This is a genomic window from Chromobacterium sp. Ag138, from assembly GCF_055181315.1.
This window is the reverse complement of sequence record NZ_JBUPWA010000001.1, coordinates 1,768,171-1,822,727: the sequence shown is the minus strand read 5'-3', so window position 1 is coordinate 1,822,727 and position 54,557 is coordinate 1,768,171. Positions and strand designations below refer to the sequence as shown.

Annotated in this window: 52 protein-coding genes (1 of these 52 running past the window's edge); 20 read left to right on the top strand and 32 right to left on the bottom strand. The window is 66.4% G+C overall.

The window, feature by feature from the left end; translation table 11 throughout:
* A protein-coding gene (locus tag ACY3GB_RS08215; RefSeq protein WP_463088320.1) for a S53 family peptidase crosses the window boundary here: on the bottom strand, window positions 1–1,611 show its 5' portion. Its footprint begins 288 nt before the window's first position; only the first 1,611 of its 1,899 coding nucleotides appear in the window; its start codon is at window positions 1,609–1,611; its stop codon lies beyond the left edge, outside the window.
* A 477-nt stretch (window positions 1,612–2,088) separates the two neighbouring features.
* Between ACY3GB_RS08215 and moaA the strand changes: the two genes are divergently transcribed.
* A complete protein-coding gene (gene moaA, locus ACY3GB_RS08210) occupies window positions 2,089–3,063 on the top strand; it encodes a GTP 3',8-cyclase MoaA (RefSeq protein WP_463088319.1) in 975 nt (324 codons plus the stop codon).
* A gap of 15 nt (window positions 3,064–3,078) precedes the next feature.
* Here the strand turns inward: moaA and ACY3GB_RS08205 are convergent, their stop codons facing one another.
* The 11 genes from ACY3GB_RS08205 to ACY3GB_RS08155 form a co-directional block, all read right to left on the bottom strand.
* A complete protein-coding gene (locus ACY3GB_RS08205; protein ID WP_463088318.1) occupies window positions 3,079–3,606 on the bottom strand; it encodes a hypothetical protein in 528 nt (175 codons plus the stop codon).
* Window positions 3,607–3,612: 6 nt separating this feature from the next.
* Window positions 3,613–4,461 (bottom strand): phosphoserine phosphatase SerB, encoded by an 849-nt coding sequence (gene serB / locus ACY3GB_RS08200; protein ID WP_463088317.1) that lies wholly within the window; start codon window positions 4,459–4,461, stop codon window positions 3,613–3,615.
* Between the two features lie 78 nt (window positions 4,462–4,539).
* Complete coding sequence (locus ACY3GB_RS08195; RefSeq protein WP_463088316.1) at window positions 4,540–5,013, bottom strand: DoxX family protein; 474 nt, start codon at window positions 5,011–5,013, stop codon at window positions 4,540–4,542.
* Window positions 5,010–5,774, bottom strand: coding sequence for an HvfC/BufC family peptide modification chaperone (locus tag ACY3GB_RS08190; protein WP_463088315.1), 765 nt, complete (start codon window positions 5,772–5,774; stop codon window positions 5,010–5,012). The genes ACY3GB_RS08195 and ACY3GB_RS08190 overlap by 4 nt, the downstream gene beginning before the upstream one ends.
* Window positions 5,761–6,591: an MNIO family bufferin maturase gene (gene bufB / locus ACY3GB_RS08185; RefSeq protein WP_463088314.1), complete on the bottom strand. Its 831-nt coding sequence runs from the start codon at window positions 6,589–6,591 to the stop codon at window positions 5,761–5,763. Before bufB ends, ACY3GB_RS08190 begins: the two co-directional genes overlap by 14 nt.
* Window positions 6,592–6,647: 56 nt before the next feature.
* Complete coding sequence (locus tag ACY3GB_RS08180) at window positions 6,648–6,899, bottom strand: BufA1 family periplasmic bufferin-type metallophore (RefSeq protein WP_046157208.1); 252 nt, start codon at window positions 6,897–6,899, stop codon at window positions 6,648–6,650.
* A gap of 92 nt (window positions 6,900–6,991) precedes the next feature.
* Window positions 6,992–7,243 carry a BufA1 family periplasmic bufferin-type metallophore gene (locus ACY3GB_RS08175; protein WP_046157207.1) on the bottom strand — a complete coding sequence of 84 codons (252 nt, stop codon included), beginning with the start codon at window positions 7,241–7,243 and terminating at the stop codon, window positions 6,992–6,994.
* Window positions 7,244–7,630: 387 nt separating this feature from the next.
* Window positions 7,631–8,266: a 7-carboxy-7-deazaguanine synthase gene (queE, locus tag ACY3GB_RS08170; protein ID WP_463088313.1), complete on the bottom strand. Its 636-nt coding sequence runs from the start codon at window positions 8,264–8,266 to the stop codon at window positions 7,631–7,633.
* A 28-nt stretch (window positions 8,267–8,294) separates the two neighbouring features.
* Window positions 8,295–9,314 (bottom strand): 6-pyruvoyl trahydropterin synthase family protein, encoded by a 1,020-nt coding sequence (locus tag ACY3GB_RS08165; protein WP_463088312.1) that lies wholly within the window; start codon window positions 9,312–9,314, stop codon window positions 8,295–8,297.
* Between the two features lies 1 nt (window position 9,315).
* Window positions 9,316–10,020, bottom strand: coding sequence for a 7-cyano-7-deazaguanine synthase QueC (queC, locus tag ACY3GB_RS08160; RefSeq protein ID WP_463088311.1), 705 nt, complete (start codon window positions 10,018–10,020; stop codon window positions 9,316–9,318).
* A complete protein-coding gene (locus tag ACY3GB_RS08155) occupies window positions 10,004–10,195 on the bottom strand; it encodes a hypothetical protein (protein WP_463088310.1) in 192 nt (63 codons plus the stop codon). The genes queC and ACY3GB_RS08155 overlap by 17 nt, the downstream gene beginning before the upstream one ends.
* Window positions 10,196–10,289: 94 nt before the next feature.
* On the opposite strand from ACY3GB_RS08155, the gene ACY3GB_RS08150 reads away from it, so the two are divergent.
* Window positions 10,290–11,384, top strand: coding sequence for a M35 family metalloendopeptidase (locus ACY3GB_RS08150; protein WP_463088309.1), 1,095 nt, complete (start codon window positions 10,290–10,292; stop codon window positions 11,382–11,384).
* A 232-nt stretch (window positions 11,385–11,616) separates the two neighbouring features.
* The gene (locus ACY3GB_RS08145) at window positions 11,617–12,783 is read left to right on the top strand and encodes a SpoIIE family protein phosphatase (RefSeq protein WP_463088308.1); all 1,167 of its coding nucleotides are present in this window, start codon (window positions 11,617–11,619) and stop codon (window positions 12,781–12,783) included.
* Window positions 12,784–12,844: 61 nt separating this feature from the next.
* On the opposite strand, the gene ACY3GB_RS08140 is transcribed toward ACY3GB_RS08145, so the two are convergent.
* The 4 genes from ACY3GB_RS08140 to ACY3GB_RS08125 form a co-directional block, all read right to left on the bottom strand.
* Window positions 12,845–13,780 carry a diguanylate cyclase domain-containing protein gene (locus tag ACY3GB_RS08140; protein WP_463088307.1) on the bottom strand — a complete coding sequence of 312 codons (936 nt, stop codon included), beginning with the start codon at window positions 13,778–13,780 and terminating at the stop codon, window positions 12,845–12,847.
* Window positions 13,777–18,333: a response regulator gene (locus tag ACY3GB_RS08135; RefSeq protein WP_463088306.1), complete on the bottom strand. Its 4,557-nt coding sequence runs from the start codon at window positions 18,331–18,333 to the stop codon at window positions 13,777–13,779. Before ACY3GB_RS08135 ends, ACY3GB_RS08140 begins: the two co-directional genes overlap by 4 nt.
* Window positions 18,334–18,584: 251 nt before the next feature.
* The gene (locus ACY3GB_RS08130; RefSeq protein WP_463088305.1) at window positions 18,585–20,657 is read right to left on the bottom strand and encodes a prolyl oligopeptidase family serine peptidase; all 2,073 of its coding nucleotides are present in this window, start codon (window positions 20,655–20,657) and stop codon (window positions 18,585–18,587) included.
* Between the two features lie 188 nt (window positions 20,658–20,845).
* Entirely contained in the window at window positions 20,846–22,300 is a 1,455-nt protein-coding gene (locus ACY3GB_RS08125; RefSeq protein ID WP_463088304.1) for an amidase, read from the bottom strand.
* Window positions 22,301–22,418: 118 nt separating this feature from the next.
* Between ACY3GB_RS08125 and ACY3GB_RS08120 the strand changes: the two genes are divergently transcribed.
* Window positions 22,419–23,018, top strand: coding sequence for a TetR/AcrR family transcriptional regulator (locus ACY3GB_RS08120; RefSeq protein ID WP_463088303.1), 600 nt, complete (start codon window positions 22,419–22,421; stop codon window positions 23,016–23,018).
* 45 nt (window positions 23,019–23,063) lie between these two features.
* Here ACY3GB_RS08120 and nemA read toward each other — a convergent pair whose 3' ends face one another.
* The 3 genes from nemA to ACY3GB_RS08105 form a co-directional block, all read right to left on the bottom strand.
* Window positions 23,064–24,158 (bottom strand): N-ethylmaleimide reductase, encoded by a 1,095-nt coding sequence (nemA, locus tag ACY3GB_RS08115; protein ID WP_463088302.1) that lies wholly within the window; start codon window positions 24,156–24,158, stop codon window positions 23,064–23,066.
* Between the two features lie 28 nt (window positions 24,159–24,186).
* Entirely contained in the window at window positions 24,187–24,927 is a 741-nt protein-coding gene (locus ACY3GB_RS08110) for an NADPH-dependent oxidoreductase (RefSeq protein ID WP_463088301.1), read from the bottom strand.
* A gap of 85 nt (window positions 24,928–25,012) precedes the next feature.
* A complete protein-coding gene (locus tag ACY3GB_RS08105) occupies window positions 25,013–25,630 on the bottom strand; it encodes a TetR/AcrR family transcriptional regulator (protein ID WP_347371264.1) in 618 nt (205 codons plus the stop codon).
* A gap of 197 nt (window positions 25,631–25,827) precedes the next feature.
* Between ACY3GB_RS08105 and ACY3GB_RS08100 the strand changes: the two genes are divergently transcribed.
* Both ACY3GB_RS08100 and ACY3GB_RS08095 read left to right on the top strand, forming a co-directional pair.
* Window positions 25,828–26,784, top strand: a complete 957-nt coding sequence (locus ACY3GB_RS08100; protein ID WP_463088300.1) for a metallophosphoesterase family protein — start codon at window positions 25,828–25,830, stop codon at window positions 26,782–26,784.
* A gap of 14 nt (window positions 26,785–26,798) precedes the next feature.
* The gene (locus ACY3GB_RS08095; RefSeq protein WP_463088299.1) at window positions 26,799–27,116 is read left to right on the top strand and encodes a cupredoxin domain-containing protein; all 318 of its coding nucleotides are present in this window, start codon (window positions 26,799–26,801) and stop codon (window positions 27,114–27,116) included.
* Window positions 27,117–27,134: 18 nt separating this feature from the next.
* On the opposite strand, the gene ACY3GB_RS08090 is transcribed toward ACY3GB_RS08095, so the two are convergent.
* On the bottom strand, window positions 27,135–27,407 hold the full coding sequence (locus ACY3GB_RS08090) for a metal/formaldehyde-sensitive transcriptional repressor (protein WP_114059930.1): 273 nt from the start codon (window positions 27,405–27,407) through the stop codon (window positions 27,135–27,137).
* 116 nt (window positions 27,408–27,523) lie between these two features.
* On the opposite strand from ACY3GB_RS08090, the gene ACY3GB_RS08085 reads away from it, so the two are divergent.
* Entirely contained in the window at window positions 27,524–28,642 is a 1,119-nt protein-coding gene (locus tag ACY3GB_RS08085) for a nickel/cobalt efflux transporter (protein WP_463088298.1), read from the top strand.
* A gap of 184 nt (window positions 28,643–28,826) precedes the next feature.
* Window positions 28,827–31,094 (top strand): nitric-oxide reductase large subunit, encoded by a 2,268-nt coding sequence (locus ACY3GB_RS08080; RefSeq protein WP_463088297.1) that lies wholly within the window; start codon window positions 28,827–28,829, stop codon window positions 31,092–31,094.
* 380 nt (window positions 31,095–31,474) lie between these two features.
* Here the strand turns inward: ACY3GB_RS08080 and ACY3GB_RS08075 are convergent, their stop codons facing one another.
* The 3 genes from ACY3GB_RS08075 to ACY3GB_RS08065 form a co-directional block, all read right to left on the bottom strand.
* A complete protein-coding gene (locus tag ACY3GB_RS08075; RefSeq protein ID WP_463088296.1) occupies window positions 31,475–32,002 on the bottom strand; it encodes an N-acetyltransferase family protein in 528 nt (175 codons plus the stop codon).
* A gap of 110 nt (window positions 32,003–32,112) precedes the next feature.
* Window positions 32,113–32,439, bottom strand: coding sequence for a hypothetical protein (locus ACY3GB_RS08070; protein WP_463088295.1), 327 nt, complete (start codon window positions 32,437–32,439; stop codon window positions 32,113–32,115).
* Window positions 32,436–35,060, bottom strand: a complete 2,625-nt coding sequence (locus ACY3GB_RS08065) for a glycoside hydrolase family 15 protein (RefSeq protein WP_463088294.1) — start codon at window positions 35,058–35,060, stop codon at window positions 32,436–32,438. The genes ACY3GB_RS08070 and ACY3GB_RS08065 overlap by 4 nt, the downstream gene beginning before the upstream one ends.
* A 301-nt stretch (window positions 35,061–35,361) precedes the next feature.
* Between ACY3GB_RS08065 and ACY3GB_RS08060 the strand changes: the two genes are divergently transcribed.
* The 3 genes from ACY3GB_RS08060 (at window position 35,362) to ACY3GB_RS08050 (ending at window position 37,834) form a co-directional block, all read left to right on the top strand.
* Window positions 35,362–35,994: a lytic polysaccharide monooxygenase auxiliary activity family 9 protein gene (locus tag ACY3GB_RS08060; protein WP_463088293.1), complete on the top strand. Its 633-nt coding sequence runs from the start codon at window positions 35,362–35,364 to the stop codon at window positions 35,992–35,994.
* A 130-nt stretch (window positions 35,995–36,124) separates the two neighbouring features.
* Window positions 36,125–37,339, top strand: coding sequence for an NO-inducible flavohemoprotein (gene hmpA / locus ACY3GB_RS08055; protein WP_463088292.1), 1,215 nt, complete (start codon window positions 36,125–36,127; stop codon window positions 37,337–37,339).
* A 54-nt stretch (window positions 37,340–37,393) separates the two neighbouring features.
* Window positions 37,394–37,834, top strand: a complete 441-nt coding sequence (locus ACY3GB_RS08050; protein ID WP_347371274.1) for an RrF2 family transcriptional regulator — start codon at window positions 37,394–37,396, stop codon at window positions 37,832–37,834.
* A 148-nt stretch (window positions 37,835–37,982) separates the two neighbouring features.
* On the opposite strand, the gene ACY3GB_RS08045 is transcribed toward ACY3GB_RS08050, so the two are convergent.
* Entirely contained in the window at window positions 37,983–38,363 is a 381-nt protein-coding gene (locus tag ACY3GB_RS08045) for a VOC family protein (RefSeq protein WP_463088291.1), read from the bottom strand.
* 118 nt (window positions 38,364–38,481) lie between these two features.
* Here ACY3GB_RS08045 and ACY3GB_RS08040 point away from each other — a divergent pair, with 118 nt between their 5' ends.
* Window positions 38,482–38,823 (top strand): YnfA family protein, encoded by a 342-nt coding sequence (locus ACY3GB_RS08040; RefSeq protein ID WP_463088290.1) that lies wholly within the window; start codon window positions 38,482–38,484, stop codon window positions 38,821–38,823.
* 5 nt (window positions 38,824–38,828) lie between these two features.
* Here ACY3GB_RS08040 and ACY3GB_RS08035 read toward each other — a convergent pair whose 3' ends face one another.
* Window positions 38,829–40,202, bottom strand: a complete 1,374-nt coding sequence (locus ACY3GB_RS08035; RefSeq protein WP_463088289.1) for an MFS transporter — start codon at window positions 40,200–40,202, stop codon at window positions 38,829–38,831.
* 105 nt (window positions 40,203–40,307) lie between these two features.
* Between ACY3GB_RS08035 and ACY3GB_RS08030 the strand changes: the two genes are divergently transcribed.
* Window positions 40,308–41,258, top strand: coding sequence for a LysR family transcriptional regulator (locus tag ACY3GB_RS08030; RefSeq protein ID WP_463088288.1), 951 nt, complete (start codon window positions 40,308–40,310; stop codon window positions 41,256–41,258).
* Complete coding sequence (locus tag ACY3GB_RS08025; RefSeq protein WP_463088287.1) at window positions 41,255–42,670, top strand: cryptochrome/photolyase family protein; 1,416 nt, start codon at window positions 41,255–41,257, stop codon at window positions 42,668–42,670. The genes ACY3GB_RS08030 and ACY3GB_RS08025 overlap by 4 nt, the downstream gene beginning before the upstream one ends.
* Here the strand turns inward: ACY3GB_RS08025 and ACY3GB_RS08020 are convergent.
* Window positions 42,660–43,484: an AraC family transcriptional regulator gene (locus ACY3GB_RS08020; protein WP_463088286.1), complete on the bottom strand. Its 825-nt coding sequence runs from the start codon at window positions 43,482–43,484 to the stop codon at window positions 42,660–42,662. The genes ACY3GB_RS08025 and ACY3GB_RS08020 overlap by 11 nt on opposite strands.
* A gap of 96 nt (window positions 43,485–43,580) precedes the next feature.
* On the opposite strand from ACY3GB_RS08020, the gene ACY3GB_RS08015 reads away from it, so the two are divergent.
* The 5 genes from ACY3GB_RS08015 (at window position 43,581) to ACY3GB_RS07995 (ending at window position 50,313) form a co-directional block, all read left to right on the top strand.
* Window positions 43,581–44,477, top strand: a complete 897-nt coding sequence (locus ACY3GB_RS08015; protein ID WP_463088285.1) for a DMT family transporter — start codon at window positions 43,581–43,583, stop codon at window positions 44,475–44,477.
* 567 nt (window positions 44,478–45,044) lie between these two features.
* Window positions 45,045–46,691, top strand: coding sequence for an Nramp family divalent metal transporter (locus ACY3GB_RS08010; protein WP_463088284.1), 1,647 nt, complete (start codon window positions 45,045–45,047; stop codon window positions 46,689–46,691).
* Window positions 46,692–46,828: 137 nt separating this feature from the next.
* Window positions 46,829–47,557: an MgtC/SapB family protein gene (locus tag ACY3GB_RS08005; RefSeq protein ID WP_463088283.1), complete on the top strand. Its 729-nt coding sequence runs from the start codon at window positions 46,829–46,831 to the stop codon at window positions 47,555–47,557.
* A gap of 233 nt (window positions 47,558–47,790) precedes the next feature.
* Window positions 47,791–49,317, top strand: a complete 1,527-nt coding sequence (locus ACY3GB_RS08000) for a fumarate hydratase (RefSeq protein WP_463088282.1) — start codon at window positions 47,791–47,793, stop codon at window positions 49,315–49,317.
* 225 nt (window positions 49,318–49,542) lie between these two features.
* Complete coding sequence (locus ACY3GB_RS07995; protein ID WP_186338714.1) at window positions 49,543–50,313, top strand: class I SAM-dependent methyltransferase; 771 nt, start codon at window positions 49,543–49,545, stop codon at window positions 50,311–50,313.
* Between the two features lie 61 nt (window positions 50,314–50,374).
* Here the strand turns inward: ACY3GB_RS07995 and ACY3GB_RS07990 are convergent, their stop codons facing one another.
* The 3 genes from ACY3GB_RS07990 to tadA are packed head-to-tail and all read right to left on the bottom strand — an operon-like array spanning window position 50,375 to window position 52,147.
* Window positions 50,375–50,788 carry a DUF2721 domain-containing protein gene (locus tag ACY3GB_RS07990; RefSeq protein WP_046157175.1) on the bottom strand — a complete coding sequence of 138 codons (414 nt, stop codon included), beginning with the start codon at window positions 50,786–50,788 and terminating at the stop codon, window positions 50,375–50,377.
* Window positions 50,788–51,411, bottom strand: coding sequence for a L,D-transpeptidase family protein (locus tag ACY3GB_RS07985; RefSeq protein ID WP_463088281.1), 624 nt, complete (start codon window positions 51,409–51,411; stop codon window positions 50,788–50,790). The genes ACY3GB_RS07990 and ACY3GB_RS07985 overlap by 1 nt, the downstream gene beginning before the upstream one ends.
* 1 nt (window position 51,412) lies before the next feature.
* Window positions 51,413–52,147, bottom strand: coding sequence for a tRNA adenosine(34) deaminase TadA (gene tadA / locus ACY3GB_RS07980; RefSeq protein WP_463088280.1), 735 nt, complete (start codon window positions 52,145–52,147; stop codon window positions 51,413–51,415).
* A gap of 202 nt (window positions 52,148–52,349) precedes the next feature.
* On the opposite strand from tadA, the gene ACY3GB_RS07975 reads away from it, so the two are divergent.
* Window positions 52,350–53,372, top strand: a complete 1,023-nt coding sequence (locus tag ACY3GB_RS07975; RefSeq protein ID WP_463088279.1) for a hypothetical protein — start codon at window positions 52,350–52,352, stop codon at window positions 53,370–53,372.
* A gap of 19 nt (window positions 53,373–53,391) precedes the next feature.
* Here ACY3GB_RS07975 and ACY3GB_RS07970 read toward each other — a convergent pair whose 3' ends face one another.
* Genes ACY3GB_RS07970 through ACY3GB_RS07960 form a run of 3 tightly spaced genes read right to left on the bottom strand, consistent with a single transcriptional unit; the run spans window position 53,392 to window position 54,370 of the window.
* Window positions 53,392–53,661 carry a hypothetical protein gene (locus ACY3GB_RS07970; RefSeq protein WP_463088277.1) on the bottom strand — a complete coding sequence of 90 codons (270 nt, stop codon included), beginning with the start codon at window positions 53,659–53,661 and terminating at the stop codon, window positions 53,392–53,394.
* Window positions 53,658–54,050 carry a phage holin family protein gene (locus ACY3GB_RS07965; protein WP_463088276.1) on the bottom strand — a complete coding sequence of 131 codons (393 nt, stop codon included), beginning with the start codon at window positions 54,048–54,050 and terminating at the stop codon, window positions 53,658–53,660. Before ACY3GB_RS07965 ends, ACY3GB_RS07970 begins: the two co-directional genes overlap by 4 nt.
* A 5-nt stretch (window positions 54,051–54,055) precedes the next feature.
* Window positions 54,056–54,370 (bottom strand): ElaB/YgaM/YqjD family protein, encoded by a 315-nt coding sequence (locus ACY3GB_RS07960; protein ID WP_463088275.1) that lies wholly within the window; start codon window positions 54,368–54,370, stop codon window positions 54,056–54,058.
* Between the last annotated feature and the right edge of the window lie 187 nt (window positions 54,371–54,557).

Sequence of the window (54,557 nt, the reverse complement as noted above, 5' to 3'; positions counted from 1 at the left end):
GGTCTGGATCGAGAAGCCGGTTTTGCTGGAGGTGTAGTACACCACGTAGCCGGTTTCCGGGTCGCCGTTCATCGAGATGTCCGGCACGTTGCGGCCCTTGAAGTTGGCGGGCAGGGTGGCGATGACCTGCGGCGGATTCTGGCTGCTGTCCACCAACTGCTGGCCGGCCGGGCTGTTCTGCATGCCGGGCAGCCAGTTCTGGTAGAACGGGCGGGCGATGAAGCTGCTGACGCCGCCGCCGTCGCCGACCGGGAAGATGCCGCAAGCCACCGGATCTTTGCCCAGCGCCTTGCACAAGCCGCCCAGATAGTCCCAGCCCCAGGCGCGCTCGGTCGGAATCTTGACCTTCATTTCCTTGCCGTTGGGATGGAAGGTCAGCGTGGTCGGCACGGTGGTGGCGCCGGCGGCGGTGATGAACTGCTGGTTGGCTGGGCTATCCACCGACAGCACCTTGTTGTACTGCGGCAGCGGCGCGGCGCGGTTCACGTCGTAGGCGCCGGAGTCGCCGGAGGCGGCGAACATGGTCTGGCCTTGCAGCGCGGCCTGCAGGAACAGGTCGTGGTAGGTTTGCAGCACGTTGGCGCTCTTGCCGCCCACCGGATTGACCGCTTGGGCCTGCTGGTCGAACCATTCCCACTCGCCCCAGCTGACTGACAGCGTGTCGGCGGCATTGGATTCGATCGCCTTGGCGAAGGCGTCGACGAAGCCCTGGGTGGTGTTGGGCGCCTGGTAGACGATGATCTTGGCGTCCGGAGCGATGCCGCCGGACTGTTCGACGTCCAGCGTGGTTTCGCTGGAGCCGCCATCGTCGCTCGGCGCGCCGGGGCCGCCGTCGATGTCGACCACGGTGAGGCGGTTCGGATCGGTGGTCAGGCCGATCGAGCTCCAGTACTGGAAGGCGTCGGACGGCGTGAAGCTGGCCAGGGTGACGATGCCGATGGTGGCGCCCTTGCCGTGGATGCCCTTGTTGTAGAGCGGCGTGATGTTGTAGTGGCGCGCCAGGTCGGTGACGGTCCATTTGCCCGGCGCATTGCCGGTGGTCACGGCGCTGGCGCTTTTGTCCATCGACGCCTGCAGGTGGTTGGGCAGCTGGCGCAGGTGCGGGCGGAAGTGCGGGCGGCTGTCCAGGCCGATCACGGCCTGCACGTCGCTCAGGTCGACGCCGGGCGTCGAGGCGCGCACCGGGGCGGTGTAGCGGGCGGCGGCGCCCTGGACCACTGCCTTGTTCTGGAACATGTGCACCTCGGCGCCGAAGGCCTTTTGCACGGTGGCGGCCGGTCCGCTGACTTGCAGCAGGGTGCTGCCGACGCGCTTGACGCTCAGGCCGGCGGCTTGCAGGCGGGCGCTGACTTTGGCCACGCTGGCTTCGGACGGCGCGTAGCGGGCGCGGAATTCGGACGGGGTCAGGAACTGGTGGTAATTCGGGCTGGAAGGCGTATGCACTTCCTGCAGATAGCGGGCGGCGGCATCACGGTCGCGCAGGCTCAGCGCGATGGTCACGGTCAGTTTCTGCGCCGGGGCTGCCTGTTCCACCTTGCCCAGATCTTGCGGGGCGGCGGCCATCGCGCCGGAGGCGGCGACGGCGGCCAGGGCGGCTGCCAGCATTTTCATTTTGAACGCCATATTGCTTGCTCCTTGTGTAGATGCCGGGCCGCGTTTCTGTGGTGCGGCTCCGGTCCGGATGGGGTTTCCGGATATCCAATCGGAATAATTGGAGTGGCCAGTATAGGGAGCGGATTCTGTGACGAGTTGAGCGTTTTTGTAACGCTCTGTGTGGCCATTCCACCGATTTGTCATGCGGGAGCCGAGGGGAGCGCGCCTGCAATAGCTAGCGTTTGCAACTGAATTGGCGATAGCGGGAAGGGACAGCCGCGGGCGGCGGGGCGACAGGGCCGATGCCTGCTGACGCCGGCGATGCGCGCTTTGATTTTGGTGGCTATCGATCAGCTTGTCCGCGCCTGGTGAAGTACAATGTAAAAATGGCCGCCGACGATCCTGTTCCGCGGCCGGCGGCGGTGGCGAGACGATGTCAGATTGTCCGTGTAGTGCCGACTAAATGAGACACACAGGTAGCGCTGCGGAGGATGCATGCTGATTGATCGTTTTGGCCGGGCCATCGAGTACCTGCGGCTGTCCGTCACCGACCGCTGCGACTTGCGCTGCAATTATTGCCTGCCCAAGGGCTTCAAGCATTTCGAGGAGCCGGACAACTGGCTGACCTTCGATGAGATCGAGCGGGTGGTGGCGGTGTTCGCCCGGCTGGGCACCCGCCGCGTGCGCTTGACCGGCGGCGAGCCGCTGCTGCGGCGCGATCTCCCGCAGCTGGCCGCGCGGCTGTCGGCCTTGCCCGGCCTGGAAGACCTGTCGCTGACCACCAATGGCACCCAATTGAGCCGTCATGCCGCGGCGCTCCATGCCGCGGGCGTGCGGCGCATCAACCTGAGCCTGGACTCGCTGCGGCGCGACTGCGTGGCGGAGATCACCGGCAGCGACAGCCTGCCCAAGGTGCTGGAAGGCCTGATGGCGGCCAAGGAGGCGGGCTTCGCGCCGATCAAGATCAATATGGTGGCGATGCAAGGCGTCAATGAGCAGGACATCGAAGCGATGACCGCTTTCTGCATCGAGCACGGTTTCATCCTGCGCCTGATCGAGGCGATGCCGATGGGCGACACCGGCCGTTCCGCGCACTATCTGGACTTGCAGCCGGTGATGCGCCGCCTGTGCCAGCAGTTCGATCTGGTCGAGCAGGCCAAGAGCCTGGGCGGAGGGCCCGCCCGCTATTGGAGCAGCCGCGACGGCAGCTTCTCGCTGGGGATGATCACTCCGATCTCGCAGCATTTCTGCGCCACCTGCAACCGGGTGCGGCTGTCGGTGGACGGCACGCTGTACATGTGCCTGGGGCAGGAGGAGAAAATGGAGCTGCGCCCGCTGCTGCGCGCCGGCATCGACGACGCCGGCCTGGAGGCGGCGCTGCGCGAGGCGATAGAGCTGAAGCCGGAGCGGCATGAGTTCCGCGAGCAGCCGCAAAAGCTGGTCCGCTTCATGTCGATGACCGGCGGCTGAGCGCTGCGGCGGGCTTCAACGCTCCAGTATCGCCCGGCGGTGGCGCCGGAACACCCATTTCTCCCACATCAAATGCGTGTCCAGATCGAAGCTGCCGTGGATGTCCGCGCTCAGCAGGCGAAGCGCGCCGCCGTGCGGACGGGACTCCAGCACCCGGCCGTGCAGGCACAGGCTGAGCGCAGAGTCCGGGTTGGGATACAGCGACAGCAGCAGCGGCTGGCCCGGCGCCCACGGCTGGGTGTCCAGCCAGGCCACCGCGTTCAGCCCCAGGCGGCACGGCGTGCAGGACGGCCGGTCCGGGTGGCGTTCCAGCAACGAGACTTCCAGCGCCAGGTCCAGCTTTGCCTCCAACCGCATCAGCACCGGATTGGTGTCGTCCGGCGTTTCGCCGGGCGCGGCCAGCACCCGCAGCGCCAGCCGGGTTTCGCGCTGCAGCCGGGGCGGGTAGTCCCCCTCCAGCGGCTGAGCCAGAAAGGGCAGATCGGCGTCGAAGCTGACGGTGTCCAGCTCGAGCAGCTCGGTCGTTTGCTTGTCGGCCATCATCGTCGCTCAGTGAAATAGCCGCAGGATGGCGTCCAGGCCGCCATGCTCGATGGCGATGTCGGCTTCGGCGCTGACGCGGGGCTTGGCATGGTAGGCGACGCCGGTTCCGGCCTCGCGCAGCATGGGCAGGTCGTTGGCGCCGTCGCCGACCGCGATCACCTGCTCGGGCCGCAGGCCCAGCGCGTCGCGGGTGGCGATCAGCAGCCGCTTTTTCGCCTCGGCGTCGACGATGTCGCCCTGCACCCGGCCGGTGAGTTTGCCGTCGACGATTTCCAGCTGGTTGGCGTAGGCGTGGTCCAGGCCGTAATCGGCCTTGAGCCGGTCGGTGAAGTAGGTGAAGCCGCCGGAAACCAGCAGCGTCTTGATGCCGAGGCGACGGCAGGCGGCCAGCAGCTGTTCGGCGCCGGGATTCAGTTTCAGCCTCTCCTCATACACCTGGCGCAACGCCGCCTCCGGCAAGCCCTCCAGCAGCGCCACCCGTTCCCGCAGGGCGGACGAGAAGTCCAGCTCGCCGCGCATCGCGCGCTCGGTGATTTCCGCCACCTGGGGCTTGATGCCCTTGATGTCGGCGATCTCGTCTATGCACTCGATGTTGATCAGCGTGGAGTCCATGTCGGAAACCAGCAGGCGGAAATCGGCGAAGGCCTGGCCGTTGTCGATATAGGCGGCGTCGTAGCCGTGGGCGCGGCAGCGTTCCAGGACCGAGGGGCTTTGGTCCGGATTGGCGCCGCGCATCCGCACCACGTCGATGTGGGGATGGTCCAGCTGCGGGGCTTCGGCTAGGCGGGCGATGTCGGAGAGATGCCGCGGGTCCGGCTGCGGGGCGAGTACGACCAGGGTTTTCTGAGTGCTCATTGTGCGATCGGGCGTCAAGACGATTGCTTTCATTATGCCACGTCTTGCGCCCGCCGCCGCCCCGCGCGCGGTTCCCGCTCAGCTGAGGCTGGCGGGGTAGCGGCCCGCGCACCAGCGCTTGAGCAGCGTGTCCAGCGACAGCAGCCCGGGGCCGAAGGACAGCAGCACCAGCAGTTGGGCGCCCCAGAAGTAGTGGAACTGGCGCGTGACATCGTTCAAGGCTGGGTAGCTGATTACCGCCACCGCGTTGAGGATGAACAGGCCGGCGGCGGCGAAGCGTCCGCCCAGGCCCAGCGCCAGCAGCGCGGACAGGCCCAGCTCGCCGCAGGTGGCCATCACCGCGGCCACCGCGGGCGGCAGCAGCGGCACGTGGTATTCGTCGGAGAACAGCGCCAGCGTGATGTCCCAGTCGTCTATCTTGGTCAGCCCGGAGCGGAAGAAGACATCCAGCAGCCAGAGCCTGAGCAGCAGCAGGACCAGCGGCTGCAGTCGGTCGGCGCTGCGGATCAGCAGCTGGTAGGCGGAGACCGCCGGTTTGGCGAGGGCATTCATTCGGTTTCACCTTGTCGGATGTGCATGGAGATCAGCAACGGCGGCTGGAACAAGCCCAGCAGCGCCGGCTGCAGGTCAAAATCGGCGTCGAACGCCTGGGCCGCTTCAATGGCTTCGGCCAGCGGGGCCGCGCTGAACAGCGCGGCGTAGAAGGCGTGGCGGGCGTCGTCCAGCGCCTGGGCTTTCACTTCGCCGCGCTCGCGGTAGATCAGCGCGTTTTCCGGCGGCAGCGCGAGCAGGCCTTCCAGCGGGCCCTGCTCGCGGTGGGCGCGCCAGATGCTGAGCGCCGGGCTGCCGGCCCGGCACAGCGCGACATCGGGCAGCGGCGCGAAGACCAGCGCGTCCCATTGCTCCGGCGCGACGGCCGCCAGCGCGGAGGTGCCCAGAGGATGCGCGTCGGCCGCGTAATAGCTGCGGTGGACCGCCCACTCCAGCCGCGCGACGTCGGCGAGGTAGGGCAGGTCGCGGCAGTGCTCGAAGCCGGCGATGAAGTCGGCGAAGCCGGCGCCGTAGCGGTGCAGATTGCCGTTGTCCGACGCGTGGCTCTTCACGTATTCGCGCGCCAGCGCGGTGAAGAAGTCTTCGCCCACCAGCTCCCGGCAGACCGGGTGGCTGTGGGCCAGCGCGTCGATCAGGCCGATGCGGTAGTTGTTGCGGTAGACCGCCAGCCCGGCGGGATTCAGATCCAGCGCGGCGGCGGATGCCTGCGCCGGATCGGCTATCGCCTCCAGCAGCGCGTGTTGCCAGTCATGCCAGTCCATCGCGGCCCTCCAGTATCGCTTGCGCCTTGGCGGCTTCGGCTTGCAGCGTGGCCAGCGGCGGGATGTCGAGGTCCCACTCGATCAGCGCCGGACGCGGGCCGATGCGGCGGATCACTTCGCGGTAGAACCGCCATACCTCGTCGTGCACCGCCTGGCTGTGGGTGTCCACCAGCATGCCCTCGCGCTCGCTGTAGCCGGCCAGGTGGATCTCGCCGATCGCGTCCAGGGGCAGGGCGGCCAGCACGGCGTCGACGTCGGTGCCCAGGTTGACGCGGTTGACGTAGAGATTGTTGACGTCCAGCAGGATGCCGCAGCCGGTGATGCGTACCAGTTCGGCCAGGAATTCGCCTTCGTTCATCTCGTTGCCGGGGAACTCGACATAGCTCGACAGGTTTTCCAGCAGGATGGGGCGGCCCAGCGCGTCCTGGGTCTCGGACACGTGGCCGGCCACCGCGTCCAGCGCCGCGCGGGTGTACGGTATCGGCAACAGATCATTGACGTAGCGGTGCGGCGAGTGGTTGAACGACAGGTGCTCGGACACCGAAGCGGGACAGGTTTCGTCCACCAGACGCTTCAGCGACGCCAGGTGGCCGCGGTCAGGGCGCGCGGCCGAGCCCAGGCCCAGACCGACGCCGTGCAGCGACAGCGGCCAGCACTCGGCCACGCGGCGCAGCATGGCCAGCGGGGTGCCGCCGTCGAAGAAATTCTCGCTGTGCACTTCCACCCAGCCCAGCTCGGGTTGGCGCGCCAGGGCTTCGCGGTAGTGCGGCGCGCGCAGGCCGATGCCGCAAACGCCGGGAAGAGTGGTGAGGGACATGCTGGGGTTCCGGGAAAAGGCGGCCCGCCGCTGGGCGGGCCGCATGGGGAAGGGGATTACTTGGTGCCGGGCTTGCCGCCCATTTTCTCGCAGCTGCCCTTGGCCACGTATTTCCAGTCGGCGGGGTCCTTGTCCACCTTGGCCTGGCCGGCGCAGGAGTGGGTGCCGGACGCGCAGTCGTTCTTGCCTGCCTGGGCGATGCCGTAGCATTTTTCCTTTTCCGCGGCGGCGGCCGGGGCGGCGCTCAGCGCGCCCATGGCGATGACGGCGCCCAGGGCGGATGCGATCAGTGCTTTGTTCTGCTTCATGTGTGACTCCTTGCTTGGGTATGCGCCGGACGGCTGCTGCCGTCCGGCCGGGGTATGGTAATCAAAGCGGCTGGAGTTGCCAGCCGGATAAATCACATCGGCTTGGTTTGACCGCCCATCTTCTGGCAAGTGCCGGCGGGCACCAGCTTGAAGTCGGCCGGGTCGTTGTCCATCTTGGACTGTCCGGCGCAGGCGTGGGCATCGGTCTTACAATCGTTCTGGCCCGCTTTGGCGACGCCGAAGCATTGGTCCTTGTCCGCGGCGGCGGCGGGGGCGCTGGCCAGCACGCCGAGGGCGATCACCGCGCCGAGCGCGGAGGCGATCAGAGTCTTGTTGCTGTTCATGGTTTCTCTCCTGGGTAGTGCGATTGTTGTCGATGGCGACGGATGCCTGGGTCCTGATGGCGTATGGGCATCTCCGCACAACCATTGAGTCGGGGCGCCTTTTCGTTTCTTACGCGAATGTTCAAAAAAAATTCGCGGGCCAGGATTGTCGCGCCGCAGGGCCGTCGTCTTCCAAGCGGCGTGGATGTTTTCGTCGTTATAGTGCGAGTTTCCCGGATGGCATAGCGCGACGGCGCGGAATGGCCGGTGAGCGGAACAGCGGCAGGCCAATGTTGCCGGCGCCAAAAGTTTCAGCGCAGGAGAGAGGGGGAAGCCAAGATGCCCGGGCATGCCGGGCATCGGGCGCATGCCGTTGGCTAACGGCATGCGAAGCTGGATGGGGGCCGCTCAGCGGATATGCACCACCTTGTGGGTCTGCACCGACAGCCGCCATTGCGGATGCGCCATGCAGTAGGCGATGGCGGCGCGGGTGTTGGCGGCCAGGTCGGGGCCGTCCATCGGCTGCAGATAGAAGGTGCCGAAATCCAGATGGGCGACGGTTTCCGGCATTTGGGTCGCCTGCGGGTAGACCAGCTTCAGTTCGTCGCCGGCGCGCTGCTTCAGCTCCGAACCCGCTTTGGGGCTGACGCAGATCCAGTCCAGCCCGGCGGGCGCGGCGACGGTGCCGTTGGTTTCCACGGCGATTTCGAAGCCCTCGGCGTGCAGGGCGTCCACCAGCTCCGCGTCCAGCTGCAGCAGCGGCTCGCCGCCGGTGCAGACCACATAGGGCGCGCCGCCGGCGTCTTGCGGCCATTCGGCGGCGATGCGGGCGGCCAGCGCCGCCGCGCCGTCGAACTTGCCGCCATCCGGGCCGGCGCCGACGAAGTCGGTGTCGCAGAATTGGCAGACGGCTTTGGCGCGGTCCTCCTCGCGGCCCGACCACAGATTGCAGCCGGCGAAGCGGCAGAACACCGCCGCGCGGCCGGCCTGGCGGCCTTCGCCCTGCAGCGTGTAGAAGATTTCCTTGACGGTATAGGTAGTCACGACATTGTCTCGCAATCGATGGCGGCGGTCATAGCAAGGGCCAGCGCATGTCCTGGCGGAAATGCAGCGACACGCCGGCGTCGTCGCTTTCCATCAGGTCTATCCGCGACAGCTCCGGCACCAGCGGCGCCAGCTGGGCGTGGATCCACTCCGCCACCGCGGCGTTGTCGGCGCGGCGCAGGCCGGCCAGCTTGTCCAGCGGGTTGTGGTCGAGCTGGCGGTAAATGGGCTTGAAGCGGTCCTTGACGTCGCCGAAGTCCAGCAGCCAGCCCATGGCGCGGTCGATGCCGCCGGACAGCATCAGCCGGACCAGATAGCTGTGGCCGGTGTAATTGCCGTCGGCGTCGAATGGCATCGCGCTTTCGAAGCGCTGCTCCTTCCAGATGCGGAAAGTCTTGCCGTCGAACTGGCTGCCGGCGCTGTGGGTCTCGCGCACCTCCACCCAGGCGAGGCCTGGCACGGCGTCGCGCAGTTGCTGGTGCAGCCATTGGGCCAGCACCTCGCTGGTCGGGTTTTCCAGTCCGGGAATATCGTTCAGATAGCGATGGTTGAGCCGGCCGTGGAGCATCGCCCAGGCGCGCGCCAGGTCATGCTGGCCGCTCAAGGCGGCATCGGCGACGACGCGCACGCCGAAGCCGTGGCCATGCAGCCGCCCGCATTTATGGCCCGGCGGCACGTGGGGCAGGTAATGGGCGGCTTCGAAGGATGAGGTGATCCAGCTGAGCGCGCGCCCGTCGTCCAGCATCACGCCGCGGTCCGGCGCGCCGCGCAGCTGGATGGCGGCGGCGTGGGGCAGGGCGTCGGCGATGTGGCGCGCCAGCGAGAGATCGTCGCTGGCGGCGAGCGCGGCGTTCAGATCGGTGTAGTCCAGCGGCGCCACGGCGGCCCTGACCGCGGCCTGCAGCGCGTCCTGGCTGGTGTTCTGGGCATCGCAGCGCACGCTCAGGCGGAAACTGTGGCCGTGAGGCCGCGCGGCTTGGCCGCGGTCGGCCGGCAGCCGCCGCGCCGCTTCGAAGCCGGCGCCGGCTATCAGGTAACGGGCGTGCATTTCAGTGTCCTTGCGCTTCGGCCTGGCAGCGTTCCACCAGCGGATCCGGCATGCCGGCCTCGGCGAAGCCTTTGGCGCGCAGTTCGCACGACGCGCAATGGCCGCAGGGCGGCACCTCGCCGTTGTAACAGGTGTGACTCCAGGCCAGGGCTTCCAGCGCGCCCACCTGTTGCGCCAGGGTCACAGTTTCGGCCTTGGACAGGTACATCAGCGGCGCGTGCAGCTCCACGCGGCTGTCCATGCCCAGCCGCAGCGCCACTTCCAGCGCCTTCAGCGTGTTCTCGCGGCAATCGGGATAGCCGGAGTAGTCGGTCTGGGCGACGCCGGTCACCAGATGGCGGGCGCCGCGGGTATAGGCGAAGGCGGCGGCAAAGGTGAGGAAGACCAGATTGCGCCCCGGGACGAAAGTATTGGGCAGCGCGTCATCGTCGCGGACGCCTGCTTCGGGGGCGATGCCGGCATCGGTCAGCGCGTTGCCGCCGATGGCGGCGAAGGTGTCGATGGGCAGCACGGTCTGGCGCACGCCGGCAAGCGCGGCGATCTTGCGCGCGCAATCCAGCTCCACGCGGTGGCGTTGGCCGTAATCGAAGGTGACGGCCTCTACATTGCCGGCGCCGAAGCGGCGCAGCGCCCAGTAGAGACAGGTGGTCGAGTCCTGGCCGCCCGAGAGCACCACCAGGGCTTTTTCATCAGATGCTTGGTTCATATTCCGTCGAAAAACAGTCGAGGGTTTGTGACGGCGCGCCGGGATCGGTCTCACCCGCCGCGCAAACCGCTGATTTTAACCCACTATAGACCTGGCGGGGGAGGCGGATGGTTTGTTGCTGAAATATGACATGTGGAATATGCGCAACGAGGTGAATTTTTTTGATTGCGGTCATGACATGTTCATGCAATTAATGATCTGTGCATGATGACTGTGCACTTTATAACTTTTCGTGATGTACAAAGCATCCTGACAATAAAGGGAAAACAATGGACAAGAGATTACCCGTTGCGGCAGCAGCCCTGCTGCTCGCCTCATCCGCATTCGCCGGCGACCTGCAAGTCAGCCTGGGCCAGCCGGCAGTCAGCGCGGCCCAGGACGTGGACGTCACCGTCACCTACCGCAACACCGGCAAGGAGACCTTGCATGTTTACCGTTGGTACTTGCCGGGCAAGGAGCTGCAGGAACAGTTTCTGGCGGTGAGCGTGAACGGCAAGCAGGCGGAATACCTGGGCCCGCGTTACAAGCGGGTGGTGCCGTCGTTGCGCGACACGGTTTCGCTGGCGCCCGGCGCGACGCTGAATGCCAAGGTGCGGGTATCCGATTATTACGACCTGTCCAAGGGCGGCCAGCTGAATGTGCGCTTCGAGAGCAACAGCGGCAAAGTATTGAACCGCAGCCTGCCGGCCGGCGTCAGCGCCAAGTCGTCGGGCACGGCGCAGCCGCAGGACGAGGCGATCGTTTCCAATGCGGTCAGCGGCTACAGCGGCGGCAAGGCCAGCCCGCTGCTGCAGCGTTCGCAGGCGGCCAAGCTGGAGTGGCAGGCGCTGGCCCGCACCGCGGTCAGCGGCGTGACCTACGCCGGCAACTGCTCGGTCACCCAGCAGAACCAGTCCAGGGACGGCGTCACCGCCGCCAGCGCGATGGCCGACGAGACCAACGCTTATCTGAACGGCACGCCGTCCGGCACCCAGCGCTACACCACTTGGTTCGGCAAATACAGCCAAGCCAACTGGAGCACCGCCAAATCGCATTACGTGAACATCAAGGACGCGCTGGACACCAAGCCGATCAAGCTGGATTGCAGCTGCACCGATGGCGGCACCTATGCCTATGTCTATCCGTCGCAGCCCTACACCATCTATCTGTGCGGCGCCTTCTGGACCGCGCCGACCAAGGGCACCGACTCCAAGGGCGGCACGCTGGTGCATGAGCTGTCCCATTTCACCGTGGTGGCGGGCACCGACGATCACGTCTACGGCCAGGCCGGTGCCAAGAACCTGGCGAAGACCAATCCGGCCCAGGCGCTGAACAACGCGGACAACCACGAATACTTCGCGGAAAACACGCCGAACCAGCCTTGAGCTGGTTCGGCAGGGCAAATCCGGACCCGCCCGCTTCGGCCGGCGGGTTTTTCATGGCCGCCGTGCATCTTTTCGTCATGATTCGCATGCCCGGCTAATGGGGTGGAATACGGTCGGAACGGGGCTTATTATGGAATGGCCCGGTAAACGGGGCGTGGGAGCCGCCTTCGTCATGGCCGGCCAAAGGCCGGGCTACCGTGTGCATGACCACCTGCAATGCCCTGGGGATGCGATGCCGTCGACGACCATCTTGCTGGTAGAGGATAGCGCCACTAACCGCTACTTCATCGAACAGTTCATCCAGAAGCTCGGCTATCTTTGCGTGTCGGCCAAGAACGGCGTGGAGGCGGTGGCGTACTGCCGGAACCAGGTGCCGGATCTGGTGCTGATGGACGTCGTCATGCCGGAGATGGACGGCTTGCAGGCCACGACCGAGCTGCGCAAGCTGTTCGGCGAACACTGGGTGCCCATCATATTTCTGACCAGTCTGAACGAGCTGGAAAGCGTGGTCTCCGGCCTGAAGGCCGGCGGCGACGATTATCTGGCCAAGCCCGTCAGTTTCGATCTGTTGACCGCCAAGATCCACGTCTTCCTGCGCATTGCCGAGATGCAGAACCAGATCAACCAGGATGCGATCCGGCTGGAGAAGTATTACCAGGAAAACGAGTTCGAGCAGCAACTGGCGCTGGAACTGATGGAGCGGCTGATCCGCCTGCGCACTTCCCGGCCGGACCATGTCTGGCAGTACCTGAGCCCCGCCGCAGGCTTCAACGGCGACCTGATCATCATTTGCCAGCCGCCGGGCGGCGGCGAACACATCATGCTGGCCGACTGCACCGGCCATGGCCTGACGGCCGCCATCAGCGCCTTGCCGGCGATCGATTGCTTCCACGAAATGACGGAGGCTGGGTGCGAGATGCCGGCCATCGTCCGGGGCATCAACCAGAAGCTGCACAAATTGCTGCCGAGCGGCCGCTTCGTCGCGGCCGCGTTGATCGCGATCGACTCCGCGGGCCGCCAGGCGCGCGTCTGGAACGGCGGCGTGCCCTGCGTGCTGCTGTTCAACGCGCGAGGAGAGGTCGAGGCGCGCTGCAAGTCCGAGCATCCTCCGCTTGGCGTGCTGCCGGCCGACGCCTTCGATGACGGCATGCAGACGTTGGCCTGGCAGCCGTCCCAGACGCTGGTGGTCAGCTCGGACGGCATCACCGAGGCCAAGGACGGCCAGGGCGCGATGTTCGGCTTGACCGGCGTCGAGGCGGCGGTCCGCCGCGGCTGGCCGGACCGGATCGGGGAGACGGTGCTGGAGGCCGTCAAGGCCCACAGGCAGGGCGGCGCGGCCAGCGATGACGTTTCCCTGCTGGTGATCCGCCACCCGGATGGCGGGCCGTCCTCCCGTTGACGCGCGCGCCCAAGTCCAACCGCCGCCGATCAAGCGTTGCCCAGCGCCTGGGTCAGGGGCGCTAAACCGCGCAGACGCGTCCGCGGCCGGTCCGTTTGGCCAGGTACAGCTGGTCGTCCGCCAGGCGGAGCAGCCGTTCGCCGTCCTCCCCCGCATCCGGCTCGATCACGGCCACTCCCTGGCTCAGCGTGACGCAGACGTCGACGCTCGAGGCCGGATGCTGGATGTGCAGGGCCCGCACCGCCGCGTCTATCTTGATGGCCACCGTCACCGCGCCGGCCAGGGTGGTTTCCGGCAGCAGGCAGACAAACTCTTCTCCGCCGTAACGCGCGGCCAGGTCGTAGGGGCGGCGCATCTGATCCTGGATCGCCGCCGCCACCTGGCGCAGGCATTCGTCGCCGGCGTGGTGGCCGCAGCTGTCGTTGTACTTCTTGAACAGGTCGACGTCGGACAGGATCAGCGCCAGCGTGCTGCGCGCGCGCTGGCAGTGGCGCCAGGCCTTGTCGAGGCGCTCGTCGAAATTCCTGCGGTTGGCGATGCCGGTCAAGCCGTCGTGATAGGCCAGCACGCGCAGCTGGTCGGCCTGGAATTTCAGCGTCAGGTGGGCGTTGACGCGGTTGAGCAGGGTGATGGGGGTGACGGGCTTGCTGACGAAATCGGCGGCGCCGGCCTCCCAGCATTCCAGCTCCTGTTGCGGGTTTTGCAGCCCGGTGACGAAGATGACGGGAATATCGTGGGTGGCCGGATCCTGTTTCAGGCGCCGGCATACGTCCATGCCTTTGAGGCCGGGCATTTCCACGTCCAGCAGCAGCATGTCCGGCGGGGTGGCCCGGCAGAATTCCAGCGCCTGCTCGCCGTTGGTGGCCATGAAGACATCGTGCCGTTCGCGCAGTATCTGATGCGCGACCACGATATTGGCCGGCTGGTCGTCGACGACCAGTATCCGGCCGCGCCGGCCGGCTGCAGGCCGGGCAAGGCCTGGAATGTCTTGGTTCATGGCTGTGGCGCTTTCTGCTGCCGCATGTCCTCGCACAGGCGGACGGCAGCCGTGAAGTTCATCTGCATGATCGCCTCGTTCAGCCGGTCGAACTCGCCGGGGCGGGCGCGGCCGTGTCGCTGCCGGAGCGAGGCGAACAGCTGTATCGCCTCGACATTGGCTTCGCGCAGCAGCTGGGTCAGTTGGGCGAGGCCTTCGGCCAGCTCGAGGCCAGGATCCTGCCCGGCATCCTGCGGCGCGTTGAGGCGTGTCGAGTTTTCCAGCTCTTCCGCCAATCGCCTGGCGGCCTGTTCGGCTTGCGCGGCTTCCCGTTCCAGATCGGCGTAGTCGGCGGGCCAGTCCTGTTCGGCGGACCGCAGCGCTTTTTCTTCCAGGGCGGCTGTCGCCGCCAGGGTTTCCGCGCCGATGGTGGCCGCCAGTCCTTTCAGTGTATGCAGAAACTGTATGCCTTGCTCGCGCTGCCGGGAGCCGCGCGCCTGCTGCAAGCCATCCCGCAGCGCGCGGCTTTCCTCGCAGAAGCTGAGCAGGGTGTGGCGGTAGATTTCCAGATTGCCGCCGAAGCGAACGATGGCGGCTTCGCTGTTGAGCGGCCGGCCGGCGACGGCGACGGAGGCGACCGGCGGGCGGCTTTCCGGCGCGGCCTGGCCGCGGGCATGGTGCAGGATGACCCCGACCAGTTGCGCCAGGTCGAAGGGTTTGCCGACATGGTCGTTCATGCCGGCCTCCAGCGCGGCTTCGCGATCCGCCGGCATCACGTTGGCGGTCATGGCGACGATGGGCAGCGACTCGGGCGGGAAGTCCTGCCGCAGAAGCCGGGTGACGGCATAGCCGTCCATGTCCGGCATCTGGATGTCCATCAACACCAGATTGTAAGGCGCGGGGGCGTTGCGCACCGCGTCCAGCGCCGCCATGCCGCAGTCGGCCACGTCGATTTCGGCGCCTTCGCTGCCCAGCAGCTCGCGGGCGACTTGCTGGTTGGTCAGATTGTCCTCCACCAGCAGCAGGCGCAACCCGCTCAGCCGCATTGGCCCGGGCGCGTCCGGAGGCGGGAGGCTTTCGCGGCGGCCATTGCCCGCGCGGGCGTCGGCGATAGCGTCGAACAGCATGGAGGCGGTGATGGGCTTGACCAGCAGGCTGTCGAACATGTCGGGAGACTGGCTCCGCCGCTGCTCCAGCAGCTCGCGGCCGTAAGCGGTGACCAGCACGATCACCGAGGCGCGCGCGCGGCTTTCCAGCTGTCGCAGCCGTCTGCAGGTTTCCCAGCCGTCCAGCCCCGGCATGCGCCAGTCGACCAGGATGACGTCGTAGTCGCTCGATCTCGGCTGCTCCATCAGGGCCAGCGCCTCCTCGCCGCTGGCGGCGACATCCACTTGCCAGCCAAACGCGCGCAGCAGGCCGCTCTGGGTTTGGCGGGCGTTGTCGTTGTCGTCTATCACCAGGCAGCTGAGATCGCGCAGCGAGACGACGTCGACCGCCGGTTTCGGCGCATCGGCCGTTTCGCAATCGATCTCGAAGCGGAACAGGCTGCCTTTGCCTGCCACGCTTTCCACGCTCAGTTGGCCGCCCATCAGCGTCACCAGCCTCTGGCTGATGGCCAGGCCAAGGCCGGAACCGCCGTAACGGCGGGCGGTGGACGCCTCCGCCTGGGAAAAACCTTCGAAGATGCGTTGCAGATGCTCGGGCGCGATGCCGATGCCGGTGTCGCGCACCGAGAAGGCGATGCGCAGCTTGTTCTGTTTGCGGCCAAGCAGCCGCGCGGCCATCACCACTTCGCCGCGTTCGGTGAACTTGATCGCGTTGCCGGACAGATTGATCAGGATTTGCTGCAGCCGCAGCGCGTCGGCGGAGATCCAGTCGGGCAGCTCGGGGTCGATGTCGAACAGCACCTCCACGTCCTTGTCGCCGACATTGGCGGACATGATCACGCCGACGTCGCGCAACAGTTTGTCGACGCTGAACGGATGGGGGGCCAGCGTCAGCTTGCCGACCTCCACCCGGGAGAAGTCCAGGATATCGTTGAGTATGCCCAACAAGGTGCGGGCGGCGGAGGCGGCCTTGTCGGCGTAGTCGGCCTGGCGCGGATTCAGGCCGGTCTGCTGGATCAGCTGCAGCATGCCGAGGATGGCGTTCATCGGCGTGCGGATTTCGTGGCTCATATTGGCCAGGAACTCCGACTTGGAGCGGTTGGCGCTGTCCGCCGCGGCTTTGGCCTGGCTCAGCCACGCTTCGCGCTCGCGTTCCAGCGTGACGTCGCGGTTGATGCCGGTCACCCGGAGCGCCTTGCCGCCGGAGCCGTATTCGATGCGGGCCGCGGCCTGCAGGTGGCGGGTTTCGCCGTCCTGCCGCAGGATGCGGAAGTCGGCGTTGTAGACGTCGGAGCCTTCCAGCGCGCTTTGCAGCTGGTGTTCGGCCTGTTCGACGTCGTCGGGATGGACCCGGCCGCGCCAGTGGTTGTAGTAGAGGCCGAAGTCGCGGAACGATCGGGGCAGGTCGTAGATCTCGAACATGCGGTCGTTCCATTCCAGCATGTCGCTGTCCAGCGTCCAGTTCCAGATGCCGAGTTCGGCGACCTCCGCCGCCTTGACCAGCTGGTCGCGCGCCAGCTCCAGCTGGCGGCGGTCCTGCTCGCGCTGGGTGATGTCCGCGGCGATGACCAGATAGCCGGTGACGAGGCCGGCGTCGTTTTCCAGCGCCGATACGGTCAGCAACACCGGCAGGGTGCCGCCGTTGCGGCGGACGTAGGTCCATTGGCTTTCGTCCGGGCCCAGGCGGGACGGAGCGATGATGGCGTCGAGTCCGGGCTCGATCTCCTGGCCCAGGCGCTCGCCGATCAGACGCGCGCGCTCTGCCAGCTCGCGCGGATCATGGAAACGGGTCAGCGATTCGCGCCCTATCATGTCGGCGGCGGCGTAGCCCAGCATGCGCTCGGCGGCCGGATTGAACAGGGTGATCACGCCATCCTGGTCGGTGGCGATGATGGCGTAGCCGGCATTGGCGAGGATGGCGTTTTGCAGCGCGGAGAATACCCGGATCTGCGCGGTGCGCTGTTCCACTTGCTGTTCCAGGCTGGCATTCATCTCGAGGATGCGCCGCTCGTTCGCCACCTGCTCGGTGATGTCGCGGATGATCAGGGCGATGCCGCCCTGCCGGCCGGCGGTCAGCACCGGCGAGACGGTGACGGCGGCATCCAGCCGCCGGCCTTCCCGGTCTTGGAGGAAACAGATCAGTTCCAGCGGCGCCAGTTCCCGCGGCTTGACGCTCAGGAAGGTTGGCGCGCCGCTGTCCGCCGAGGGCAGCTGGATGAAGTTTTCCAGCGGTTTGCCCAGCGTTTCCCGCGCCGGGTAGCCCAGCATTTTCTCCGCGCCCAGGTTCCAGCTGGCGATGCGGCCTTCGGCGGAGCAGCCGATGATGGCGTCGTGCGAGCTTTCCACGATGGCGGCCAGCTCGGCCTGGCGGGCGCTGGCTTGCCGGTATTTGCGCCGGTAGACCCCCAGCACCATGGCGATCAGCAGAAAGACGCCCAGCGCGCTGCCCAGCGCGGAAAGGCGGGCGGTCTGGGCCAGCGCGGCGACGGCTTGGTCCGGCAGCACGGCGTAGATGCGGCAATAGTGCTGGGGGGCGGCGGGATCGAAGGGAATGTCCAGCCAGCGGGCGTAAGCGGTGCCGTGGGGCGAGGCATAGGCTTGCAGGCCATCCGGCTGGTCGATGCCGGCGGGAATCGGCTGGAAGTCGTCCTGCCAGCGCCAGCGATGGCCATGCTCGAAGCCGAAGGTGTGCTGGGCATCGGGCTGCAGCAGATAGTCGCCGTCGCGGTTGGTCAGGTAGATGCGCAGCTCCACCGGGATGCTTTTCAGCAGCGATTGCAGCAGCCGGCTGGCATTGTAATTGAGGATCACGATGCCGAACATGCGTCCCTGTTCGTTGAAGATCGGGGTGGCCACACGCAGCGTCGGGAGCTGCGCGGCGTCGGGAAGCGGAGGCGGGGAGTGGCGTTTGCCCGCCGTGATGTCGGAAAAATAGACTTGTCCCTGCGTCAGTTTGGCCGCGGCCTGCATGTAGTCGCTGCCCCCATGCGAGCGCAGCGGCAGCGAGGACACGATCTCCGCCTGGCCGCCGGGGCCGCGCTCGGCCCGCACCAGTTCGCGGCCGTTGTCCGCCACGCCGATGAAGCGGATGGCGGTCAGGTCGGGATTGGCGTCGAGGAAGGAGGCGAATATCGTGCCGAGCTGCCGCTTCCAGTCCTGATCGCGGGTGTTATCCCGGCTGTCCTGGCCCTGCTTGGACGCGGCGCGGACGATGCCGGACACCGGGGGGACTCTGCTGAGGAACAGCGTGTCGCGGCGCAGCTGGTCGAACTGCTGCCGCAGGATGTCGTTGCGGGTATGGGTGACGTAGCCCAGGCGGATTTGATAAGCGCTCAGCAACTGCTGGCGCTGGTGCAGGCCGGCCTGGAACGCCACCACCGCGGCGACGGCCGCCACCATGCACAGGAAGGCGACGATCAGCCGCAATTCCTGTTTCAGCCAGCCGGACAGACGCGGAATCCGAGGCACGGGCAGCTCCTGCAAGTAAGGAGGGCGGATCGGCGATACCGTTTTCGATTATAGGAAGAGCCGGCGCGCATTTGAATTGCATTTCATGCGAAGGCGCGAGGCCGGCCGATTGCCGCGCGCGGCGGCCTGGCGGAGCGGGCAATGGGCGGAGCGTCCCGCCGGCGGCGGAAGACATTCGATGAAACGCCCGGGGCGCGTTGGCGCGTCCCCTGCCGGGGGACAAAACGGCCCCGCAGCGGGGCCGTCGTGGCTCAGCGCAGCTCCTTCCACAGAAAGGCGTATTCCATCGCCGCGATGCGGGCTTCCTCGTCGTGGCTGGCGGCGGCGCCGTGGCCGCCTTCGGTGCGCTCGTAATAGCGGACATCGGCGCCCATCGCCTTCATCGCCGCGTACATCTTGCGGGCGTGGCCGGGATGGACGCGGTCGTCCAGCGTGGAGGTGGCGAACAGCGTGGCCGGGTACTTTGTGCCGGGCCGGATGTTCTGGTACGGCGAGTAGCGCTGGATGTAGGCCCAGTCGGCCGGCTGGTCCGGGTTGCCGTATTCGTCCATCCAGCTCGCGCCGGCCAAGAGCTTGTTGAAGCGCCGCATGTCCAGCAGCGGCACCTGGCAGACCACGGCGCGGAACAGCTGCGGGTACTTGGTCAGCATCACGCCCATCAGCAGGCCGCCGTTGCTGCCGCCCTTGATGCCGAGATGGCGGGCGTCGGCGATGCCGCGCCGCGCCAGATCCTTGGCGATGGACGAGAAGTCGTCGTAGGCTTTCTGGCGCTTGTGCTTCAGCGCCGCCTCGTGCCAGGCCGGGCCGTATTCGCCGCCGCCGCGGATATTGCCCAGCACGTAGACGCCGCCTCTTTCCAGCCAGGCCTTGCCCAAGGTGCCGCTGTAATAGGGCGTCAGCGACACTTCGAAGCCGCCGTAGCCGTACAGCAGCGTCGGGTTCTTGCCGTTCAGCTTCAGATTCTTGCGCGCCACCACGAAGTAGGGCACGCGGGTGCCGTCGTCGGAGCGGGCGAAGAACTGCTGGATGCGATAGGGTTTGGCGTCGAAGAAGGCGGGCTGTTGCTTCAGCGGCTCGCGCGCGTCGCTGCCGGCGTGGGCCAGCGACAAGGAGGTCGGCGTCAGGAAGTCGGTGAAGGTGAAGAAGTAGTCGTCGGAGTCGTCGCTGTCCACCGCGCTGACGCTGATGCTGCCGTAGCCGGGCGCGGCCACCGGGCGCGACTGCCATTTGCCGTCCACCACCTTCCATTCGACCAGCCGGCTCTTGACGTTGTCGAGCACGGTCAGGATCAGCGCGTCGCGGGTGCCGGCGCTGCCGCCCAGCGAGGTAGTGGCGCTGGGCTGGAACAGGGCGGCGACGTCGCGCTTGCCCTGCAGGTAGTCGCTTGTCTTGATGGCCAGCAGGCTGCCGGCCTTCCAGTCATGGCCGCCGACATTCCAGTCCTGGCGCGGCCGCAGCAGCAGCCAGGGGCCATGGAAGGACGCTTCGACGTGGCCTGGCTTGTCCAGCTTCAGCCACTTGCCGTCCTGTTTCAGGTAGGTGTCGTTGGAGAAGAAGCTGGTGCCTTGGCTGATCACGTCGTAATGATGGCCGGCGGTGTCGATGCCGTCGGCGTTGACCGAGATGTCGGTCTGCTTGCCTTCGAACAGCGTCGCGGCGGCGGCCAGCGGCTGGCCGCGCTTCCATTCCTTGACGATGCGGGGGTAGCCGGAGTCGGTCAGCGAGCCTTTGCCGAAGTCGGTGGCGACGTACAGCGTGTCGCGGTCGGCCCAGTTGACCTCGCTCTTGGCCTCCGGCACCACGAAGCCGTCGGCGAGGAAGCGCTTGGCCGGCAGATCGAATTCGCGCACCACCGCGGCGTCGCCGCCGCCGCGGCTCAGCCGGATCAGGCAGCGGTCCTGCTTGGGCTTGATGCAGTCCGCGCCTTGCCACACCCAGTTTTCCTTTTCGTCCTTCGCCAGCTTGTCCAGGTCCAGCACTGTTTCCCAGGCCGGGTCGGCCTTGCGGTATTCGTCCAGCGTGGCGCTGCGCCACAGGCCGCGCGGGTGCTGGGCGTCGCGCCAGAAGTTGTAGTAGCGGTCGCCTATCTTTTCGATGGCGGGAATGCGCGCGCTGGAGTCGAGGACGGCCAGAATGTCCTGTTTCAACTGCGGAAAGCTTTTCCAGCCCTCGGTTTCCTTGACGGTGAGCGCGTTCTGCTGATGCACCCATTGCAGCGCATCCTTGCCCTGGATGTTTTCCAGCCACAGGTAGGGGTCCTGCGCGGCGGCATGGCCCTGCGCCGCCAACAGCAGAGCCGCGGACGCGAGCAGTCTGGTCTTCATGATGTTCTCCTAAGTGCGGAGCCCTTGCCGCCGGCGCGGCCGGCGTGCAGGACGTCCTGTTGTCGCGGCGCGCCGGCGAGGCCGGCGGCCAATCCCAGACTGTAGCGCGTTTCAAATCCTTTTGTCATCGGCGCGGGGCGCCGGTTTTCCTGCCTGCTTGAGGCGTCTGGGTCTGGCGGCCGCGGGCTTCAAGCTTTTCCCGCCCATATCATCGGCCTGCGTTCTGCCCACGGCAGGCCGCGCTCCAGCTGGCCGGCCATCCGGAACAGCGCGTCCTCCCGTCCGGCCGGCGCGACGAACTGCATGCCGACCGGCAAGCCCGACGCCGCATCCTGGAACAACGGCACCGACATGGCCGGCGCGCCGGCGGCGTTGAAGACCGGGGTGAACGGCGAGCCGCCCATCACGCGGTCGGTCCACTGGTGGCCGTCCATCGTTTCCGCGCCGGCCGCATAGCTGCCGATGGGCGGCGCCAGGTCGGGCAGCGTCGGCGTCAGCAGCAGATCGTAGCGCGCGAAGAAGGACGCGACGCTGCGGGTGACGGCATTGCGCAAATCCAGCGCCCGCACGATCTCGACGCCGCGTATCCCGTGTCCGGTCCGATAGACGGCTAGCGTCTGCGGCTCCAGCGTGGACAGATCGGCCTTGCGCCCGGTGGCGGCCGCCATGTCGTCGATCCAGGCGGCGATGTTGGCGGCCCACAGCACCGAGCTGGCGTGCACGAAGGCGTCCCAGCTGCAGCCCAGGGGAAGCGCCGTTTCCTCTACGACGTGGCCGAGCGACTCGCATAGCCGCGCGGCTTCGGCAAGATGCCCGCGGACAGCCGCGGCGGTGCGCTGGCCGCCCCAGGCTTGCGCCATCACGCCTATCCGCAGCCGGCCGGGCTCTATGCCGACCTGCGCGAGATAGCTGCCGCCTGGCTCCTCGATGGAGAAGGGCTGGCCGCCGTCCGCGCCGCGCACGGCGTCGAGCAGCGCGGCGCTGTCGCGCACAGAGCGGCTGACGCCCAGCTGCGCGGCCAGGCCGTGGATGGCCTCGTCGAGCATCGGGCCGTTGGATACGCGGCCGCGCGTCGGCTTCAGTCCGAATGCGCCGGCGGCGGCGGCCGGGATGCGGATGGAGCCGGCCGCGTCGGTCGCATGCGCCATCGGCACGATGCCGGCGGCCACCGCCGCCGCCGCGCCGCCGCTGGAGCCGCCCGCGCCGCGCGCCGGGTTCCAGGGGTTGCGGGTGGGGCCGCAGAGCGCGGATTCGGTGGTGCCGCTCCAGGCGAACTCGGGCGTGGTGGTCCGTCCCAGCGTCGCTAGTCCCGCTTCGCGGAAGCGCCGCATCAGGATGGAGTCGGCCGCGGCGGTGAAGCCCTGCGCCAGCCGGCTGCCGAATTCTATCTTCCTGCCCGCCATGGTCACGCCGACATCCTTGATCAGAAAAGGCACGCCGGCGAGCGGCGAGCCGCGCTCCAGCGCCGGGGCGATGCCGGAGCGCTCGGGCTGCCAGGTCTCGATGACCGCGTTGATGTGAGGATTGACCGCCGCGCACGCCCGCAGCGCCGCGTCGGCGAGTTCCTGAGGGCTGACTTCGCCCCGCGCGACCAGCTGGCCCAGGCCGATCGCGTCGTATTGCGCATATTCCGAAAGCTTCATTGCTGATTCCCATGGCGGATGCCCCGGCTCGACATGAGCCGGAGAGTGGTGATACCGTTCGGTATCACTGCATGGCATGATGATACCGAACGGTATCATCGTCAAGACGGATGGAAAAATGAACAAGCGAAAAGCGGCCGAGTCTCCGGTCCCGCCGCGGGAGCGTCTCCTCGAGGCGGCAGGCGAGCTGTTTTACAACGATGGCATCCGGGCGACCGGCGTCGAGGCGATCGCCGCCCGGGCGAATACCACCAAGATGGCGCTGTACCGCCATTTCCAGTCGAAGGACGCGCTGTTGGCGGAATGGCTGCGCCAGGTGATCGCCGGCTACTGGCGCGCGTTCGACGCCATCGAGGCCGAGCACGCCGGGGATCCGCGCGCGCAGATTCTCGGGTGGGCGGCCTTTTTCGCCGACGACGCCGGCGCCTGGTCGCACCGCGGCTGTCCGTTCATCAATTCGATCGCGGAGCTGCCGGACAGAGAGCACGTCGGCCGCAAACTGATAGCGGAATACAAGCAAGGCCAGTGGCGGCGGCTGGCGGGCTTGTGCCGGGCCGCCGGACTCGCGTCGCCCGAGGATACGGCGAGCGAACTGATGCTGGTGTTCGAAGGCGCGCAGGTCGCCGCGCAGAATCAGTCCATCGCCGATGCGGGCGCGCTCGCGCTGCGGATCGCCGGCGCCATTGTCGAACGCCAGGCGAAGGCGCCGACCGGCTGATCCGCCATGAAAAAGCCCCGCGGCGGGCGGGGCTTGGCTGGGCGCTTACAGCGAGGGGTAGTCGGTATAGCCTTCCGCGCCGCCGCCGTAGAAGCTTTCCGGCTTGGGCGGATTCAGCGGGGCGTTCCGCTTCAGCCGCTCCACCAGGTCAGGGTTGGCGATGTAGCTGCGGCCGAAGGCGGCGGCGTCGATATAGCCTTTCCTCAGCAGCGTTTCGGCCTTCTCCGCGGTGTAGCCGCCGGCGCCGACGATCACGCCCGGATAGCGCTGGCGCAGCTCGGCGCGGAAGCCGTCGTCCAGCACCGGGCCGCCGGCCCAGTCCGGCTCGGAGATGTGCAGGAAGGCCAGCTTGCGCTTGGCCAGCTGCTCGGCCAGGTACAGCGCCATTTCCAGCTGGTCGGTGTTGGTGACGCCGTTGAAGATGCCAAGCGGCGAGATGCGGATGCCGACGTGATCGGCGTCCCACTCGGCCACCACCGCGTCCACCACTTCCAGCAGGAAGCGGGCGCGGTTTTCCACGCTGCCGCCGTATTGGTCGGCGCGGACATTGGCTTGCGGCGACAGGAACTGGTCGATCAGATAGCCGTGGGCGCCGTGGATTTCCACCAGGTCGAAGCCGGCGCGGCGCGCGTTGTCGGTGGCGCGGCGGTAGTCCTCGATGATGTCCTCGATTTCCTCGATTTCCAGCGCGCGCGGGGTGTCGCATTGCTCGCGCACCAAGCTGCCGTCGGCGGCGCGGATATTGGTGCGGCTGTCGGCCTGGATGGCGGACGGGCCGACCGGCGCGTCGCCGTTAGGCTGCAGCGAGCGGTGCGAGATGCGGCCGGTGTGCCACAGCTGCAGCGCGATCTTGCCGCCGTTCTGATGCACGGCGTCGGTCACTTCGCTCCAGGCGCGGACCTGTTCCTCGCTGTAGATGCCAGGCGCGCCGGCATAGCCTTTGGCGGTGGGCGAGATGTGGGTGCCCTCGGCCACGATCAGGCCGGCGCTGGCGCGCTGGCGATAGTATTCCTTGGCCAGCGGGCCGGGCACGTCGCCCGGTTCGATGTTGCGCAGGCGGGTCAGCGGGGCCATCGCCACGCGGTTGGCCAGGGCGACGGCGCCCATTTGCAGCGGGGTCAGCAGTTTGTCGGCGTGCATATCGGTTTCCTTGGAGGAGTGGTCGGAGTTACTGCTCGAAGCCAAAACCCTGGGCGCGCGCAGTCGGCGCGACCTTGGGGAAGTAAACCTGGCGGTAGTAGCGCGCGGTGTTGGCGGTCCAGGGCTCGCCGTCGGCGCGGCCGATGTCCTGCCAGTGGCGGCGCAGGGTGTCGTCGTAGGCGGCGATGTGGCCGGCAAGATCCTCGGCATGGTAGCGCTCGCGGTGGACGAAGCTGGCGCGCGGCAGGCGGGGTTTCTGTTCGGCGTCATCCTGAACGTGGCCGATCACCAGGCCAACCAGCGGGAAGGTCAGTTCCGGCAGATCCAGCAGGTCTATCATCGCCTGCGGATCGCGGCGGATGCCGCCGATCGGCACCACGCCCAGGCCGGCGGCGTGGGCGGCGGTGATCATGTTGCCCAGCGCGATGCCGGCATCCACCGAGCCGACGGCGAAGGCTTCCACGCTGTCGTGTATCACTTGCTTTTCGCCGGCCATCTCCACGCCCAGATGGGTTTTGTGGAAGTCCATCACCACGGCGACGAACACCGGCGCCTGCGCGATCCACGGCTGGCCGCCGGCGATTTCGGCGATGCGCCGGCGGCGCTCGGCGTCTTGCACCACCACCAGCGAGACCTGCTGGCCGTTGATCGAGGTCGGGCCCTTCCAGGCGACGTCCAGCACGGCGTCCAGCAATTCCGGGGCGACGGGCTTGTCCTGATAGCTGCGCACGCTGCGATGGCTGTGCATCAGGTGCAAGGTTTCGTTCATGATTCGCTCCATTTGATTACTTGAGTAGACCAGTCGTCTAGTATTGGCTTCAAGAAAACCCGCCAGGCGCGGCGGGGTGTTCTCTTTATCGTTTACAGCTGGCGTTGTCTGGCTGCGGCAGCATGGTTTCCGTCAAGCGGTAGGCATTGTGCATCGGCTGGTCGGAGCGCTGCACCTTGTACAGCAGCGCGCTGCCCACCCACAGGCTGTACAGGCTGGCGGCCAATTCGTCGGCTTCCAGATAGGTGCACAGGCTGCCTTCGCTCTGGCCGCGGCGTATGGTGTCGGCCAGGCGGGAAATCAGCCGGCCCATTCCTTCAGCCAGCATTTCGCGCATCGGCTCGGAAAGGTCGGACACTTCCGCCGCCAGTTTCACCGCCAGGCAGGTATGGCTCTGCTCGGTGCAGCGGTGGGTGTCCAGCCAGCCCTGGAAATAGCGGATCAGACAGTCGCGGGCGTTGCCGGACTCGGGCCGCAGCAGCACCACCAGTCTTTCGTCGTAACTGAGGAAGTAGCGGCGCAGCATTTCCACGCCGTAGCCTTCCTTGGACGGAAAGTAATGGTAGAACGACCCCTTGGGCACGCCGGCGGTGGAGAGGATCTCCGCCAGCCCGACGGCTGCGAAGCCTTTGCCGAGGATGATTTCCTCGCCGGTGGCCAGCAGGTGCTCGCGGGTGTCGGCTGAATGATTGGCTCGTGACATGCGCTGAATACTACTAGACCAGTCGTCTAGTTTCAAGAAAATTATCCGCAGCCGCTCTAACCGTTGTCGTTTTCATTCCACAGCGGCGCGGCTTGACGGCGCCGGATGGCCATCCTACAACCAGCTCAGCGCGTCGCCGCCAAGCGGCGGATCCGGTCGGACGGCCGGGCGGCGGCGCCATGCAAAAGGAGTGGGCGATGGACGAAAAGGATGCAAAGGATCAAGAGCGCGCGCCGGATGCCGGCCGCCGCGAGGCCTTGGGCTGTCTGGCCGCCTGGTCCGGCGCGGCGCTGGTGTGGACCATGGCGGGCGGGGTGCCGCGGGCGCAGGCCGCCGGAGAGATGGGCGCGGGCGAGGGCGGCTTGAGTTTCGTGCAGATCAGCGATACCCACCTCGGCTTCCACCGCGAGGCCAATCCCGACGTGCAGGGCAGCCTGCGTCGCGCGATCGCCGACATCAACGCCTTGCAGCGGGCGCCGGCCTTCGTCGTGCACACCGGCGACGTCAGCCACCTGTCCAAGCCGGAGGAGTTCGACCTGGGCCGGCAGATGTTCAAGGAGATCCGCGTCGACCGCGTCCACACCATCCCCGGCGAGCATGACGCGCTGGACGACGGCGTGTCCGGCTATCTGAAGTTTTTCGACCACGACGGCAAGGGCCGGGCCTGGTACAGCTTCGACCAGGGCGGCGCTCACTTCGTCGCGCTCAACAATGTGCTGAATTTCTCCACCGGCCGGCTGGCGGCGCTGGGCGACGAGCAGCTGGCCTGGCTGAAGCGCGATCTGGCCGGGTTGTCCCGTTCCACGCCCATCATCGTGCTGGCCCATATTCCCTTGTGGACGGTGTACGAGCCCTGGGGCTGGGGCACCGCCGACGCGGATCGGGTGATGGCGCTGCTGCGGCCGTTCGGCTCGGTGACGGTGTTGAACGGCCATATCCATCAGGTGATGCAGAAAGTGGAGGGACATGTCGCCTTCCACACCGCGCGCTCGCTGGCCTATCCGCTGCCGACGCCGGGCCAGGCCGGCTTCGGCGAGCCGGCGCCGGTCAAGGTGCCGGCCGGGGAGCTGGGCAAGCTGCTGGGCACGCGTCAGCTGACCATCGTTCCCGGCGCCGGCCGGCTGGCGATGGTCGATACGCCGCTGGATCATTGAGAGAGGGGGAGGGCATGAGCGCTTGGAAAACGGGAGCGGCGCTGGGCGCCTGGCTGGCCGCCGCCATGGCCTGGGCCGGACCGCAGCAGGTGGACATCAGCAAGTTCGCGTTCACTCCGAAGGAGGTCACGGTGGCGCCGGGCGCCAAGGTGACGTGGGTCAACCATGATGAAGTCCCGCATACGGTGTCGGGCCGCGACAAGTCCTTCGTCTCCAAGGCGCTGGACACTGACGACCGCTACGAGCACGTGTTCGACAAGGAAGGCGACTATGCCTACTTCTGCGCGGTGCACCCGTACATGACCGGCGTGGTGCATGTGCGCAAGCCCTGAGCCGGTGGCGGCTTCCGGCTATTTCAGATAGGAGCGGAGCACTTGCAGCACGGCGTCCAGGTCGTGCTGGCGTTGCTCCAGCTCCGGCTCCTTGACCACGTGGTCGGTCAGATGGCCTTCCATCACCGCCAGCATCAGCCCGTTGACCGCGCCGCGTATCGCGGCGATCTGCTGCAGGATGGCCGAGCAATCGCCATCGTTTTCCAGCTGCTTCTCCAGCGCGGCGGCCTGGCCCTGCAGGCGGCGCACCCGCGCCAGCAATTTGGCCTTGTCCCGTACCGTGTGCGACATCGTGTGGTTCTCCGTTTTCGATCGCCTGATCTTAGCATGGCACATACTGGGGACTAGTATATTGATACTGGGGGTGAGTATAATGCGGCGCATCTACCCCCTATCCGGAAATCGCCATGACTTCGTTCTCCGCCCTGCTGCTGCAGGGCAACGCCTGGCTGTTCATGCCCAGCGCCATCGCCTTGGGCGCCTTGCACGGCCTGGAGCCGGGCCACTCCAAAACCATGATGGCCGCCTTCATCGTCGCCATCCGCGGCACGGTGCGCCAGGCCGTGCTGCTGGGCCTGGCCGCCACCGCGTCCCATACCGCGGTGGTGTGGCTGGTGGCGCTGATTGGCTTGCATTTCGGCCGCAACTGGAACGCGGAAACCGCGGAGCCGTATTTCCAGATCGCGTCGGCGGCGCTGGTGATGGCCGTGGCCGGGTGGATGATGTGGCGCACTTGGCGTCACAGCGGGCATGGCCATCGCCACGAACATGAGCACGGCCATGAGCACGGCCACGGCGAGGCCAAGCGCATTGACACCGGCCACGGCGTGGTGGCGCTGCGGATATTCGAAACCGGCGCGCCGCCGCGCTTCCGGCTGGCCGCCGCCGATGGCCGCAAGCTGGGCTGGCGCGCCGAGCAGGTCAGGCTGGAAACCGAGCGCGCGGATGGCGCGCGGCAGGCGTTTTCCTTCCGGGAGGCCGGTGGCTTCCTCGAGTCGGCGGAGGAGATACCGGAGCCGCACGAATTCGTCGCCAGGCTGCAACTTGGCCATGGCCACCACAGCCATGATTACGATGTGGAATTCGTCGAACACGACCATGCTCACGCGGTGGGGGAGTACGCCGGCTTGGATGTGTCCGCGCCCGGCTATCAGGATCCGCACGAACTGGCGCACGCCAACGACATCCGCCGCCGCTTTTCCGGCCAGGAGGTGACCACCGGCCAGATCGTGCTGTTCGGGTTGACCGGCGGACTGGTGCCGTGCCCGGCTTCCATCACCGTGCTGCTGCTGTGCCTGCAGCTGAAGCAGGTGGCGCTGGGCGCGACGCTGGTGTTGTGCTTCAGCATAGGCCTGGCCTTGACCATGGTGGCGTCCGGCGTGCTGGCGGCGCTGAGCGTCAAGCATGTGTCGCGCCGCTGGAGCGGTTTCGGCGAATGGGTGAGGAGGGCGCCGTATGTCTCCGGCGCGATGATCATGCTGGTGGGTCTGTATCTGGGCTGGTCCGGCTGGTCGCACCTGGCCTGAGCGCTTGCTTGTTCCTGCCGGGCGGCTCCTATGCGGGGCCGCTTTTTTCATGCGTTTTCAAGGGATGGATTGCAGGGACTTGATCTGTATCATGCTTAAAGATGTGCAATATGTACATCTTTAATTCCGGCATGTAGGCTGTGGATTGAGTCAGTTACTTGGGAGGCCTGCGAAGGGAGCGCATATGAAAAACACGCGAAGACTATGGGGATGGCTGGCGGTGATCTGCCTGCTGTCATTCTCGGTCCTGCTCTACATGGGCAAGGAAATCTATCAGGCGGCGCCGCCGATACCGACGGCGGTGCAGGGCGCCGACGGCAGGACGCTGTTCACCGGCGAGCAGATCCGCCGCGGCCAGCAGGCCTGGCTGGCGTCCGGCGGCCAGCAACTGGGCACGGTGTGGGGGCACGGCAGCTACGTGGCGCCGGACTGGTCGGCCGACTGGCTGCACCGCGAGGCGCTGGCGCTGCGCGAGACCTGGGCCAGGCAGCGCTTCGGCAAGGCCTATGCGCAGCTGGATGTCGGCCATCAGGGCATGCTGGACGCCGAGTTGCGCCGCGAGATGCGCGCCAACGGCTATGACGCCGCCAGCGACAAGCTGACGCTGAGCGCGGCCCGCGCCGCCGCCGCGCGCGAGGTGGCCGCTCATTATCAGGGCCTGTACGGCGCCGATCCGGCTTTCGACAAATTGCGCGAGCAGTACGCGATGACAGCCAACGCGCTGCCGTCGGCCGACGACCGCCTGGCGGTGTCGGCGTTCTTCTTCTGGTCTGCCTGGTCCGCCGCCGCCGACCGTCCGGGCGAGACCGGCGTGTCCTACACCAACAACTGGCCGCACGAGCCGCTGGTCGGCAACGCGCCCACCGCGGCCAACGGCATGTGGTCTATCGCCAGCGTGATCCTGATGCTGGCCGGCATCGCCGCGATGGTGTGGTACCACATGGCCGCCGGCGAAGGCGAGGAGGCCGCGCAGGTGCCGGATGCCGATCCGCTGGGCCGGCTCAAGGGCACGCCGTCGATGCGCGCCACCCGCAAGTATTTCTATGTGGTGATCGGCCTGCTGCTGACCCAGGTCGGCATGGGCGCCGTCACCGCCCACTACGCGGTGGAAGGCCACAGCTTCTTCGGCCTGCCGCTGGCCGAGGTGCTGCCCTGGGTGGTGAGCCGCACCATCCACACCCAGTTCGGCGTGCTGTGGATCGCCACCGCCTGGCTGGCCACCGGCCTCTATATCGCGCCGCAGCTGTCCGGCCATGAGCCCAAATTTCAGAAACTGGGCGTGGACGTGCTGTTCTGGGCGCTGATCTTCATCGTGGCCGGCTCCACCGTCTGCGGCTGGCTGGGCACGCTGCAGCGGCTGGGCACCGACTTCAGCTTCTGGATCGGCAACCAGGGCCTGGCCTACACCAGCATGGGCCGGGTGTGGCAGATCCTGCTGTTCGTCGGCCTGCTGTTCTGGCTGTTCCTGGTGGCGCGCGCGCTGCTGCCGGCGCTGCGCAATCCCGAGACCGAGGGCCGCAGCCTGATCGCGATGCTGCTGCTGTCCGCCGCCTGCATCGGCCTGTTCTACGCCACCTCGCTGGCCTGGGGCCAGCATACCCATTACTCGATGATCGAGTACTGGCGCTGGTGGCTGGTGCACCTGTGGGTGGAAGGCTTCTTCGAAGTGTTCGCCACCGCGGTGATCGCGCTGATCTTCGCGCGGCTGGGCCTGATCCGCATGGCCAGCGCCAACCGCGCCATCGTGCTGGAAACCATCGTCTTCCTGTTCGGCGGCATCCTGGGCACGCTGCATCACCTGTACTTCACCGGCGCGTCCACCGCGGTGATTTCCATCGGCGCGGTGTTCTCGGCGTTCGAAGTGGTGCCGCTGGCGCTGGTGGGCTTCGAGGGCTGGCAGACCTACCGCCGCGGCGGCGCCGCGCCGTGGGTGGCGCGCTACAAGTGGGCCATCCTGTGCTTCGTCGCGGTCGGCCTGTGGAATACCGTGGGCGCCGGCCTGCTGGGCTTCGCCATCAACCCGCCGATCTCGCTGTACTACGTGCAGGGGCTGAACATGACGCCGGCCCACGGCCACGCGGCGCTGTTCGGCGTCTACGGCATGCTCGGCATAGGCCTGATGCTGTTCTGCCTGCGCGGCGTGTCGGAGGCGGAGCAATGGGATGACGGCCTGTTGAAGCCGACCTTCTGGATGCTCAACATCGGCCTGTTCATGATGGTGTTCCTGTCCATCCTGCCCTCGGGCATCTACCAGGCCTGGGCCAGCATCGAGCATGGCTTGTGGTATGCGCGCTCGCCGGAGGTGGTGCACTCGGCGCTGATGCAGAATCTGGTATGGCTGCGGGTGCCGGGCGACATCGTGTTCGCGCTGGGGGTGCTGTATCTGGGCCGCTTCGCCTTGCGGCTGCGGGGTTGGGGCGGCAGGAAGGCCGCGGCCGCGCAGCGGGCGTGAGCCATTGCCTGGGAGCCCGTTTGGGGCTCCCTTTATATTGAATCCGCTGCGCGGATGATGGTTTTGAATGCCGGGGCTGCCCGGCGAGCAGGGAGGGGATATTTGTGTGGCCAAATATCCCCTCCACCCCTAAAAGCCACCCTGCAAGCCTGGCCTGCGGCTTCCCGCCGAGCCGAGTCAGGCCCGAGGCGCGGCTGAACTCGCCCCGCGCTAACGTCGCGGGGCTCGGATAGACAGCCGCTTAAAACCTCGGGCCTGCCGCCCGGCGGCAGGCTTGAAGGGAGCCGGCGCTGCGGAAGCGTGGATGCTTCTTGTTGGCTCATCTCCCTCGCAGGAATACCAAAATCGCATGAGGCCGGCTTTGCCCGGCTTTTCCGCGCCTACAACACCTTGTACATCAGCGTGGTGGCTTGCAGTTTTTCGCCGCGGCCGTCCCAGGCGTAGCCGGGAATCCGGCCGGCGGCCAGATAGCCCAGCGACAGGTACAGCGGCTCGGCCTTGTCGCCGCTGGCGGTGTCCAGCGTCAACAGGCTGCGGCCGCGTTGCCGCGCCTGGCGCTCCAATTCCGCCATCAGCGCGCGGGCCAGGCCCAGGCGGCGGTGGCGCGGATGCACCATCAGCTTGCATACCTCGGCGCGGTGCGGCTGGTTGGGCGGGGTGTCGCAATCCAGCTGCGCGCTGCCGGCCAGCTCGCCGTCCGCCAGCGCGGCCAGCAGCACGCGGCCGCCGCCGGCGACGCCGGGCAAGGTCTTGTCGCGCCAGAACGCGGCGGCTTGTTCGATGGGGAAGGGCCGCACGAAATGGATGCTGGCGCCATCATGCACGCAGGCGTGCAAGAGTTCGGCCAACTCCGGCAAGCGGGCTTGGGTTTGCGCGGCGTCGAGCGCGATGATTTCCAGCTGCGCCATCTTGAGTCTCCTGTTTTCTGTTTCTGGATTCGCAAGCTTGATGGCCAAGCAAGAAAAAGGCCCGGCAGACCGGGCCTTCGCCATCGCCGCCGCAAGACGCCGCGGCCGGATCAGGGATCGGGCGGCCTGGGCAGCGGCTGCGCATCGGGAATATCCGGCGCGCCGCGCTGGATTTCCACCTTGTTCGCCACCGGAGCCGCCTCCGGCCGCCAGCTGTCGCCGCCCTTTTTCACTGGCGGCAGCGCCGGACGGGCCGGCGGCTGCCACTGCGTGACGGGCGTGGCCTGATGAACGATGGCTTGCGCCGGCGGCGCGGCGGCCGGTTGGGCTGTGGCTGGCGGAGCAGGGGGCGCCTCCATCGGCCGCAGCCGCCAGGCCGCGACGCCGGCGGCGGCCGCCAGCGTCAGGGCGGCAAGCCAGACGCGGCGGGAGGTCACCAGCTCACCTGATCGTTCAGGGCGAGGCTGCCGCTGGCGGGCGTCTGCAGGCTGCGGTTGCCGGCCAGGTTTTCCCAGCTCACGCTGCCGTCGGCGTTCTTGCGGTAATACTTGTAGGCGATCTGTTGGCCGGCCGGCAGGTTGACGCCGTTGCGCCACGAAGGATAGGCGGCCGCGTCCAGCGGGATGCCGAGGTCGGTGTTCCAGTTGCCCAGCGCGCGGGCATTGCCGGTGATGTAGACCTGCTGGCCCCACTGCGTGCCGGCGGCGGCGTTGATGGCCACCGCCACTTCGCCGGCCTTGGGCGCGGCGCGGCAGTTGTTGTAGCGGGCGCAGACCGCCTGCGGAATATCGACGATGCGGCCGGCGTGGATCGAGGCCAGCAGGCTGATGTATTCGCCCATCGCCCAGTTCAAGGGCCCCATCGACTTGGTGGCGCTGCCCGGCTGGTAGCCGGCCGGCGTGGTCACCGCCCAGCGGTCGGGCAGCGTCGCGCTGTTGGACCACACCTGCTCCGGCAGCATGCCTTCCGGCGTGGCCAGCAGCTTCAGCGTGGCGAAGTAGGGTTGGCCGGCGCTGCCCGCCCCCTGGCGGGCGATCTCGTACATGCCGCGCTCGGCGGTGAAAATGGGCCACAGCCGGCCGACGCCAGCGCCGTCGAAATCGCCGCCGTCGTTGTGCTCGCCGTAGCCGTCGAAGTTGTAGCGGAACCAGGCGTTGGCCGGCAACTTGGGCGCGCCGGGTAGCGCCAGGTATTGGCCCAGCACGCTGTCGAATACCGAGATGGTGTTGACGATGGTCGGGTCGTCGGCGCGCTTGACGCCCATCCGCACCAGTTCCAGGAAGCCGCCGTCCACCACGCGGCGCGCGTCATGGCTGCCGCCGCCGTTCTTGACCGTCAGCGTCTGCGGCGTGTCCGGCCCGGCGGACGGATTGAAGCTGGCCCGGTCGGTTCCGCCGCCGCTGCGGGAGGCCGGATTGATCCGGAGGTAGTAGCTGCCGTTGCCGAAGCCGCCGCTGGTGGTATAGGTCCAGGCGGCGACGTTCTGCTGCCAGTAGTCGGCGGCGGACAGGTAGCGGCCGGCGCTGGCGTCGTCGCCGTTGGCGCGGGCGATGTCGGCGGCGGCCACCAGGCCGGCGATCTCGGCGGCGAGGGTGGACGGCGAGTAGCCGGCGTTCTCCTCCCAGCGTTCCTGGTAGCTCCACGGGCCGGTGGCGACGATGTAGTCGGCGGTCAGCTTGATCTTGGGCCACAGCGGATTGGAAACGGACGGCCCCAGCCGCCAGGCCAGCAGAATGGGCATCGCCTGCTCGTCCATCTGCGTGCCTTGCCAGTACGGCCAGCCGCTGACCCAGGCGTTCTGCGGGAAGCGGCCGACGCGGCTGTAGCCGGCGGCGCAGCCTGGCGCGTTGTATTCCGCCGCGCCGCAGTCGCTGCCCTGCTGCAGAGTGTTGAACAGGTAGCCCACCACCGTGGACGCGGTGGCGGTGTCGCCGGCGGTATAGAGGGCGTTGGCGAATTTGAACAGGTCGCGCGGCCACACCAGATGGTAGCCGCCCTGGTTGGCGTCGCCCTGGGTCTCGCCCCATGGCGTGCCGATGCCGGCGATCATCGCGCCGTTGCTCTTGTCCTGCATCGTCTTCAGCGTCATCGCCGCCAGATAGTAGCGGTCATCGGCCAGGCCGCCCTGGGTGGACAGGCCGGCGGCGTAGGCGTGCCAGGCGTTGTCGTACTGCTGTTGCGCGGCTGAAAGATCGCTGCCCAAGGACGCGGCGGCGGCGTTGACGGCGTCACCCTGGCTTTTGCCGAAGGCCAGCGCCATGTCGAAAGACACGCTGGACGCGGCGGGATCGCCCAGGTCCAGCCAGCCGGTCTGGGCGACGTTGCCGTTGGTGGCCGAGCTGAAGGTCCAATCCATCTTGCTGTCGCCGCTGCCTATCAGATCGGTCCAGCCGTCGCTCTGGCCGACGAAGCCGTTGGACAGCATGGCCTGGCCGTTGACGGTCTTCCACGGCAGGCTGGCCATCAGCGCCGAGGCGCGGCTGTTGCGGCTGGCCGCCAGCGCGTAGCCGCCGGCGGCGGCCACGGTCTGGGCGCTGTTGCCGCTGCCCGCGTTGTCCAGATAGGGCTTGAACAGCACGTATAGATTGAAGTCGCCGACCGTATGGCCGTTCAACGCGGTGAAGGTCACGCGCTGCACCAGCGCGTCGCGGTTGGGATCGGCGAAGATGCGCTTGCTGATCCGCCAGTTGTGGCCGTCGTTGCCGGTGCTGGCTACCCAGCTCATCGTGCGCGGGTCGCTTTGGCCGGCGGAGTAGGCCTGGCGCTTCTCCTCGTCGACGAAGGTCTGGCCGGCGTCGCCGACCAGAAACTGCAGATCCACCGATTCCGGCGTGTCCAGCGCCGGGTAGTAGACCTCGGACACGATGCCGCGGTAGCCGGTGAAGTAAACGCGGGAAGGGCTGTTCACCGCTGTGCCGACGAAAGACTTGGCCGCCGGGCCGCGCACCGGGGCGGCGCCGGGCGAGCCGAAGGCTTCCGCGGCCTGGATGGCGGGCGCGAACAGGGCGGCGATCAGGACGCCCAAAAGCGCGGGGCGGGTCAGGGACGAATGGGGCATGGTTATTGTCTCCTCTTGGTTTTACTGGCGTTGACGAAGCCTTTTGACTCAATGTCATTGTAATTTTGTTACGCAATATACCAAATAAAATAAGATGGCTGCGCCGCGAGCCGACGCGAGTGTTCGGGAGTGCAGGCCGCGGCGAAACGCAAGTGCCGCCAGGCCATTTGGCTGGGGGGCCGTGCGGCGAGCCGGTCAGCCGTCACAAAGGATGGGGCGAGGCGGGAGGCGCGACGCTTACGCTGCCAACAGCCGGACAAACTGTCCGGTTTTCCAACCCATACCGATACAAGGGGATGCAATGAGCCAGACCAAGGTGGAGTCCCAATCCGTCGCCCAGCCTCGCCACGGCCAAGTCTTCGAGCCCGCCTCGCGCGGCCAGCTGTGCGTGGACGGCGTCAACGCGCAATGTCCGCTGCAGAGCTGGCATGTCAACGGCCTGGAAGGCGGCAAGTTCTTCCCGGCCGTGGAGGCCAATCTGCATGACCCGCTGGCGCCGACCGACGCGGTCAACGCCAAGCCGCCGGTCGATGGCAGGATAGCCAGCGCCGGGCAAGAGCACTCGGCGGTGCTGGACGAACAGAGCGCCGACCGCTGGCACAAGCATCCGGTGAAATCCGGCCAGATCCAGGAGTTCAAGTGGAGCTACCACGCCATCCACCTGACGCGGCGCTGGAACTATTTCATCACCAAGGCGGATTGGGATCCGAACCGGCCGCTGACGCGCGCCCAGTTCGAGGCGGAGCCGTTTTACAAGGCGGAGCTGACCGCCCAGCCGTTCTGGGAGCACCAGGCGGAGCTGACCCCGCCGCAGCCGACCATCCATCAAGTTCGTCTGCCGGAACGCCGCGGCTATCACGTGGTGCTGGCGGTATGGGAAGTGGCGGACACCGGCAACGCTTTCTACCAGGTGATCGATTTCAATTTCTCTTGAGTTTGGCCTGTAGTTTTGTGACACAGATCAAATAAACATGTATTATTTGTATATCTTTAAAAGTCCCCGGCGTTCAGGGGTTTTTTTTCGGCAATGAAGATGTATTTTTTGAATATCTTAAGGAGCTGACATGCTGAGCGAACAAACCCGATCCCTGGTCAAAGCCACCGTGCCGGTGCTGCAGCAGCATGGCGTGGCGCTGACCAGCCATTTCTACCGCCGCATGTTCGAACACAACCCGGAGCTGAAGAACGTGTTCAACCAGGGGCACCAGCACTCCGGCCAGCAACAGCAGGCGCTGGCGATGGCGGTGCTGGCCTATGCCCAGCATATCGACGACCCGTCGCCGCTGCTGCCGGTGCTGACCCGCGTCGCGCACAAGCATGTCAGCCTGGGCATACGCGCCGAACACTACCCGATTGTGGGCAAGCATCTGCTGGCCTCCATCCGCGAAGTGCTGGGCGAGGCGGCCGGCGACGATCTGATCCAGGCCTGGGCCGAGGCCTACGGCTTGCTGGCCGATACGCTGATCGGCATCGAAAACGGCATGTACCGCGACACCACCAACGCCGACGGCGGCTGGAGCGGCTGGCGGCCGTTCCGGGTGGCGAAAAGGGAAACGGAGAGCGAGGAAATCGCGTCGTTCTATCTGGAGCCCTGCGACGGCGGCGCGCTGCCGTCGTTCAAGCCCGGCCAGTACGTGTCGGTGAAGCGCTTCGTCGCCGAGTGGGGGCTGAGCCAGCCGCGCCAGTACAGCCTGTCCGACGCGCCCAATGGCGAGTACCTGCGCATCTCGGTCAAGCGCGAGGACGCGGGAGAAGGCAAGCCGGCGGGCCGCATGTCCAATCTGCTGCATCGCGAGGTCCAGGTCGGCGACGTGCTGGAGCTGAGCGCGCCGCAGGGCGACTTCTTCCTGCATGAGGAGCGGAGCGGCCCGGCGGTGCTGATCAGCGCCGGCGTCGGCCAGACGCCGATGCAGGCGATGCTGGGCCAACTGCTCAAGCGCGGCGGCCGCGAGGTGCGCTTCCTGCACGCGGCGCGGCATGGCGGCGCGCACGCGATGGGCGCGAAAGTGCGCCAGCTGGCCGAGCGCCATCCGCAGTTGCGGATTCATGTTTGCTACGAGACGCCGCGCGCGCAGGATGTGATCGGCGCGGATTACCACGCGGCCGGCCGCCTGAGCCTGGGCGAGATCAAGAGCCTGGCGCTGCTGCCGGATGCCGATTACTACCTGTGCGGTCCGCTGGGTTTCATGCGCGCGCAGCGCGACAGCCTGCGCGGCCTGGGCGTGGCGGCCGACCGCATCCATTACGAAGTGTTCGGCTCCCACCCTGGCGACGATTGAGGCCATCGGCCAGACGCGGTATGCTGCCGCCGACTCCCCGCACTGAAGATAGACATGCAACTGACCCGATTCACCGACCTAGGACTGCGCGTGCTGATGTACCTGACCGGGCAGCAGCCCGGCCAGCTGGCCACCATTCCGGAGATCGCCGAGCGGTTCGAGGTGTCGCGCAACCATCTGGTCAAGGTGGTGCACTTCATGGCACAGCAGGGTTGGCTGGCCACTACACGGGGCAAGGGCGGCGGCATGGCGCTGGCGCGGCAGCCCGAACACTACCGGCTGGGTGAGGTGGTGCGCACGCTGGAAGGCAAGCCGCAGTTGATAGACTGCGCCGAGCCGCCGTGCGCGCTGAGCCGCGGCTGTTTGTTGAAAGGCGCGCTGGACGAGGCGCTGGCGGCCTTTTTCCTGACGCTGGACGGCTATACGCTGCGCGACATCGTGGCCAGTCCGACCGGCGAGGCCATCATCCGTCTGCATCGTCTGAGCAGCGGATAGCGCCTTGATCCTGCGTTGCGCCTCCTTGCCGTACGATGTGTGCTGTCTGCGTCGGCGCGCCTTGACTCAGGACGCTATCAGCGGCTCTAGTGTTTGAGTGGTTTCCTTGCCGTGCTCGGCGCGGCCCCCCCGTCGGTGGCCTTGGCGCTTAGGCCGCCGCCGGGCCTTTCAGCTCGATGCCGTTGCCGTCCGGGTCGCGCAGGTAGATCGACGGGCCGGTGCCTTCGGCGCCGAAGCGTTGCTTGGCCGGCTCGACGGCGACGCCCAGCTGGAGCAGATGGGCGCGGATCGCGTCTGCGTCGAACGGCTCCACGCGCAGGCAGAAGTGGTCGACATTGTTGCCGGCCGTTTCGCCGCCGGGCAGCAGGTCGATCAGCGCACTGCCTGCGTCCAGATGCACCAATCCCAGTTTTTCCTGCCTCTTCACCACGCGGCAGCCCAGCGCTTCCAGATAGAAACGTTCGGAACGGACGGGATCGGCGACGCGCAACACGATGTGATCGAGCCCTAAGATAGCGAATGGGGCCATGGTTTTCTCCTGTCGGCTGCTGATAGTTGCATGTTATTTAAATAATTATTGCTTGTTAAATTGCTATTTTTCATGACGTCGATAGCGCCGGGATCGGCGCGAGGACGCTGGAGGACATATGGAGTGGCTGTCCGGCCTGCCGCGCGTGGCGGGCTTGTTCGTGTTGACCGCATTGGCCGAGATCGTCGGCTGCTATCTGCCGTGGCTGGTGTTGCGAGAGGGGAGATCCTGGTGGTTGCTGGCGCCGGCCGCGTTGTCGCTCGCCTTGTTCGCCTGGCTGCTGACCCTGCACCCGGCCGCCGCCGGACGAGTCTATGCGGCCTATGGCGGCGTGTATGTCAGCGTGGCCTTGCTTTGGTTGTGGTTGGTGGACGGCATCCGGCCGGACCGATGGGACGCGCTGGGGTGTTCGCTGGCGCTGGCCGGGATGCTGGTGATCATGTTCGCGCCCAGAAGCTAGTAAAACTATTTCTTAAGCTTGAGATGCAGCGCGTGCAACGCGCCCATCAAGCTGAACAAGCCTAACAGGGCAAAGCCCGCTTGATAGCCGGCGTGGCCCGTCCAGCGCTGCAATACCAAAGAAAGCAAGGCGAGCGCGACGGCGCCGCTGGCGTATTGCGCCGTGACCATCAGCGCGCTGGCCGCGCCGTGCTGTTTCTCGGGAATGCCGCGAATGCCGACGGCGAACTTGGCAGTGTAGATCATGCCGTGAGCCAGGCCGCTGATCAGCAATCCCGGCAACAGCCGGCTCAGGTAGTCGTATTCCTTGGCGCAGATGGCGATCAGCCATAGTCCGATTTGCGCCAGCAAGAATCCCCAGAACAGCATTTGCGCGGCGCCGATTTTGGGAATCCAGCGTCCGGCCGCCATATTGCCCGCGATGATGGTGGCGGCAAGCGGCAGGAACAGCAGCCCGGCTTGCAGCGGACCATAGCCATAACCTTCTTGCAGCAATAGCGTCACCAGGAAAAATTCGGTGCCGACCCCGGCCATATAGCAGGCGCTGGCAAAGCAGCCGGCGCGCAGGCTAGGCAAACGGCGCGTCTCGCGCGGAATCATCGGTTGCGGCGACTTCCACTCGGCGAGCAAAAAGGCGGGCAGCAGGATGGCGGTTGCGAGCAGCGCATAGCCGGCGTGCTCGGCTCTCGCCGTGCGTTCGCCGAGCAAGGTCAGGACCAAAGCCAGGCTGCTCATCGCCGCCGTGCCCAGCAGCGCCGCCAGCCAGGGCAGCGCTTGCGCGGTTCGACGGGCCGATTGGTCGTCAAGCCAGCGGCGGGCGCCAGCCATGCACAACAGGGCGATGGGCAGGTTGATGAAAAACACCAGCCGCCAGGAAACGGCGGCAAGCAAACCGCCCAGCGCCACGCCCGCCACCAGGCCGGATGCGCCGACCGCTCCCCAGATCGCCAGGGCGCGCGTTCTTGGGGCGCCTTCGGCGAAGTTGAGCGAAATCAGCGCGATCAATGATGGCTGCAGGGCTGCGGCGGCCAAACCCTGCAGGCCGCGCGCGGCCAGCAGGGGCGCGGCGGAGACGGCGATTCCGCCAAGCAGGGAGGCCGCGCCGAACAAACCGCTGGAGCAGACGAAGACGCGAACCGGGCCGTAGCGGTCGCTCAAGCGGCCGCCCAGCAATAGAAAGCCGGCGAACAGCAGCGCGTAGGCCGACATCACCCACTGCGCCTCATTGGCGGCCAAGCGCAATTGATGGCCCAGCGTAGGCATGGCGACATAGACGATGGAGTAGTCGAGCGCGATCATGAACTGGGTGAAAGATAAAGCAGCCAGGCCCCAGGCGGCGGAGCGGGGCGGGATGGCGGGCAGCGATAGGCAGCGATCCATGATGGATATCCGTAAGATTGACATGGCTGCACTGTATATTGTGTTGTATTGAATTATAATCCGGCTTTATGGAAACTGATCGTAGAGATTAAGTGGACAATAGCGATGGAGCATTTTGCCGCGATTCCGGTATTCGTCGCCGTGGTGGAGGCGGGCAGTTTTTCCGCCGCCGCGGCCAGGCTCGGGTTGACCAAATCCGCCGTCAGCAAGCGGGTGCAGCAATTGGAGGCGGGCCTGAACGTGCGGCTGTTGCAGCGGACGACTCGCAGCCTGAGCCTGACCGAGGCGGGCGAGCGCTATTACGACAGCGTGCGCCACGCGCTGGCCATCGCCATCGAGGCGGAAGAAGCCGCTGCCGGCCTGCAAAGCCAGGCGGCGGGTTTGCTGCGCGTCAGCGCGCCGATGGCTTTCGGCCGGCTGCACGTGTCGCCGCTGGTGCCGGAGTTTCTGCGCCGCCATCCCGGCATCGAGCTCGATCTGGAGATGGACGACCGCATGGTGGACCTGGTGGCAGATGGCTACGACTTGGCGGTGCGCATCGGCAATCTGCCGGACAACAGCATGGTGGCCCGCCGCCTCGCGCCGTGCCGGGTGTGGATGTGCGCGTCGCCGGACTATCTGGCGCAATTCGGCGAGCCCAGGCATCCGGCGGAGTTGGCCAACCATAACTGCATCGTCTATTCCTATTACCGCGGCGGCGCCAGCTGGCTGTTCCAGGGGGAGCAAGGCGAGATCCGCGTGCAGCCGCGCGGCAATTACCAGGTCAACAACAGCGAGGCGCGGCGCGACGCGCTGCTGGCCGGGCTGGGCATCTGCGAGATGCCTACCTTCATCGTCGGGCCGGATCTGGCGGCGGGAAGGCTCAAGGCGGTGTTGACGGAATATCCTTTGCCCCGCCACGCCATCCACGCGGTGTATCCGGAGCGGCGGCGCTTGCCGGCCAAGGCGCGCGTCTTCATCGATTTTCTCGAAGAAAAGCTGGGCGGCGACCAGCCCTTGTGGGATCGCGGCCTGCCCGCATCTTTGCTGGCATTGCCAAACGGGAAACAGCTATGAGCAAGACTATAGGCAGGGCGCTGGTCTGGCTGCGCCGCGACCTGCGGCTGGACGACCACGCCGCCTTCTACCACGCGCTGAAGCACAGCGAAGCCGTGCTGCCGGTGTTCGTGTTCGATACCTCGATACTGGATGCCTTGCCGCGCGACGACCGGCGCGTGGATTTCATCTGGCAGAGCGCCGCGGCGCTGAAGGCCGAGCTGAACCAGCTGGGCGGCGATCTGCTGATCCGCCATGGCCTGCCGCAAGACGAGATACCGCGCTTGGCGGCGGAGCTGGGCGCCGACGCGGTGTTCTGCAACCGCGATTACGAGCCGGCCGCCCGCGCGCGCGACGCCGAAGTGGCGCGGCGGCTGGCCGAGCGTGGCATCGCCTTGCGCGACAGCAAAGACCAGGTGATTTTCGAGACTGACGAAGTCCTGACCGGCGCGGGCAAGCCGTTCTCGGTGTTCCCGCCGTACAAGAACGCCTGGTTGAAGAAACTGACGCCGTTCCATCTGCAGGCCTATCCGGTGCGGCGCTATCTGGACGCGCTGATGCCGCGCGAAGCGGAACCCATGCCCAGCCTGGCCGACATCGGCTTTGCTTCCAGCGATCTGGCCAGCCTGCCTATCCTGGCCGGCGCAGCCGGTGCCGAGGCGCTGTTCGCCGATTTCGCCGGCCGCATCGGGCGCTACAAGACGCAACGCGACTTTCCCGGCGTCAAGGGCGTGTCCTATCTCAGCGTCCATCTGCGCTTCGGCACCATTTCCATCCGCCAGCTGGCCGCCTATGCCTGGCACGATGGCGGCGAGGGGGCGATGACCTGGCTGGGCGAGCTGATCTGGCGCGACTTCTACCAGCAGACGCTGTGGCACCGGCCGGATGTGGTGGAGCATGCGTTCAAGCCGGAGTACGACGCGCTGCCTTTCCCCAATGATCCGGAATGGTTCGATGCCTGGCGCGAGGGCCGCACCGGCTACCCGCTGGTGGACGCGGCGATGCGCCAGTTGAACCGCAGCGGCTACATGCACAACCGCTTGCGCATGGTGGCGGCCAGCTTTCTGGTGAAGGACCTGCTGATCGATTGGCGCTGGGGCGAGCGCTACTTCGCCGAGAAACTGCTGGATTTCGATCTGGCGGCCAACAACGGCGGCTGGCAGTGGGCGGCCAGCACCGGCTGCGACGCCCAGCCTTATTTCCGCATTTTCAATCCGGTGAGCCAGAGCGAGAAGTTCGACCCGGACGGCCGCTTCATCCGCCGCTACGTGCCGGAGCTGGCGCGGCTGCCGGACAAGCTGATCCACGCGCCGTGGCTGGCCAGGCCGGAGCAGTTGATGGACGCCGGCGTGCGGTTGGGGCGCGACTACCCGCATCCCGTCGTCGATCACGCGGTTCAGCGCGAGCTGGCGCTGGCCTTGTTCAAGCGTTGAATTCGTCCGGCCAGCCGCCGCTTTCCAGCAACTGGCGGCGGTAGCGCTCCGGCGAGTCGCCCAGCTGTTTCTGGAACATCGCGATGAAGGCCGACGGCGTGGCGTAGCCCAGCCGCGCCGAGATGTCTTGCACGCTGTCGCCCTGCTTCAGCCGCGACAGCGCTTCCAGCAGGCGCGCCCGGCCGCGCCATTGGCCGAAGCTCATGCCCAGCTCGCGCTGGAACAGGCGCGCCAGCGTGCGCTCGGTGCTGAACACGCGCTCCGCCCAGGCTTTCAGCGGCGTGGCGTCGGCCGGGTCCTGGCGGATCGCGTCCAGTATCGGCTGCAGCAGCCGTTGCCGGCTGTCGGGCAGGTAGCTGGCCTCGCGGCCGGATTGCAGGATGCGCTGGCACAGCAGCTCGGCCTGGCGGACGTCCCATGGCTCGGTCGGCACCGTGATCTGGCGCTGGCCGAAATCGTCCAGCAGCGCGCGCACCAGCGGCGTCTGCTCCAGCAGGCAGGTGGAGGGCGGCAATTGCGCGGCCATTTCGTCGCCGACGTAGATCGAGGTGTAATGCATCGCCTGGTGGATGTAGGCGGCGTGCGGCTCGGTCGGCGGCGTCCACAGCAGGTATTGCGCGGTGGCCACCACGCGCCTGTCGTCCAGCAGCAGCTCCATCATGCCCAGATTGATGCGGCTAAGCTGGCCCCAACGGTGGCGGTGGCGGGCGAACTCGCTCTTGGGCGTGAAGCGGTGGTGGCGGAATATCAGCGGCGCCGGCTCCAGCAGGCTCTGATCGCTGGCGAAGTAGCCGTCGTGGTTGTCGACGTCCATATTGTCCGGTTTGCCCCAGTGGTTTGTCCGTTTTGAATTATATGCTCCATAACGGACGAACCTAAAATGGATGGGATAGAGTCGAAGGAGGCTGTGATGGCCATGCTGTTTCCCCTGCTGGCGGTGCTGATCTGGGCCGCCAACACCATTGTTTCCAAGGCTGCCGCCCAGGTGCTGGACCCGGCTGCGATCTCCATTTACCGCTGGCTGCTGGCGGCGCTGGTGCTGACGCCGTTCTGCCTGCCCGTTCTGCGCCGCCGCGCCGGCGAGCTGAAACCCTGGCTGGGCAAGCTGCTGGTTCTGGCGATGCTGGGCATGGTGATGTTTCAGTGCCTGGCTTATTACGCGGCGCACAGCACCAGCGCCACCAATATGGGCGTGATCACCGCGCTGGTGCCCTTGCTGGGCCTGTTGCTGAACGCCGCGGTGTTTCGCCAAAAGGTGGGCGGCCTGGCCTGGCTGGGCGTGGCGGTGTCGCTGTCCGGCGTGGTCTACCTGCTGGGCAAGGGCGATCCGATGAGCCTGCTGGCCAACGGCGTGAATACCGGCGACGCGTTGATCCTGGCCGGCGCCGCGTCCTATGCGCTGTACGGCATTCTGCTGCGGCGCTGGGCGCCGCCGTTCGGCGCCTGGCTCAATCTGTATCTGCAGGCCAGCCTGGCGGTATTGCTGTTGTTGCCGCTGACGCTGACCGCGCAGAGCATGGCCATTCCGGCCAAAGGCATCGGCCTGGTGCTGTTCGCCGGCATCGGCTCTTCGCTGCTGGCGGCTTATCTGTGGATGCGCGGTATCCAGAAGCTGGGCAGCGAGCGCACCGCCATTTTCATGAACCTGTTGCCGCTGTTCACCGCGGTGCTGGCCAGCGCCTTGCTGGGGGAAACCATCCATCACTACCACTGGCTGGGCGGCGGCTTGATCCTGCTGGGCGTGGCGTTGGGGCAGGGCCTGCTGAAGCTGGGCAGCGCCAAAAAGATGGCTTTTGTAAATAAATAACACAATCCATTAACAAAAATTTACTTGAGCGATATGGCGTTTTATTGCGCTTACTAGTGCGAGAGCGAAGGTAAATCCGCGTGTGGAATCGATGCTCGGCCATGTCGTGGCAGATTGCTGCGAATGGCCGCGTTGCGGTGCAAAACTGCATTGTCATAGGGGTGTTGACGTTTATTTCGCGCCAGGATTAACATCGCGGCGTTTTCATAACTGGGGGCTGATGCCTTGGAAAGTTGCAGTAGTAGTTGGTTATCCACCGGGTCGTGCTGACCGGCAAAGACATCGTCACCATTTCATTGGCCGCTGTCCTGCCGCGAGGCTAGACAGTGCGCATCCCAGGCTCGGCCATTCCGCCGCGGCCGCGTGCTTACCCCAATACCGTTACTGCTGATGACCGCGTACCGAACCCTGTCGGACGCCTAAATCAGGTTTGCGCATCTGCGCGTTTGCGTGCGCCCGGCGTTTGTCCGCCCGGCCGACGCAGCCGCGCTCATGCCCGCATGCCTTCGTTTGCTTGAAAAACGACGGACGGCCCCCGCGTGGGCCGCCCGTTCGGAGACGATGACAATGACTAATAACGTCAAGAACGAAGCTGTACTCGACAGCGCCCACATCGGAGACATCCGCGGCGCATTCGGCACCATCCGCCACGGCGACGTGGCCGCCCGCAACGGCATCTGGCAGCGGCTGCGCACGCTGCTGGCCATTCTGGGCCCCGGCCTGATCGTGATGGTCGGCGACAACGACGCCGGCGCCTTCAGCACCTACGCCCAGGCTGGCCAGAACTACGGCACCTCGCTGCTGTGGACGCTGATCCTGCTGATCCCGGTGCTGTACGTGAACCAGGAAATGGTGCTGCGCCTGGGCGCCGTCACCGGCGTCGGCCATGCCCGTCTGATCCTGGAGCGCTTCGGCAAATTCTGGGGCGCCTTCAGCGCCATCGACCTGTTCCTGCTGAACGCGCTGACCATCGTCACCGAATTCATCGGCATCACGCTGGGCCTGCAGTATCTGGGCCTGCCCAAGGAGTGGGGCGTGATCGCCGCCGCCGGCCTGGTGATGGCCGCCGTCAGCACCGGCGATTTCCGCCGCTTCGAGCGTTTCTCGATGATCCTGGTGGTGTTCAGCCTGCTCTTGGTGCCGGTGTTCATGATGGTGCATCCGCCGATGTCGCAGATCGGCCATGACCTGTTCGTGCCGGGCATGCCGGCAGGCGGCAAGCTGTCCGACGTGATGCTGCTGATCATTGGCATCGTCGGCACCACGGTGGCGCCGTGGCAGCTGTTCTTCCAACAGAGCTATGTCATCGACAAGCGCATCACGCCGCGCTTCATCAAGTACGAGCGCGCCGACCTGTGGCTGGGCATCGTGCTGGTGCTGATCGGCGCCATCGCCATCATCGGCATGGCCGCCGCGCTGTTCGCAGGCAAGCCGGAATTCGGCAACTTCCAGGATGCAGGCGCCGTCGCCGCCGGCCTGGGCAAATACCACAGCCACCTGGCCGGCGTGCTGTTCGCGGTCGCGCTGATCGATGCCAGCCTGATCGGCGCCAGCGCGGTGTCGCTGTCCACCGCCTACGCGCTGGCCGACGTGCTGAACATGAAGCATTCGCTGCACCGCAAGCCATCCGACGCCCGCGCCTTCTACCTGGTGTACTTCCTGCTGATCGCCGCCGCTGCCGCGCTGGTGCTGATTCCGGGCGTGCCGCTGGGCCTGCTGACCAACGCGGTGCAGACGCTGGCCGGCGTGCTGCTGCCGTCCGCCTCGGTGTTCCTGCTGCTGCTGTGCAATGACAAGGATGTGCTGGGCCCGTGGGTGAACGGCCGCTGGACCAATCTGTTCACCGGCCTGGTGGCGGCGGTGCTGGTGCTGTTGTCGGTGATCCTGACCGCCTCGGTGCTGTGGCCGGACATCTCCAGCCAGACCATCGTCAACGTGCTGGTCGGCGGCGGCATCGTCGGCGGCATCGTGGTGATCGCCGCGCATACCGTCAAGCTGCGCCGCGATGCCGAAACCGGCGCCGATCTGGCGGAAGAAGCCAAGCCGAGCAAGCTGTACATGCACACCTGGCGCATGCCGCCGCTGGCCCAGCTGAAGCCGATGGCGCTGTCCCGCAGCAACCGCATGTGGATGGCCGTGTTGCGCGGCTATCTGGTGGTGGCTGTCGTCATGGTGGTGTACAAGGTGACGCAGGTCGCCTTGATCGGCCAGTAAGCGGCGGGTTAAGGTGGGGCCGGTGCCGCGTAAAAGCGGCGCCGGCCTTTATTTGCATTAGGGACCGGTGCATGGTGGCTTTCACGGAAAACCACCATGCATGTTCCTTATAAGAAACCGGATAACAAGGAGGACGCATGCATTACAACCTGCACAATATGTTCGAGCTGGACTGGTTTGGCCTGCTGCATTCGCTGATCTGCCTGGCGATGGCCTTCGTCTGCGGCACCGTGATCGGCCTGGAGCGGCAATACCGCCAGCGCACCGCCGGCTTGCGCACCAACGCGCTGGTGGCGGTCAGCGCCGCAGCCTTCGTCAATATGGCCTTGCAACTGGATGGCTCCGGCAGCGCGTCGCGGGTGGTGGCTTATGTGGTTTCGGGCGTCGGTTTCCTCGGCGCGGGCACCATCATGAAAGAGGGCCTGAACGTGCGGGGCTTGAACACCGCCGCCACGCTGTGGGGCTCGGCCGCCACCGGCGCCTGCGCCGGCGCGGGCATGCTGGGCCAGGCCATTCTGACCACGGTGTTCGTGCTGGCGGTGAACACGCTGCTGCGGCCGGTGGTCAATTCCATCAATCGCCGCCCGATAGACGACGACGCCAGCGAAGTCACTTACCAGCTATGCGTGATCGCCACCCGCGAGGAGCAGAAGCAGGCGCTGGCCCAGGTGGGGCAATTGCTGGAAAAAGCCAATTACCCGGTGGGCGATCTGGATGTCGAAGCCTTTGGCGACGACGAAGTGGAGATGACCGCCACGCTGCTGGCCACCTCGGTGGATTCGGACGAGCTGGACCGCATCGCCGCCGAGCTGGCGGCCAGGCCGTACATCAGCCAGGCTTACTGGAACACCAGCACCAGCGAGTGACGCAAGTTTTTTGGCATGAGCCGCCGCGGCCAGTGGACGCCGGCGGCTTTTTTGCGTCCGATGCCGGGCGGGATGGCCGACCGCGCGCTTTGTCCGGGGTCAAAGTTCATGACGGACGGTGTTACAATCAACACTAGGTTTTTAGTTGCCGCAGGGCGTGGCCAGAATAGGGCGCCGGCGGCGGGGTAATCCACGGGCGGCCCCACCGGCGCCCGGTTTCTCGAGACAGCCTTATGACCATCATCCGCCAGGAAGACTTCATCCAGAGCATTGCCGATGCCTTCCAGTACATCAGTTGCTATCACCCTAAAGATTATATCGACGCGCTGTACCAGGCCTATCTGAACGAGGAGAGCACTGCCGCCAAGGACGCGATGGCGCAGATCCTGGTCAACAGCCGCATGTGCGCTGAGGGCCGCCGTCCGATCTGCCAGGATACCGGCATCGCCGTGGTGTTCCTGAAAGTGGGCATGAAAGTGCAGTGGGACGCCCAGCTCAGCGTGCAGGAGATGGTCAACGAGGGCGTGCGCCGCGCCTACAACCATCCGGACAACAAGCTGCGCGCGTCCGTGTTGCTCGATCCGGCCGGCAAGCGCCAGAACTCCAAGGACAACACCCCGGCCGTGGTGCACTTCGAGATCGTCGAAGGCGACCAGGTGGACGTGATCTGCGCGGCCAAGGGCGGCGGCTCGGAGAACAAGTCCAAGATGGTGATGCTGAACCCGTCCGACTCCATCGTCGACTGGGTGCTGAAAACTGTTCCGACCATGGGCGCCGGCTGGTGTCCGCCTGGCATTCTCGGCCTGGGCATCGGCGGCACGCCGGAAAAGGCGATGCTGCTGGCGAAAGAATCGCTGATGGACCATGTCGACATCCACGAGCTGAAGGCCAAGGCTGAGGCCGGCGCTGAGTTGTCCCGCGTCGAGGCGCTGCGCCTGGAGCTGTTCGACAAGGTCAACGCGCTGGGCATCGGCGCGCAGGGCCTGGGCGGCCTGACCACGGTGCTGGACGTCAAGATCCTGGACTACCCGACCCACGCGGCGTCCCTGCCGGTGGCGATGATCCCGAACTGCGCCGCCACCCGCCACATCCATTTCCACCTGGATGGCAACGGCCCGGCGCATCTGGAAACGCCAAGCCTGGAAGACTGGCCGGACATCACCTATGACGCATCGTCCGGCAAGCGCGTGGACCTGGACAAGATCACTAAGGAAGAAGTGGCCAGCTGGCAGCCGGGCGACGTGCTGCTGCTGAACGGCAAGATCCTGACCGGCCGCGACGCCGCCCACAAGCGCATGATCGACATGCTGAACAAGGGCGAGAAGCTGCCGGTGGACTTCACCAATCGCTTCATTTATTACGTCGGACCGGTCGATCCGGTGCGCGACGAGGTCGTTGGCCCGGCCGGCCCCACCACCGCCACGCGGATGGACAAGTTCACCCGCCAGATGCTGGAGCAGACCGGTTTGCTGGGCATGATAGGCAAGGCCGAGCGCGGTCCGGCGGCGATCGAGGCGATCAAGGACAACAAGGCGGTCTACCTGATGGCTGTCGGCGGCTCCGCCTATCTGGTATCCAAGGCAATCAAGGCGTCCCGCGTGGTGGGCTTCGCCGACTTGGGCATGGAAGCGATCTACGAATTCGAGGTCAAGGACATGCCGGTGACGGTGGCCGTCGATTCCTGTGGCACCTCCGTCCACAATACCGGCCCGGCAGAGTGGCGGGTGAAGATCGGGAAGATTCCGGTGAATGCGGGCTGAGCCTGTTCCATCGATTGAGGAATGCCGTTCCGATAGGGGCGGCATTTTTTATGGCGCATTGGCTGTGTTGGGGGTTTCGAAACGGTGGTTGTTGCAGACTAGCGGCACAGACAGATAACCTGCAGCATATTTTCGTTTTTTATCTTGCAAATCTTTGACTTACGGCATAAATACTGAAAATGTTCACGGCATTGTTTTAGTGTTTCTACCTAGCGAGTAATGAATATGGAACTCGGTTCCGTCGCCACCTTCAATCTGTACCCTGACTTGTATGCGCGCTTTCGCCCGTCGTATCCGGAGGAACTGTACGATTGGCTGCTGCAACTGTGTCCGGGACGCGGACGCGCCTGGGACTGCGCGACCGGCAGCGGCCAGACCGCAGTGAGGCTGGGGGAGAGTTTCGCGCGCGTCGACGCCACCGACATCAGCTCGTCGCAGCTGTCGGCGGCCGAGCCGCACAATCAGGTGTATTACCGCGAGTGCCCGGCCGAGGTGACGCCGTTCGACGACGATTGCTTCGACCTGATCTGCGTGTCGCAGGCGCTGCACTGGTTCCATCTGCCGTCGTTCTGGCCGGAAATGCAGCGGGTGCTGAAGCCGGGCGGCATTTTCGCCGCCTGGGGCTACCACCACTGCGTGGTGTCGCCGGAGATCGACCGCGCCTGCAGCGTGCTGTGGTCCATCATCGAGCCGTTCTGGTCCAGCCGCTGCCAGCTGCTGTGGGACGACTTTCGCGGCAGCGGCTGCCCGTTGCCGCTGTTGAAAGCGCCTAGCTTCACCATCAGCAGCGACTGGACGCTGGACCATTTCCTGGGTTTCCTCAACACCACCTCGGCCAGCAAGCTGTGCAAGCAGGCATTAGGCGAAAGCATTCTGGACGACTCCTGTCAGCGCATTACCCGGGCCTGGGGCCCGCGTAGCCAGGTGCGCCGCGTCGATCTGCCGCTGCACTTGATGGTGGCGCGCAAGGATGGCGCGGCTGGCCTCATCGGCTGATCCAGTCCAAGCGACGTGAAAAAGCGCCCCATCGCGGGCGCTTTTTCGTTTGCGGCGGGGATCAGTGGCGGCGGTCGTATTCCGCCTGCAGGTCGGACAGCAGAATGTTGAGCGCGTCAGACGAGCGCACCAGCTCCAGCAGCGACACGGCCAGCGAGGCGATCATGCACAGCAGGCTGGCGCCGAAAGTGACTTCCCCGGTCGCCTGCCAGCCGGTATAGATCTGGAACATCGCCACCGTGCACAGGAACAGGCTGGCGATGCCCATGAACTGCATCCACTTGATCAGCGTGATCCGGGTGCGCAGGTTGCCGATCTGGCGCAGGATTTTCGGGTCCTGGCTGTCGCGGTATTCCTCGTACAGGTTGCGGATGATGCCGGCCAGGCCGAGAAAGCGGTTGGTATAGGCCAAGAGCAGCAGCGAGACGGCGGGAAACAGCAGGGCCGGGGTGGCCAGGTTCAGAGCGGAATGCATCAGGAGTTCTCGTCTATCCATACGTCGGTGCCGTTGGGCGCGGCATCGAACAGTTCAATCACATCGCGGTTTTTCATGCGGACGCAGCCCAGCGAGCTGGGCCGGCCCCATGGTACATGATCGCCGGCGCCGTGGATGTAGATGGCGCGCGCGTAGCTGTCGACATTGCCTCCCTGGTTGAGGCCAGGCTCCTGGCCGCACAGCCACAGGATGCGGGTGAGGATCCAGTCCTTGTTCGGGTATTGCGCGTGCAGCTCGGGGGTGTATTTCCACGGCGTCACCTGGCGGCGGAAGATGATGGTGTTCTCTTCCGCGCCGGCGCCCAGCTTTTCGCACACGGCGTGCCAGCCGCGCGGCGTCTGGTAGCTGCCGCTGGTTTCGCCGACGCCGTTCTTCGCCGTCGACACCACATATTCCTTCTCGACCCGTCCCCAGTCATCGAGCAGGCGCAGCGTCTGCGACTTGACGCCCACCCAGATCCAGGGCGCGCCGTAATGGCGGGCATTGGGATAGGTGGCTTGCAACGGGCCTTCGGTCTGCGCCTGCAGGATAAATGCCGCGTCGTCGGCGGCCAGGCAGGTCTGGGCCAGGCAGGCCAGCAGGATGGCGAGTTTCGCGCGCATTTCATTCTTCTCCGGCGGAGCGGCGCCGCTGGCGGAAGAAGGCTGACAACTGCTCCGCGCAGGCTTCCGCCTCCACGCCGCCGAACACCGCCGCATGGTGGTTGAGCCGCGCGTCGGCGAACAGGTCGACCGTGCTGCCCGCCGCGCCGGTCTTGGCGTCGGCGGCGCCGTAGATCACGCGGGCGATGCGCGCGTGCAGGATGGCGCCGCTGCACATCGGGCAGGGTTCCAGCGTCACGTATAGGTCGCAGCCGTCCAGCCGGTAGTTGCCCAGGCGCGCGGCGGCGTCGCGCAGCGCCTGCATTTCGGCATGCGCCGACGGGTCATGCCGGCCTATTGGCTGATTGTAGCCGCGGCCGATGATCTCGCCGCCCTTCACCACCAGCGCCCCCACCGGCACCTCGCCTTCGGCCGATGCTTGCTCGGCCAGCGCTCTGGCCATGCCCATGTAACGCCGGCGTTCCTCCTCGCGCGGCGGCAGGGCTACCGGGGGATGGTCGGAGAGCCGCCGCAGTAGCGCCGCCTTGTCGGCGTCCTCAAGCTGTTGCCAGTGGATGCCGCGCGCCGCGGCTTCCAGCGCGAACAGCAAGCGGCGGGTCGCGGTGTGGCCGGCCGCTTTCAGCTGCAGAAAGGCGGTAACGGCGCCGCGGGCGAGCAGTTGCTGGCGGGTATGGATGTCCAGCTCGGCCAGCCAGGCGATGGCGGCGGGAGGCAGCGGGGGAGAGGTGAGCGTCACAGAGTCGGGCGGAGCGAGGGTTGCGGCAATACCGTCATTATCGCGTGTTTCCCGCCGTGCACCAAACCAGGGGGGATGGCGCCGGGGTTCGGCCCTGCGGAAACCATGCGGGGAAGGAGTTTTTATGCGTTTGCGGCGGATATTGGCATAAAGAAATCGCCGATGTTGACGATATGATTGGAAAATACCAGAAAGTCCGCCCATGTCCGTGATCTCATCTCCGCCAAGCGCCAGCATCTGGCGGCAAAGCCTTTTTCCGTCCGCGCTGTCCGGTGGCGCGAGCCAGCCTGCTTCCCCTGCCGCCAATGCCGAAACCGATGCGCAGAGTCCGCTGCAGCCCAAGCTGCCGGATCCGCGCAGCGAGCTGCAAAAATCGCTGAGCCAGGGTTTGCAGGACTATATGCAAAAGCTGAAAGTGGATCTGAACCGACCGGCGCAGCGCCAGAGCAGCGAGGCCGACGCCATGCAGAAAGCCGTGCTCAAGCAGCGGGTGGAGGGGCTGCGCCGGATGATGATGATGTCGCACGACAAGGGCAGCTTGCGCGCGCTGGCTTCCGAACTGGCCCGGCTGGCCAGGGAGTTGAAAGAGCTGGTGGCCAGCATGACCCAAAACGCGGCCGATAGCCAGATGGCGGTGAATGTCGGCGGCGAGCAGGCGGCAGGCGGCGCGGCGTCGCAGCAGGGCGGAGCGGAGAGCGCGGACGGCGCTGCGTCGGCGTCCGCCGGCGAGGCATCGTCGCCGGAAGCGGAAGGCGGAGCGGCGTCCGGGGCTGACGCGGCAGCGGCTTCGGAGGCTGGCGGCGCGGACGCGGCGGCGCAGCAAGCGGGCAACGGGCAGGGCGCGGGCGACAGCCAGGCCGGCGACGCGAGCGCGAAGGAAGCAAGCGGGAGCGGCCAGCCGGCGGGGGATAGCCAGGCGCAGGCAGCCGATCCGCGCGCCGCGCTGCACAGCATGCTGTCCAGCGGCAAGGGCAATCCGGTGGCGGGGGATCCGGATATTCAGCAAATGCAGCTGACGTTGAAGATGGTCAAGGAGTTCATCAAGCAGCAGGCGCAGCAGCTGAAGGACAAGCAAGACGTGCAAGATCAGGTGAAGGGCGCGGAAAAAGCGTTGGAAGACGTCGACAAGATTCTGAAGGGCGGGCCGGAAGCGGAAGCGGCGATGGGGGAGCAGATGAGCGCCAACATCGTAGATGCCGCAAGCAACATCAATGTGACCGCCTGAATTTCGAAAGCGGTGGATTTCAGCGCGCGAAGGCGCGCCGGACAAGCCGCCAGACTACCCATAGCCGGGCGCCGCCCTGCAGCCAGCGGCGCAGGCGCGGACTCGGCAATAGTTTGCCCAGCGTTTCCAGCGTCGAACCGAGCCAGCCTTCGCGCCACAGCGAGAAGCCTGAGCCGGCCAGCCGCATCGGCTGGAGCAGCCTTTCCTTCTCCAGCTTCAGTTTGATGCGCAGGGCTTCGCCCTTCATCACCAACAGCTGTTTCTTCAGTTCTCGGTCCTGCGGCGTCACGCGCGCTCCCCGCCAGGACCCAAGGCTGTCCAGTCTTTCCGGATTTCCTCAAGGGTGGTTGCGAATGGCGCGGATTGCCGGCGCATGCGTTGCCGCAGGCCCAGCAGAAGCGCGAGGCCGCCGCCGCACAGCAGCAGGGCAAGGCCGGCCATGATGGCCAGCCGCCATTCGGGCGGCGTCAGCGCCCACAGGGCGAGCACGGCGGCGATCAGGCCGCAGCCGAGCAGAACCAGGCCCAGCATGCCCTGCAGCAGATTGCCGACGATCTCGTCCTTCAGCTCCTGTGCTTCCAGCGTCAGCAGCTCGGCGCGGGTCAGGAACAGCGACGCCAAGCCGCCCGCGAACGAACGCAGGGTGCCGGGGCGGGGGGCTTGGGTGGGATCGGACATGGGGCTCAGCGGCGGGAAACCAGCATGCCCAGCAGGAAGGCGACGCCGGCGGCGATGCCGATGGATTTCCACGGATTGTCGTGGACATACTGATCGGTGGCCTTGGCGGCTTCCTTGGCCTTGCCGACCACGGCGACTTCGGCGTCGCGCAGCTTGGCCTTGGCGGTGCCCAGCTTGTCCGAGAGGCGCTTGCGCAGCTCCTTGGCTTGCTGGCTGCCGTCGTCGACGGTAGCGTTGATCAATTCCTCGGTGCTGCTCAGCACTTGGCGCACATCATCCAGCAATTGCTCTTTTTCCTTGGCGCTAGCGGCGGTGGACATGACTACCTCCTGGCGAATATTGAAAATAAAGCGATCCGGCGCGACTTGGCATGGCACGCCGCGCCGAAGTCCAAGCTAACAGGCCGGCGTGGCCGAGTCAAACTGCCGCGCGGACGGCCCGCTAATGTTGGTAGAGCGCTTCATCCAGCGAAGGTTCCTGCGGGCTTTGCGCCGCGCGGACGCAGAG

Excerpts from the sequence above, each read along its gene's own strand:
- ACY3GB_RS07985 (WP_463088281.1), bottom strand. The coding sequence starts at position 51,411 with ATGCGCGCGAAACTCGCCATCCTGCTGGCCTGCCTGGCCCAGACCTGC.
- bufB (WP_463088314.1), bottom strand. The coding sequence starts at position 6,591 with ATGTCCCTCACCACTCTTCCCGGCGTTTGCGGCATCGGCCTGCGCGCG.
- ACY3GB_RS08085 (WP_463088298.1), top strand. The coding sequence starts at position 27,524 with ATGACTTCGTTCTCCGCCCTGCTGCTGCAGGGCAACGCCTGGCTGTTC.
- ACY3GB_RS08140 (WP_463088307.1), bottom strand. The coding sequence starts at position 13,780 with ATGAACCAAGACATTCCAGGCCTTGCCCGGCCTGCAGCCGGCCGGCGC.
- ACY3GB_RS07965 (WP_463088276.1), bottom strand. The coding sequence starts at position 54,050 with ATGTCCGATCCCACCCAAGCCCCCCGCCCCGGCACCCTGCGTTCGTTC.
- ACY3GB_RS08025 (WP_463088287.1), top strand. The coding sequence starts at position 41,255 with ATGAGCAAGACTATAGGCAGGGCGCTGGTCTGGCTGCGCCGCGACCTG.
- ACY3GB_RS07975 (WP_463088279.1), top strand. The coding sequence starts at position 52,350 with ATGTCCGTGATCTCATCTCCGCCAAGCGCCAGCATCTGGCGGCAAAGC.
- ACY3GB_RS08060 (WP_463088293.1), top strand. The coding sequence starts at position 35,362 with ATGAGCCAGACCAAGGTGGAGTCCCAATCCGTCGCCCAGCCTCGCCAC.
- ACY3GB_RS08155 (WP_463088310.1), bottom strand. The coding sequence starts at position 10,195 with ATGACCGCAATCAAAAAAATTCACCTCGTTGCGCATATTCCACATGTC.
- ACY3GB_RS08075 (WP_463088296.1), bottom strand. The coding sequence starts at position 32,002 with ATGGCGCAGCTGGAAATCATCGCGCTCGACGCCGCGCAAACCCAAGCC.
- ACY3GB_RS08045 (WP_463088291.1), bottom strand. The coding sequence starts at position 38,363 with ATGGCCCCATTCGCTATCTTAGGGCTCGATCACATCGTGTTGCGCGTC.
- hmpA (WP_463088292.1), top strand. The coding sequence starts at position 36,125 with ATGCTGAGCGAACAAACCCGATCCCTGGTCAAAGCCACCGTGCCGGTG.
- ACY3GB_RS08205 (WP_463088318.1), bottom strand. The coding sequence starts at position 3,606 with ATGATGGCCGACAAGCAAACGACCGAGCTGCTCGAGCTGGACACCGTC.
- ACY3GB_RS08100 (WP_463088300.1), top strand. The coding sequence starts at position 25,828 with ATGGACGAAAAGGATGCAAAGGATCAAGAGCGCGCGCCGGATGCCGGC.
- ACY3GB_RS08145 (WP_463088308.1), top strand. The coding sequence starts at position 11,617 with ATGCCGTCGACGACCATCTTGCTGGTAGAGGATAGCGCCACTAACCGC.
- ACY3GB_RS08120 (WP_463088303.1), top strand. The coding sequence starts at position 22,419 with ATGAACAAGCGAAAAGCGGCCGAGTCTCCGGTCCCGCCGCGGGAGCGT.
- ACY3GB_RS08065 (WP_463088294.1), bottom strand. The coding sequence starts at position 35,060 with ATGCCCCATTCGTCCCTGACCCGCCCCGCGCTTTTGGGCGTCCTGATC.
- serB (WP_463088317.1), bottom strand. The coding sequence starts at position 4,461 with ATGAGCACTCAGAAAACCCTGGTCGTACTCGCCCCGCAGCCGGACCCG.
- nemA (WP_463088302.1), bottom strand. The coding sequence starts at position 24,158 with ATGCACGCCGACAAACTGCTGACCCCGCTGCAAATGGGCGCCGTCGCC.
- ACY3GB_RS08010 (WP_463088284.1), top strand. The coding sequence starts at position 45,045 with ATGACTAATAACGTCAAGAACGAAGCTGTACTCGACAGCGCCCACATC.
- ACY3GB_RS08015 (WP_463088285.1), top strand. The coding sequence starts at position 43,581 with ATGGCCATGCTGTTTCCCCTGCTGGCGGTGCTGATCTGGGCCGCCAAC.
- ACY3GB_RS08175 (WP_046157207.1), bottom strand. The coding sequence starts at position 7,243 with ATGAACAGCAACAAGACTCTGATCGCCTCCGCGCTCGGCGCGGTGATC.
- ACY3GB_RS07995 (WP_186338714.1), top strand. The coding sequence starts at position 49,543 with ATGGAACTCGGTTCCGTCGCCACCTTCAATCTGTACCCTGACTTGTAT.
- ACY3GB_RS08130 (WP_463088305.1), bottom strand. The coding sequence starts at position 20,657 with ATGAAGACCAGACTGCTCGCGTCCGCGGCTCTGCTGTTGGCGGCGCAG.
- ACY3GB_RS08000 (WP_463088282.1), top strand. The coding sequence starts at position 47,791 with ATGACCATCATCCGCCAGGAAGACTTCATCCAGAGCATTGCCGATGCC.
- ACY3GB_RS07960 (WP_463088275.1), bottom strand. The coding sequence starts at position 54,370 with ATGTCCACCGCCGCTAGCGCCAAGGAAAAAGAGCAATTGCTGGATGAT.
- ACY3GB_RS08040 (WP_463088290.1), top strand. The coding sequence starts at position 38,482 with ATGGAGTGGCTGTCCGGCCTGCCGCGCGTGGCGGGCTTGTTCGTGTTG.
- ACY3GB_RS08050 (WP_347371274.1), top strand. The coding sequence starts at position 37,394 with ATGCAACTGACCCGATTCACCGACCTAGGACTGCGCGTGCTGATGTAC.
- ACY3GB_RS08110 (WP_463088301.1), bottom strand. The coding sequence starts at position 24,927 with ATGAACGAAACCTTGCACCTGATGCACAGCCATCGCAGCGTGCGCAGC.
- ACY3GB_RS08195 (WP_463088316.1), bottom strand. The coding sequence starts at position 5,013 with ATGAATGCCCTCGCCAAACCGGCGGTCTCCGCCTACCAGCTGCTGATC.
- ACY3GB_RS08090 (WP_114059930.1), bottom strand. The coding sequence starts at position 27,407 with ATGTCGCACACGGTACGGGACAAGGCCAAATTGCTGGCGCGGGTGCGC.
- queC (WP_463088311.1), bottom strand. The coding sequence starts at position 10,020 with ATGAACCAAGCATCTGATGAAAAAGCCCTGGTGGTGCTCTCGGGCGGC.
- ACY3GB_RS07990 (WP_046157175.1), bottom strand. The coding sequence starts at position 50,788 with ATGCATTCCGCTCTGAACCTGGCCACCCCGGCCCTGCTGTTTCCCGCC.
- ACY3GB_RS08165 (WP_463088312.1), bottom strand. The coding sequence starts at position 9,314 with ATGCACGCCCGTTACCTGATAGCCGGCGCCGGCTTCGAAGCGGCGCGG.
- ACY3GB_RS08190 (WP_463088315.1), bottom strand. The coding sequence starts at position 5,774 with ATGGACTGGCATGACTGGCAACACGCGCTGCTGGAGGCGATAGCCGAT.
- ACY3GB_RS08005 (WP_463088283.1), top strand. The coding sequence starts at position 46,829 with ATGCATTACAACCTGCACAATATGTTCGAGCTGGACTGGTTTGGCCTG.
- ACY3GB_RS08095 (WP_463088299.1), top strand. The coding sequence starts at position 26,799 with ATGAGCGCTTGGAAAACGGGAGCGGCGCTGGGCGCCTGGCTGGCCGCC.
- ACY3GB_RS08020 (WP_463088286.1), bottom strand. The coding sequence starts at position 43,484 with ATGGACGTCGACAACCACGACGGCTACTTCGCCAGCGATCAGAGCCTG.
- ACY3GB_RS08105 (WP_347371264.1), bottom strand. The coding sequence starts at position 25,630 with ATGTCACGAGCCAATCATTCAGCCGACACCCGCGAGCACCTGCTGGCC.
- ACY3GB_RS08125 (WP_463088304.1), bottom strand. The coding sequence starts at position 22,300 with ATGAAGCTTTCGGAATATGCGCAATACGACGCGATCGGCCTGGGCCAG.
- ACY3GB_RS08080 (WP_463088297.1), top strand. The coding sequence starts at position 28,827 with ATGAAAAACACGCGAAGACTATGGGGATGGCTGGCGGTGATCTGCCTG.
- ACY3GB_RS08180 (WP_046157208.1), bottom strand. The coding sequence starts at position 6,899 with ATGAAGCAGAACAAAGCACTGATCGCATCCGCCCTGGGCGCCGTCATC.
- ACY3GB_RS08035 (WP_463088289.1), bottom strand. The coding sequence starts at position 40,202 with ATGGATCGCTGCCTATCGCTGCCCGCCATCCCGCCCCGCTCCGCCGCC.
- moaA (WP_463088319.1), top strand. The coding sequence starts at position 2,089 with ATGCTGATTGATCGTTTTGGCCGGGCCATCGAGTACCTGCGGCTGTCC.
- ACY3GB_RS08150 (WP_463088309.1), top strand. The coding sequence starts at position 10,290 with ATGGACAAGAGATTACCCGTTGCGGCAGCAGCCCTGCTGCTCGCCTCA.
- ACY3GB_RS08030 (WP_463088288.1), top strand. The coding sequence starts at position 40,308 with ATGGAGCATTTTGCCGCGATTCCGGTATTCGTCGCCGTGGTGGAGGCG.